Here is a 56,525-nt window from a genome sequence, read left to right as displayed (position 1 = left end):
GCAGGGTGAGCAGCAGCCCGAAGGACGGCAGGCCCGCCAGCACACCGGCCTGTGCCGTGCTCACGCCGAAGTCCTCGCGCAACCGTGGCAGGACCACCGGGATACCGAAGATCGCCGCGACGCTCGCCACCTGCGCGACCACGCTGATGGACAGGATGACCCAACGATTGCGCACGAGCATCCGGACAGCCTAGACGTCGGAGGGTCCGGACACCCGGCGCGGCCCCGCCCGGGAACCGCCCTGACCGTCCCCGAGGGCCCACCGGAGGCGGTAACGTGACGTCCCGTGCGTCTCGTCATCGCGCGGTGCAGCGTCGACTATGCCGGCCGGCTCACCGCCCACCTGCCCATGGCTCCCCGCCTGATCCTCATCAAGGCGGACGGGAGCGTGTCCATCCACGCCGACGATCGGGCGTTCAAGCCGCTGAACTGGATGAACCCCCCGTGCAAGCTGCGCGAGGAGACCGTCGCCGACGGTCCCGACGTGTGGACGGTGACCCACGGCAAGTCCGGGGAGAAGCTCGTGCTGACGATCGAGGAGATCATGCACGACTCCTCGCACGAGCTCGGCAAGGACCCCGGCCTGCAGAAGGACGGTGTCGAGGCCCACCTGCAGGAACTGTTGGCCGAGCACATCACCACGCTCGGCGAGGGGTACACGCTCATCCGCCGTGAGTACCCCACCGCCATCGGCCCGGTGGACATCCTGTGCCGCGACGGCGCGAGCCGGACGGTCGCCGTGGAGTTGAAGCGGCGGGGGGACATCGACGGCGTCGAGCAGCTCACCCGCTACCTGGAACTGCTCAACCGGGACCCGTCCCTGGCCCCCGTGACCGGGGTGTTCGCCGCCCAGGAGATCAAGCCCCAGGCGCGGGTGCTGGCCGAGGACCGTGGCATCTCCTGCGTCGTGCTGGACTACGACGAGCTGCGCGGTATCGAGCCCGACGCGCTCCGCCTCTTCTGACCCGCGACCCCGGGTTCCGACCGACGCGCCTCCGGGCCCGTGTCCTCCGGATGGAGGACACGGGCCCGTCCTCGTAGCGGATACCCCGAGGCCGCGACCCGCGAGAGGGTCGTTCCATGAGCGAGACAGTCATCGAGGTCACCGACCTCCGCAAGCGCTACGGCGATACGGACGCCGTCGCGGGCATCGACCTGAGCATCGGTCGGGGAGAGGTCTTCTCCTTCCTCGGCCCCAACGGTGCGGGCAAGACCACCACGGTCGAGATCCTGGAGGGCTTTCGCGCTCGCAGCGGTGGCCGGGCCACCGTCCTCGGTCAGGATCCGGGCAAGGCGGGGCGGGCCTGGCGCGCCCGCGTGGGCATCGTGTGGCAGAAGGAGACCCTGGTCCCGAAGCTGCCGGTCCGCGAGGTGGTCCGCCACTTCGCCGGGTACTACCCCGAGGCGGACGATCCGGACCGGATCATCGACATGGTCGGGCTGAGTGAGAAGGCCAAGGCGGTGCCCGACGCCCTCTCCGGAGGCCAGCGCCGCCGCCTCGACGTGGCCCTCGGCATCGTCGGCCGCCCCGAGCTCCTCTTCCTCGACGAGCCCACGACCGGGTTCGACCCCAAGGCCCGGCGCGAGTTCTGGGAACTGATCCGCAGCCTGGCCGACGGCGGCACCACCATCGTGCTCACCACCCACTACCTGGAGGAGGCCGAGGCCCTGGCCGACCGGGTGTGCGTGATCTCCGGTGGCCGGATCCGCGCCGTCGACCACCCCGCGGAACTGGGTGGACGCGCCTCGGCCCAGGCCCGGGTGACCTGGGCGGAGAACGGGGCCCGGCGGGAGACCCGGACCGACGCGCCCACGCGGACCGTCACCGAACTGGCGCAACGCCTCGGCGGGGAGATCCCGCAGTTGAGCGTGCACCGCCCCACACTCGAGGAGATCTACCTCGACCTGATCAAGGACGACCGCACCCCCGAGGAGGTCGTGGCATGAGCGGCGACACCGCCATCCCCCTGACCGCGACACGTCCGGCTCCACCCGGAGCCCTGCGCGTGGGCCTGTCCCGTGGCTGGGTGGAGATCCGCACCTTCGCGCGCGAGTGGGAGAGCATCGTCTTCACCTTCTCGCTGCCGACCCTGATCCTCATCATGTTCGCGTCGATCTTCGACGGCATGTTCGACATGGGGATGCCGGCGGTCGACTACTACCTCCCCGGCATCATCGCCATGGGCCTCATGTCGGTGAGCTTCCAGACCCTGGGCATCGCCGTGGCCACGGACCGCGAGCTCGGGACACTGCGCCGCCTGCGCGGCACGCCGATGCCCCCCAGCGCCTACTTCATCGGCAAGACCATCCTGGTGCTGTTCCTGTCGCTGGGACAGGTGGTGCTGCTGCTGAGCGTGGCCGGTCTGTTCTACGGCGCCGACCTGCCGACCACCGCCCAGGCGTGGGTCACCATCGGCTGGGTGCTCCTGCTCGGGGCCACCGGTTGTTCCCTGCTCGGGATCGCCATGAGTTCGCTGGCCCGTTCCGCCCAGGCGGCCTCCGCCGTCGTCGTCATCCCGTTCCTGCTGTTGCAGTTCACGTCCGGCGTGTTCGTGCCGGTGATGGCCATGCCCGACTGGGTCCTGACGGGGGCGTCGCTGTTCCCGTTGTTGTGGATGGGTCAGGGGATGCGGGCGGCGTTCTTCCCCGATGAGATGGCCTCCATGGAGGCCACCGGCGGGTGGGATCTGCACCTGGTCGCCCTCGCTCTGGGAATCTGGTGTGTGGTGGGCTTGGTGTTCACCCTGCTGACGTTCCGTTGGAAGACCAAGAAGGACGGATGAGCGTAATGGCGAACCGGGCTCCGGAGACCGACGAGGACACGGCTCCCGAGCCCGGTGCGCGGCTCCGCGAGGGCCGCGCGTCGGCCGAATGGCACGCATGGGACCTGGGGCGCTGGTGGCACCCGACCTTCGTGGTCATCATGGTCGGGATGATCGTGCTGGCCCTGCTCACCGGTCCCGAGCGCTGGCGGTGGCCGACCGCCGCGTTGATGGCCTCGGTCATCGCGATCTACTTCGTCTTCGCCCGCCCCGTGTTCACGAGGGACCGGGACCTTCCCGGGTGGCGCCGCCCCCTGGGGTTGGTGCTGCTCTTCCTCCTGCCGACGCTGCCCGCGGTCATTCTCAACCCCGCCCTGACCATCGCGCTCGTCGCGATCGCACCGGTGTTCTTCATGACCGTGGGCGGCGCGTACGCGGTGCCGGGCCTGGCCGTGCTGCTGCTGTCCCCCGCCGTGTTGGAGGGACTGCTCGGTGAGCGGGAGCTCCAGGCGGTCGGGGTCACGTTGCTCATCAACGGCGCGATCCTCGTCTACGCCCTGTGGTTCAGCGGTTGGGTGGAGCGCATCATCCTCCAGAGCGCGGAGCGCTTCGAGCTCATCGAGGAACTGCGGCGCACCCGGGAGGAGGCGGCCCGTCTGTCCGAGGAGGCCGGAGCCATGTCCGAACGCGAACGGTTGGCCAGGGAACTGCACGACACCCTCGCCCAGGGGTTCACGAGCATCATCACGCTCACCCAGGCGGTGGAGTCGGAGATGGACGAGGACCCGGCCACCGCCCGCCGACACCTGGCGCTGATGCGCGAGACCGCCGCCGAGAACCTGGCCGAGGCACGTGCGATGGTCGCCGCCCGGCGGGCGGTCCCCGTGGAGGGGGACGACCTGGACGGGGCGCTCACCCGGATCAGTGAACGTCTCGGCCGTGAACTGGGGATCCGCGTGAGCGCGACCATCACCGGGACCGCCGAGGCGCTCTCCAGCGACCTGCAGGTGTGTCTCCTGCGCACCGCGCAGGAGGCCCTGGCCAACGTGCGCAAGCACGCGGGCGCCGATCACGCGGACGTCGCCCTGGCCTACACCGACGTCGGTGTGTCCCTGACGGTGTCCGACGACGGGCGCGGCTTCGACACCTCCCTGCGCTCCGACGGCAACGGTCTGTCCAACATGCGTCACCGCGCCGAGGCGGTCGGCGGAGTCCTGGACCTGGAGAGCGCTCCGGGAGGGGGCACCACCGTCCGCCTGTCCATCCCCCACGACGACGCGGACGAATGATCCGCCCCAAGGAGGAGAACCGCGCCATGATCCGTGTCCTGCTGGTGGACGACCATCCCGTGGTCCGCGAGGGCATCCGCGGCATGCTCAGCACCGAACCCGACCTCGACATCGTCGGTGAGGCGGGGTCGGGACCCGAGGCGGTGACCCGGGTGTCCTCCGTGGCGCCCGACGTGGTCCTGATGGATCTGCGCATGCCCGGGGGCGACGGGGTCGAGGCCACCGAACGGATCCGCGCCGAGCACCCGGGCGTCCACGTGCTGGTGCTCACCACCTACGACACCGACACCGACATCCTGCGCGCGGTCGAGGCCGGCGCCACCGGATACCTGCTCAAGGACACCCCGCGCGCGGAACTGGCCGAGGCCGTGCGGTCGGCGGCCCGCGGCGAGACGGTGCTCAGCGGTCGTCTCGCGGGCAAACTGCTGACCCGGGTGCGCACGAGCCCCGAACCCGGACGTCCGACGCTCTCCCCGCGTGAGGTGGAGGTGCTGCGGCTGGCCGCGGACGGGCACACCAACGCGGCGATCGGGCGGACCCTGAACATCAGTGCCACCACAGTGAAGACGCATCTGATGCGTGTGTACGAGAAGCTGGGTGTGGGCGATCGGACCGCCGCGGTGTCCCAGGCGATGCGCCGCGGACTGCTCCCGGAGAAGTAGCCCCGGCCCGTACGGGGTCCGTTCTCAGGGCCGTCTCAGGGACGTTCCCGGATGCCGTACGCGGGCGCGTCGGGAAGAATCGGACTATGGTGGACACGATGAGCGAACTCACCCCCCACGAGGACGACAGCGCACGGATGCGCGCCTCCGACGCCGACCGTGACGCCGTCGCGCACAGTCTCCGCGAGGCCCTGGCGGAGGGCCGCCTGGACCCCGACGAGCACGCGGACCGCCTGGACGCGGTGTACCGCGCCAAGACCCTCGGCGAGCTCGTTCCGCTCACGCGGGACCTGCCGACCACCGGGTCCACGCCCACCCCCGTCCCGGCCGACTTCCGTTCGCCCCGCCCGATCTACGGCGCGGGTCGGATCGTCGACCAGGCCCCGACCAGCAACAGCGCGCTCGTCCTCATGGGCGGCGCGGACCGCTCCGGCAACTGGGTCGTTCCGGGCGCGTTCACCGCGGCGGCGATGATGGGCGGCATCGAACTCGACCTGCGCGAGGCCCGCTTCACCCGGCGCGAGACGACCATTTGGATCTGCACCCTCATGGGCGGGGTCGGGATCATCGTGCCCGACGACATCCAGGTGCGGGTGCACGGCCTGCCGATCATGGGCGGGTTCGGCATCGAGGGGAACACCCCCAGCGTGGTGGAGCCGGACGCCCCGATCGTGCACATTCGCGGGATCGCGGTGATGGGCGGCGTGGGCGTCGAGTACCGGGCGCGCAAGCACCAGGACGACGAAGAGGACGAGTAGGCGTTCCCGCCGGCCGGTCCGAGGCCGGATACACGAGACGATTCGCCCGTGATCGGCCCACCATGAAATCACAGCGCGCACTGGGTGCGTAAGGTCTGTGGCTGATTGTGGCAATGTCGCGGACGTACCCTTGCCGCCATCGGCCTGTGGTGCGAGGCTTCTCCGGTATCTCGCCCACCCCAGGTGTCCATCCCCCACCCCACGGTTCGATGGACCCCCGTACACCGGAGGCAGCATCGTGCGTTCGCACCTTTCCGGGCGGGCACTCCACGGAGTGCACCGATCCCCCCACCGGCGCAGAGCCACCACCGCCGGCTTCGCCGCCCTGTTCCTCACCGCGGGCACCCTGGCGAGCGGCCCGGCCCACGCCGACGAGCTCCCGCTCTCGGAGATGGTGACCGCCGAGGCCATCGAGGCCCACCTGGTCAACCTCAACACCATCGCCGAGTACAACGGCGGGAACCGGGCCACCAACACCCCCGGCTACGACGTCGCCGCCCTCTACGTCGAGGACCAGCTGGAGCGGGCCGGTTACGAGCCCTACCGCCACGAGTACGAGTACGAGGCCTGGCGGACCCTGACCCCCACGGTTCTGGCCCGGACCACCCCGGAGAAGACCTCCTACGAGGAGGGCGAGCACTTCGAGACCATGTCCTACTCGGGTTCGGGCAGCGTCCGCGGCGCCAAGGTGACCGCCGTGGCCACCGACACCGCGGAGAGCGGCTGTCTGCCCGAGCAGTTCGCGGACTTCCCCGAGGGCCACATCGCGCTGGTCAAGCGCGGAAGCTGCCCGTTCGGCGAGAAGGTCCAGAACGCCGCGGACGCCGGCGCCTCGGCCGCGTTGGTCTACAACAACGAGGACGAGCTCTTCACCGGCACGGTGGGCACCGAGTCGGACGTCCCGGCCATCGGTGTCTCCGGAGCGCTCGGCGAGGAGCTGAACGCGAGCACCCGTCACCTGCGGCTCAAGGTCGAGGTGGACGCGAGCATCACCACCGAGAGCTCCTACAGCATCCTGGCGGACACTCCGGGCGGCAAGGACGACAACGTGGTGGTCGTCGGCGGGCACCTGGACAGTGTCGAGGACGGCCCCGGGATCAACGACAACGGCAGCGGCACGGCGTTCCTCCTGGAGACCGCCCGGCAGCTGGCCGCGCAGGGCGAGGACCCGAACAACAAGGTGCGCTTCGCGTTCTGGGGCACCGAGGAGTCCGGCCTGGTCGGCTCCACCGAGTACGTCGAGGGCCTGTCCGAGCAGGAGCTCGACGACCTCGCCCTCTACCTGAACTTCGACATGATCGGCTCGAACAACTACGGCCGGTTCGTGCTGGACGGCCGCATGGAGCTGCCCGGTTCCGTGGGCGCCCCGTCCGGCTCCGGTGCGATCGCCAAGGTCTTCGAGGACTATTTCGAGGAGCAGGGCCAGGTCAGCGAGCCGGGTGAACTGAGCGGCCGCAGCGACTACCTCGCGTTCATGGTGGCGGGGATCCCCTCCGGTGGACTGTTCTCCGGTGGCGACGGCACCAAGACCGAGGAGCAGGCGGAGTGGTACGGGGGCGAGGCCGGCAAGACGTTCGACCCGTATTACCACACGCCGGACGACAACCTGGAGAACATCAACTGGGACTCGGTCGCCGAACTGTCGGCCGCCGGCGCGCACGGCGTGGAGTTCCTCGCCGAGACCACCCTGCCGGTCAACGGCGTGGTGCCCTTCAGCGCGCCGGCCGAGGTGGAGCCGCTGCGTAAGGGCGACGCCTGGCTCCGCTGACGCGACCCGGCGGCGTCCGACCGCTTCTGACAGCGAAAGGGCGGGTGGCGTGAACCCCCCGGTTCCACGCCACCCGCCCTTGGCGGTGTCTCCCCTCGCGCCGGTCCACCCGAGCGGCCCCCCTCTGTTCCGCCCGGGGACGATCTGCACGACCACCGTCGGAAACTACGATCCGTAGCTCCCATGTGCCTCAATGTATCAGTGAGACACGTCACTATCACCCCCTGATACTGAACAGTTATCCTCTGTCACTTTCCCCTGGTCAGGGACGTGCCGAAATCGGCGATCCGCGCGGAAAGTCGGTCGGTGGCGGCGAACCCGGCCGCCCTCTCCGCGCACGGGAGGCTCTCCGCCCGGCCCGTACACCGCTCCACGGCCGACCGCGACTCCCCGACGTCCCACCGCGGGACCGCCGGAAGCACTCCCCTAGGCTGAGCCCCATGACCAAACGGGACACGGACAAGCCGGTCGTACTGTCGAAGATCTACACCCGCACCGGTGACGCCGGAACGACGGCGCTCGGTGACATGAGCAGGACCTCCAAGAACGACACCCGCCTCGTCGGGTACGCCGACACCGAGGAGGCCAACGCCGCCATCGGCGTAGCGCTGGCCCTGGGCGAGGTTCCCGACGACGTCCGCGCCCTGCTGGGCCGCGTGCAGAACGAACTCTTCGACCTCGGCGCGGACCTGTCCACGCCCATCGTGGCCGACCCCGAGTACCCGCCCCTGCGCATCCTCCCCGAGTACGTCACCCGGCTGGAGGAGGCCTGCGACACCTACAACGCGGACCTGCCGACGCTGCGCAGCTTCATCCTGCCCGGCGGCTCCCCCACCGTCGCCCTACTGCACACGGCCCGCATCGTCGTGCGCCGGGCCGAGCGCGCGGTCTGGGCCGCCATCGAGGAGCACGGCGACGGGGTCAACCCGCTCACCGCCCAGTACCTCAACCGGCTCTCGGACCTGATGTTCATCCTCGGCCGGTACGTCGCCCGGGACGGAGACGAGGTCCTCTGGAGGCCGGGCGGGGAACGCGACTGACGGCCTCGGACCGGCCCCGGGGAACGAAAGCCCGAACGGCGACCGTCGGCGGCACCCCGTTCCAACTGCGCGAACGGAACTATTTCCACTGATCAAGTGTTGCCGGGCCGTATTCGGCTACAGGTCCGTCCGAGCGAGATCCCCCTAGCCGGAAAGAGGCACATGAGCACGAAAGTCAAGCCCGGCAGCGTCACCGCCGTCCAGGTGCTGTTGATCCTGATCGCCATCTACCAGCTCTTCAACGCGGTCCTCGGACTCCTGGGAGCCTTGTTCATCGACACCATGGACATGGCGACCCTGGTGCCGGCGGAGATGCAGTCCGAGGCCGCGGTCGCGGAGGAGCAGGTCTGGGCGGTGTACGTCAGCTCCATCATCGCCTTCATCTACGGCGTGGCCGCGATCGTTCTGGTCGTGATGGTCGCCAAGGCCCGGCCTCAGGCCCGGACCGCCACCATCGGCGTCAACGCCGTCGCGGGTGTGATCTTCCTGGTGCTGATCGCGACACCGGTCGGCGACCTCGCCGGCGTCATCGTGGCGATCTTCGCGTTCGTCGTGGTGGGGCTGTTGTTCCGGCAGGCGGCCAAGGCGTACTTCGGGGCACCGGTCGAGAACCCCGCCGTGGGTTGACGACCGTCCCCGGCGGCGTCGGAGGGCTCACCGCACGACACCGCGGACGGTGAGGGTCGGACCCCGGGAGCGCCGGTTCGTCGCATCACAGGGAGGGTTCCCGCGCGGGTACCGACGAACGGTGCTATCACGGACATGGCAGGGCCTGGGAGGGGCGGGCGCGGAACGCGTCCTCCCCTCCCGGGCACCACGGGGTCGTCGACCACGCGGGCACCGACCCGTGCACGGCGCAGGCCCCGCGCACACCACCTAGTGGCGGTCGCCGAGTTCACGCTCGACGGCCGCCACCTTGCTGTGCAGACCGTCGGAGACACCCTCGCGGATGTCGGCCTTGAGCGTCAGGCTCACCCGCGCGGCGCCCTCGCCGGCGGCTTCCACCGCGCGTTTGACCACGTCCATGACCTCGTCCCACTCTCCCTCCACGGAGGTGAACATGGCCGAGGTCTCGTTGGGCAGGCCGCTCTCCCGCACGACCTTGACCGCGCGGGCCACCGCGGGTGCGACGGATTCGCCCGAGCCGAGCGGGGATACGGAGAAAGCCACGATGGTACTCATGCGGCCATGGAAACACAGACGCCCCGCCGGTGTGAACCGTGCGGGGCGGGGTGTGTTCGTGCGTCGGGGGGACGCGGCGAGGGTCAGGCCTCCCAGCGGGTCCCGGGGGGCATCGACTCGATCCAGGAGAGGAAGCCGGTGAGCTGCCCCTCCCCCATCGCGACCTCGTAGACCGACTCGGTGGGGTCGGCGCCGTCCGATCCGATCCAGCCGATCTCCAGGACGGTCACGTCGGCCGGCAGCGGCGCGTCACCGTCCCTCGGGGAACGACGCCCCACAACGACGAGACCGCGGCGCGACAGTCGCACTGTCGGCCGCGGTCTGAGCGAGAGGACGGGGAACCAGCCGAGGTTCCTCGATCCGTACCGGCCGAAACCGACACGCCACGAGCCTCGGCGCCCTTTCCCCCCGCATACACGCAGGTAGCACTCGATGGCACCGCCACTGCGCACCAGGACGAAACGTCGCAGCGCACCGGCGACGACCACCAAGGAGACGATGACGACGAGGACGAGGAGCACCCACCACAGGGACTCCGACCACGGTGTGCCCGGCAGTTGCTCCACCACTCGTTCCGCCTCTCCGCTTCGCTAGGCGACGTCCTCGCCGGCGGCGCGCAGACGGCTGCGGGCACGTCCGGCGGCGGCGCTGTCGCCACCCTCGGTCGCGCTCGTCAGGGCCTGACGCGCACGGTCGACATCGATGTCCTCGGCGAGTTCCGCGGTCTCGGCGAGGATGGACACCCGACCCTCACCCGACACCGAGACGAACCCGCCGTGGGCGGAGGCCTTGACCTCGCCGGTCTCACGGGCCCCCAGGACGCGAACGACCGCGTCCTCGGCGAGCAGCGACAGCACCGGCACGTGGCCGGGCATGACACCGATCTCACCCTCGACGGTCTTCGCGATGACCATGTCGCCTTCGCCCGCCCAAACCTCACGTTCGGGAGAGACGATCTCGACGAAAAGCTTCTTCGACACTGCCACAAACTCCTCGGCTAGCGGGTGGGTTCGGCGGGGCCGAGTAGGAATCGATACTCGGCCCCGCCTGGGAACTAGCCCCGCCCGTCGCCCCCGGCCTCACGGCCGGGGACACTGACGCGCAGTCCTAGCCTTCCTGCAGCTTCTTGGCCTTCTCCACGACCATGTCGATGTTGCCGACGTCGAGGAAGGCCTGCTCGGGCAGGTGGTCGTACTCACCGTCGCACAGACCCTTGAAGGAGGCGATCGTCTCCTCCAGCGGCACGAACACACCCGGGGTGCCGGTGAACTTCTCGGCGACGAACATGTTCTGCGAGAGGAACCGCTCCAGGCGACGCGCCCGGTTGACGATGATCTTGTCCTCTTCGGAGAGCTCGTCCATACCCAGAATGGCGATCTGGTCCTGGAGGTCGTTGTTGCGCTGGAGGATCTCCTTGACGCGCTGGGCCACCGCGTAGTGCTCCTCGCCCACGTACTGCGGGTCGAGGATACGGGAGGTGGAGGCCAGCGGGTCGACCGCCGGGTAGATGCCCTTCTGCGAGATCGGCCGGGAGAGCTCGGTCGTCGCGTCCAGGTGGGCGAAGGTGGTCGCCGGAGCGGGGTCGGTGTAGTCGTCCGCGGGGACGTAGATCGCCTGCATCGAGGTGATCGAGTGACCACGCGTCGAGGTGATCCGCTCCTGGAGCTGACCCATCTCGTCCGCCAGGTTGGGCTGGTAGCCCACGGCCGAGGGCATACGGCCCAGCAGCGTGGAGACCTCCATACCCGCCTGGGTGAAACGGAAGATGTTGTCGATGAAGAGCAGCACGTCCTGGTTCTGGACGTCACGGAAGTACTCCGCCATCGTCAGAGCCGAGAGCGCCACGCGCAGACGGGTGCCCGGGGGCTCGTCCATCTGGCCGAAGACGAGGGCGGTGTCCGGGAGGACGCCCATCTCGTCCATCTCCAGGAAGAGGTCCGTACCCTCACGGGTGCGCTCACCGACACCGGCGAACACGGACACACCACCGAAGTTACGGGCGATACGGGTGATCATCTCCTGGATGAGCACCGTCTTGCCCACACCCGCGCCACCGAAGAGACCGATCTTCCCACCGCGCACGTACGGGGTGAGGAGGTCGATCACCTTGATGCCCGTGACCATCATCTCGGTCTTGGACTCGAGCTGGTCGAAGGCCGGAGCCTTGCGGTGGATCGGCCAGCGCTCGGTCACGCCGAGCTCGGCCGTGGGCACGTCCATGGACTCGCCCAGGGTGTTGAACACGTGGCCCTTGACGACGTCGCCGACGGGCACGCTGATGGGCGCGCCGGTGTCGCGGACCTCGGCGCCACGGACCATGCCGTCCTGCGGGGCCAGGGAGATGGCACGCACCAGGTTGTCACCCAGGTGCTGGGCGACCTCCAGGGTGATGACCTTGTCCGTGCCGCCGATGCTCACATCGGTGTGCAGGGCGTTGTAGATGCCGGGCAGGGAGCCGACGGGGAACTCCACGTCGACGACCGGGCCGGTGACCCGGGCGATCCGGCCGGTGGCGGTGCCAGCGCCGGCCGTACCTTCAACTGTCGCAGTCACTTTTCGTTACTCACTTCCCGCGCTGGACCCAGAGAGTGCATCGGCACCGCCGACAATCTCACTGATCTCATTGGTGATCTCGGCCTGACGCGCCTGGTTGGCCAGGCGGGTCAGGGTCTTGACGAGCTCTTCCGCGTTGTCGGTCGCGGCCTTCATGGCCGCGCGACGGGACGCCTGCTGGGAGGCGGCGGATTCGAGGAGCGAGGCGTAGATCCGGTTGACCACGTACTGCGGCAGCAGCTGGTCCAGGACCTCCTCGGCGGAGGGCTCGAACTCGTAGAGCGGCAGCGCGTTGCCGCCGTGAGCCTGCTCGAGTTCCTCCTCCTCGACCTCTTCCACCTCCAGCGGGAGGGCACGAACCGCCCCGGCCCGCTGGGTCAGCATCGACACGAACTCCGTGGAGACCACGTGGATCTCGTCGACACCACCCTCGGCGGTGTCCTGGGAGAACCTCTCCATCAAGGTGGAGCCGATCTCCTGGGCGTGCGCGTAGGTCGGACGCTCGGTGAAGCCTTCCCACGATTCCTCGACACTGCGGTCGCGGAACTTGTAGAACGCCGCACCCTTGCGACCCACCATGTAGGTGAGGACCTCCTTGCCCTGCTCCCGGAGGAGCTGGGTGAGGGCCTCGGCCTCCTTGAGGACGTTGGTCGAGTAGGCGCCGGCCAGGCCCTTGTCGCTGGTGACGACCAGGACGGCCGCACGGGTGGGGTTCTCGGCCTCGGTCAGCAGGGGGTGATCGGACACCCGACTGGCCAGGGCCGACACCGCCCGCGTGATCTCCCGTGCGTAGGGGCCGGCAGCCTCAGCCGCGCGCTGCGCCTTGGTGATGCGCGTTGCGGCGATGAGCTCCATCGCGCGGGTGATCTTCGCCATCGACTTCGTCGAGCGAATCCTCCGGCGATAGACGCGAAGCTGTGCACCCATGGGTTACTTCCCGCCCTTGGCGACCTTGATGGTCTCCTGGCCGACCTTCTCCTCTTCGAGCGCCTCGGTCTCGGCCTCGGTGCCCAGAAGGGTGCCGGCGGAGGTCTGGAAGCCCTGCTTGAACTTCTCGATGGCGCCCTGGAGGGTCTTCTGGCTCTCGTCCTCGAACTTGCCGGACTCCCGGATGGTGTCGAGAACGCCCTTGTGCTCACGGTCGAGGTAGGACAGGAAGTCCTCCTCGAAGCGGCGCACGTCCTCGACGGGGACCTCGTCGATGAGACCGGTGTTGCCCATCCAGATCGAGACGACCGTCTTCTCCATGGAGAAGGGCGAGTACTGGCCCTGCTTGAGGAGCTCCATCATCCGGGCGCCGCGCTCCAGCTGCTGCTTGGAGACGGCGTCCAGGTCCGAACCGAAGGCGGAGAACGCCTCCAGCTCGCGGTACTGGGCCAGGCCCAGCCGCAGGGTGCCGGAGACCTTCTTGGTGGCCTTGGTCTGGGCCGCGCCACCGACACGGGAGACCGACACACCGACGTCGATCGCCGGACGCTGGCCCTGGTTGAACAGGTCCGAGTCCAGGAAGACCTGGCCGTCGGTGATGGAGATGACGTTGGTGGGGATGTACGCCGAGACGTCGCCCGCCTTGGTCTCGATGATCGGGAGGGCCGTCATCGAACCGGCGCCCAGCTCGTCGGAGAGCTTCGCGCAGCGCTCCAGGAGCCGGGAGTGGAGGTAGAAGACGTCACCCGGGTAGGCCTCACGGCCCGGCGGGCGGCGCAGCAGAAGGGAGACCGCGCGGTAGGCCTCGGCCTGCTTGGTCAGGTCGTCGAAGACGATGAGGACGTGCTTGCCCTCGTACATCCAGTGCTGGCCCAGGGCCGAACCGGTGTACGGGGAGAGGTACTTGAAGCCGGCCGGGTCGGACGCCGGGGAGGCGACGATGGTGGTGTACTCCATCGCGCCGGCCTCTTCGAGCGCGCCGCGCACGCTGGCGATGGTCGAGCCCTTCTGACCCACCGCGACGTAGATGCAGCGCACCTGCTTCGTGGGGTCGCCGGTCTCCCAGTTCGCCTTCTGGTTGATGATCGCGTCGATACCGATCGCGGTCTTACCGGTCTGTCGGTCACCGATGACCAGCTGGCGCTGGCCACGGCCGACGGGGGTCATGGTGTCGATCGACTTGATGCCGGTCTGGAGCGGCTCGCCGACCGGCTGGCGCTCCATGACCGTCGCGGCCTGGAGCTCCAGCTCGCGGCTCTCGGTCGTCTCGATCTCGCCCTTGCCGTCGATGGGGTTGCCCAGGGGGTCCACCACACGGCCGAGGAAGTCGTCGCCCACCGGGACCGAGAGGAGCTTGCCGGTGCGACGCACCTTCTGCCCGTCCTCGATGCCGGTGAAGTCGCCCAGCACGACGACACCGATCTCACCGATCTCAAGGTTCTGGGCCATGCCCAGGGTGCCGTCCTCGAACTCCAGCAGCTCGTTCGCCATCGCCGAGGGAAGGCCACCGACGCGGGCGATGCCGTCACCGGAGTAGGTGACGGTTCCGACCTCTTCCGCGCGGGTGGCATCAGGCTCGTACGACTGGACGAAGCGCTGTAGCGCGTCCCGGATCTCATCCGGCCGGATCGTCAGCTCCGCCATCTCTACGTTGTCCTTGCTCTCAAATGGCGCCGGGCCGGCGCCGTGCGTGCTTGCCTTGCGTTCATTCGCGTGTGTCAGCCGGCCAGACGGCGCTGGACCTCAGCGATGCGCCCGGCGATGGTGCCGTCGATGACCTCGTCGCCCACCTGGATGGAGAGTCCACCCACGATCTCGGGGACGACCTCGATGTTCAGGTGGATCTCGCGACCGTACCTGCGCTTGAGGAGCGCACGGAGGCGGTCCAGGTGCGCTCCGCTCAGCGGAACCGCGCTGCGGACCACGGCGATGTACCGCTGGGCGCGCTCGGCGACCAGCTGACCGTAGGTCTCGAGCGCCTGTTCCAGGGTACGTCCCCGGGGCCGGGTGACCGCTTCGCCGACCAGGGCCAGCGTCGCGGAGCTCACCTTGCCCGAGAGCAGGTTCTCGATCAGCGTGCGCTGATGTGCGGCGGCCACGCCGTCACGGGTGAGGGCGGCTCGCAGGTCCGGCTGCGCGACGACGATCCGCTGGAAGCGGAACAGTTCGTCCTCCAGCTCGTCCAGGCGGGTGCCCTCGACGGAGGCGACGGTCGCGTAGACCGCCATGCGCTCCAGAGCGTCCACCATGTCGCGGGGGCCCGCCCAGGACTGGGACACGATGTCGTTGACCACGATGACCGTGGACGGCGACACCTTGCCCTCGAGGATCTGACCGATCAGACCGGTCTTCTTCTCGACCGGGTTGGCCTGGTCCGCGAGCCAGCGACGGAGCGAGTGCTCGTTGCCGAGCAGGGCGACGACCTCGAAGAGCTCGCCACCGAGTGAGACCGCGTGCTGGGCGGCGTCGGCCGACGCGAGGACGTTGTCGTCCAAGCGCCGGGTCGCCTCAGCCAGAGAACTGCGGCTGATACCACGCATCAGCGCACCTCGGCTTGCTTCGCGCTCTCGTCCTGCTCCAGCTCCTCCAGGAACCGGTCCACCACGCGGTTCTGAGCGGCGCTGTCGCTGAGCGTCTCCCCGACGATGCGGGTCGCGAGCTCAGTGGACAGGGTGCCGATCTCACCGCGGAGCTGGACGAAGGCCTGCTGTCGGTCGGCCTCGATCTGCGCCTTGGCGGCGTCGATGATCCGCTTGGCCTCGACCTGGGCCTCCTCGCGGGCCTCGGCGATGATCGCCGTGCGCTGCTCCTTGGCCTTCTCGAGTTCCTGCGCGTACTCGCGGTGCGACTCTTCGAGCTTCTCGCGGTACTGCTGACGGATCTCCTCGGCCTCGGCCTCGGCGCGCTTGGCCCGCTCGATGCCGCCCTCGATGGCGTCGTGACGCTCGTCGAGGACCTTCATCACCTTGGGGACCGCCTTGCGGGCCACAAAGAAGTAGACCACGGCGAGCGCGATCGCACCGAAGGTGAACTTCACCCAGTCGATCCGCAGAATGTTGTAATCGGCTGCCAACTCAACCAACATGGTCAGCCCTCCTTCGCGTCAGTTGCCATCAGAAAACGGTTGGCAATACGCCTTAGGCGCCGGGGGCAGCGAAGGCGAGGACGAAGCCCAGGATCGCGAGGGCCTCGACGAGCGCGAAGCCGAGGTAGATGTTGGTCTGCAGCGGGCCGCGGGCCTCGGGCTGACGGGCGATGGCCTGCATACCGAGACCGAACACGATACCGACACCGATACCGGCGCCGATGACGCTGATGCCGTAGCCGATGGTGTTGATGTTGCCGGTGATCGCAGCGATGTCCATTGTGTTTCCCTTTACTCGACGTCCGGCGTTGCGGTACGCAATAGGTCAGTTCGCCGGTGTGGACGGGTTTGATGCACTCCTCGTCCCGGGTCCGATCACGGGATCGGGGGGAACGTGGAGGGGGTCTAGTGGGCCGCTTCGAGCGACTGGTTGAGGTACAGGCTCGCGAGCAGCGTGAACACGAAGGCCTGGATCAGCATGATCGCGATCTCGAAGACGAAGAAGGCGACGTAACCGAGCAACGCGGCGCCGGAGAAGACGACCGAGACCGCGGCGAGCATGGGCTCCGCCGACAGGTTGAGCATGTACCAGCCGCCGTAGGCGAACACGGCCAGGAGCAGGCTGCCCGCGAACATGGTCGCGAACAGACGCAGGGCGTGCGTCACCGGGCGGATGAGGAAGACCGAGAGGATCTCGATCGGGGTGACCAGGACGTAGATCCACTTCGGCATGCCGGGGGGGAAGATCTGGTTGCGGAAGTATCCCCAACCGCCCTGGTGCTTGATGCCGATCACGATCGTCATCACGTAGATGGTCAGCGCGAACATGGCCGTGAAGGCCAGGTTGCTGTTGACCGGAAGCATCCCGGGGATGAGCCCGGTGAAGTTCATGGCCAGAATGAGCGTGAAGATACCCGTCATGAACGGGATGAAGGCGTCGCCCTTGGCACCCATGGTCGGACGGGTGATGTTGTCCCGAATGAACAGGATCAGCATCTCTCCGACACTCTGCCTGCGGCCGGGGACGAGGCTCAGCTTCTTGCTGAACCACGACCACAGAAGCAGGACGGCACCGACCGCGACGAGCAACAGAACCAGGTACAGGTCGATGCCCGCGCTGCCGGGGATGCCGGCGAACCACGGTTCGGGGAAGAACATCCCGATGGTGGGGGCCTCGAACCCGCAACCGTTGTCGCCGAAGAGGTGGCAACCCGGTTCGGCCGCGAGAATGCGCACGTCAGCACTCACGGCGAATCCTTTCGTCGTGACGCAAGAAAGCCTCGTTGATGGTTGTTACTGCGAGCGTCGTCGTGGAACGGGCGACGCGGGACTGCGGGGTGCTCAGATGTGGCGCGTCTTGGCGACGATCAGGAAGATCGCACCGACCATGCCGAGAATCGCCCCGATGGGCAGGAAGAGAGCCTGGAAACCCAGGAGTCTGTCCGCACCCCAGCCGATCGCACTCCACACGAGCACACCCGAGAGCAAAGTCGAGAAGAGTGCCCAGCCGTCGGACTCGCGCGGCCCCGGGGGCCCACTGGAATCCTTCTTCTCGGTGGGTTCGCTGCTCATCTCGCTCCGGAATATAGCATGTGGGGCTCGACTGGAACGTGGCCGCCCGCCTGCCGTGGAACAGGTTATAACGCCCGTTCCGAGGGACCGCGGCGGGGCACCCCATCACGTGCTCTCCGAACTCTCGCTCGGGTCCACGTGAAGGATCTTGGCCTGAGAGGTGGCCCAGGTCTGCCCACCCAGCCAGACCAGAACGACGGCCAGCGCACTGTAGACGAAGGCGTTGCTGCTGAGGTCGGTGATGAGGGGGCTCTGGCCGAGTGTCACCAGGAGGATGCCCAGCAGCGCCATCTTGACGACGAAGCCGAGCAGGTTCGCCGCGAGGAACAGGTCCTTGTTGCGACGGGTGACCAGGATGACCATCCACTGACCCAGACCGAAACAGGCGAGGATGACGACCACCGCCAGGGCCGAACTGAGAGCTCCGGCAGAGCCTGCGAAGAGTGCCGAGACCGCGATGGCCAGGACTCCGCACGCGGCGCTCGGAAGCGCGGCGCCGCGGAGGATCCGGGCGTCGTGTTCCTGCATGACGAAGCTCCGTGGGGTTCAGTGGTTACCTGCTCGTGAAAGCTATCACAAGGTTTTCGGTACGAAATCCAGGGGAGCCTTAACGTGCTCTTAACGCCTCGCGAAAGCCCCGTTCGGCGGTCACTTCGGGTCTTGTGTCACCTTGCACACACTCGTCACGAGCTTCACACCTGCACACATTCACGACACGACCCGGGACCTCCGTCCCGAACGTGACCGGGCATTTATCCATCGGTTGACGAACGGTGATCTGCTTTCGACTTCGCGCCGTTACCCCGCCCCCAGGGCAGCAGTCCCCTACGGTGCAGCCGGGGAAGGGCGATGAGACCGACCGCACAGGTGGCGACCAGCACGGTCACCGTCAGCACGATCAACGCGGAGTCGAAGATCGACAGGGACACCGCCGCGAACGCGACGATCCCGGCCCACAGGTACATCAGCAGCACGGCGCGCGTGTGGGTGTGCCCCATGTCCAGCAACCGGTGGTGCAGGTGTCCGCGGTCGGGGGCGAACGGCGACTTGCCCGCCAGGGTCCGGCGCACGACCGCCAGCACCATGTCCGCCAGCGGTAGCGCGATCACCAACAACGGCAGCAGGATCGGCAGGAACACGACCAGGCCGGAGGAGTTGAACTCCTCCCGGGCGGTGTTGGCGTCGAACTGGCCGGTCACCGTGATGGTGATGGAGGTGAGCAACAGCCCCAGCAGCATGGAGCCGGTGTCGCCCATGAACACCTTGGCCGGATGGAAGTTGTGGAAGAGGAACCCCAGGCAGGTGCCGGCCAGGATGATCGCGATCATCGCCGGGTAGGACTGGCGGACGAACCCCTGGTCCACCGCGACCACGTAGTAGTAGGCGAAGAACGCCAGGGACGAGATCGCGACGATACCGGCGGCCAGACCGTCCAACCCGTCGGCGAAGTTGATCGCGTTGATGGTCGCGACGATGAGCAGGATCGACACCATCGCCCCGAGCCACGGGCCCAGGGACAACTGGGTGCCGGGCAACGGCAGCCACAACAGCTGGACGCCCTGCCAGACCAGGATCCCGGCGGCGGCGGTCTGCCCCGCCAGTTTGCTCAGGGCGTCCATCCCCCATCGGTCGTCGATGACACCGATGATGGTGATGAGTCCGCCCGCCAGCAGCAGGCCGATCCACGTCTTGGCGACGAACACGTTCTGCAGGTGCGGCAGCTGCGCCGAGATGAGCAGCGCCGCGGCGAACCCGCCGTAGATGGCGAGTCCGCCCAGCCGCGGAATCGGTTCGGTGTGCACGTCGCGGTCGCGCACCGGAGGCGCCGCACCGAAGGCGATCGCCAGCCGACGCACCAAGGGCACCAACAGGTAGGTCACCGCGACGGCGATGACGAAGGTGAGCGCGTACTCCCGCACTGACCGGCCCCTCTAGCTCTGGTCGCCGCCGCCGGACGCGCGGGTCTCGCCGTCGGCGGAGGACGTCTCGTTGTCGTTCGCGTTCTCGGTCTTCGTACCCTCGGTGCCCGCGTCGTCCCCCGCGGAGTCCTCGGAAGGAGCGGTCGCCTCCTCGGACTCGGACTTCTTGGGCTTGGTGCGGCCCTTGCGCAGCTCCCCGATGACGGTGCCGCACACCGCCCGGAGCTGTTCGATGGAGATGGCGCCCGAGCGCAGCACGCGCGGTACCGCGTAGGTGAGGTCGACGATGGTCGAGGCCACGGGGCTCTCGCTCACACCGCCGTCGAGGTAGACCGCCACGTCCTCGTCACCGAGTTGTTCGATGGCCTCCCCCGCCGTGGCGGCGGCCGGCATCCCGGACTTGTTGGCGCTGCTGACCGCCATCGGGCCGGTCTCCTTCAACAGCTCCAGGGCGACCGGGTCCATCGGCATGCGCACGGCCACGGTGCCCTTGGTGTCGCCCAGGTCCCAGGACAGGCTGGGGGTGGCGGTGCACACGAGGGTGAGCGGACCGGGCCAGAACTCCTCCATGAGGTCACGTCCGTGGTTGCCCAGGTCGTCGATGAGGGCGGTGGCGGCCCGGATCGAGCCCACCAGCACGGGCGGCGGCATGTCCCGGCCGCGCCCCTTGGTCTCCAGGAGTCGCGCGACCGCCTTGGGGCTGAAGGCGTCGGTGCCGATGCCGTACACGGTGTCGGTCGGCAGGACCACCAGGTCGCCTCGGCGTACCGCGGACGCGGCGTCGGCGATGCCGTCCTTGCGGGCGGTATCGTCCGCGCAGTCGTAGATGCGGCTCACCCTGCGTTCACCTCGATCTCGAACGGGTCGACCGGCCAGGTGTCGGTCCGACGGTGGGGTTGGGGGCGAGGACGACGGCCGCTGGGCCGTGTTCTCGGGGCCTGCGCTGACGCTTCGGCCCGGGTGCGGACGTCCGGCGGCACGGCGGGAACCCTCGGGATCCGCGGTGGGAGGGCTCGTCCCTCACGATCCCACCTCCGGTCCCTTGCCGGCTCGTGGGAACCACGGTCTGTCGGAGTCCGAACGGAACAACACCCCGTGTGGTTCATCAAACCGTGCCTAGTCGTCCTCGTCGGCCCGACGCATGACCACGAAGCGGTCGCGCCGGGCCATGTCCTTGCGGTTGAGGACGTCGCGCCAGCCCTTGTCCTCGGGGAACAGCCAGGGGATGTCGATGCCCTGACCGTCGTGGTGTTCGATGGCCATGGCCCCGCCGGGGCGCAGCAGCCTACGGCCGACCGCCTCCAGGTCGCGGATCATGTCCAGCCCGTCCTCGCCCGACCACAGCGCGCGGGCGGGATCGTAGTCGCGCACCTCCGGCGGGATGACGTCGGCCTCCCGAGTGGGAACGTAGGGCGGGTTGCTGATGAGCAGGTCCACCCGACCGTTGAGCTCGGGCAGTGCGGTGCGCATGTCGCCCTGGTGGGCGGTCACCCGGTCGGCGTGGCCGCTGGCCTCGACGTTGCGTCGGGTCCAGCGCAGCGCCTCGGGATCGATCTCCACGGTGTGGACCCGAGAGCGCGGGACCTCCTGCGCGATGGAGATCCCGATCGCCCCGGAGCCGGCGCCCAGGTCCACGACCAGGGGGTCGGCGACGTCCATGGCCCGCAGGGTCTCGATCGCCCAGTCCACCATGATCTCGGTCTCCGGACGGGGCACGAACACACCCGGACCGACCTGGAGCGCGAGGTAGCGGAAGTAGGCGCGCCCGGTGATGTGCTGGAGCGGTTCGCGGGCCTCACGGCGGGCGACGCACTCCCAGTACCGGGCGTCGAAGTCGGCGTCGGAGACCGCGTGGAGTTCCCCTCGACGGACACCGTGCACGAACGCCGCGAGTTCCTCGGCGTCCGTGCGGGGTGAGGCCACGCCCGCCTCCGCGAGCCTGAGCGTGGCGCGGGCGACCTCGTCGAGTAGGAAGTTCATGATCCCTGTGCGGCTTCGAGCCTCTCCTTGGTGTCGGCGTCGACCAAGGCCTTGATGACACCGTCCAGGTCGCCGTCGAGCACCTGGTCGAGGTTGTAGGCCTTGAAGCCGACCCGGTGGTCGGAGATGCGGTTCTCGGGGAAATTGTAGGTGCGCACCCGCTCGGAGCGGTCCACCGTGCGGACCTGGCTCTTGCGCTCGGCGCTGGCCTCGGCGTCCGCGCTGGCCTGGGCCTCGGCGTAGATCCGGGCCCGCAGGATGCGCATGGCCTGCTCCTTGTTCTGGAGCTGGCTCTTCTCGTTCTGGCAGGAGGCGACGATACCGGTCGGCAGGTGCGTGATGCGCACCGCGGAGTCGGTGGTGTTGACGCTCTGCCCACCGGGCCCGGAGGAGCGGTAGACGTCGATGCGCAGATCCTTGTCGTGGATCGCGATCTCGATCTCCTCGGCCTCGGGCACGACCAGCACGCCGGCGGCGGAGGTGTGGATGCGGCCCTGGGACTCGGTGACGGGCACGCGCTGCACCCGGTGGACGCCGCCCTCGAACTTGAGCATGGGCCACACGCCCGAGCCGGGCTCGGGGTTGCCCTTGTTCTTGAAGGCGATGGTGATGTCCTTGTACCCGCCGAGGTCGGAGTGGGTGGCGTCGATGACCTCGCTCTTGAAGCCGTGCCGCTCGGCGTAACGCAGGTACATGCGGACCAGGTCGCCGGCGAACAGGGCGGACTCCTCGCCGCCCTCGCCCGCCTTGACCTCCATGATGAGGTTCTTGTCGTCGGCGGGGTCACGCGGGATGAGCAGGAAGCGCAGGCGCTCGGTGAGCTGTTCGGCGTCGGCGGTCAGCCGGTCGGCCTCCTCCGCGAAGGAGGGATCCTCGGCGGCCAGCTCACGGGCGGCACCGATGTCGTTCTCGACTTCTTTGAGCTGACGGTAGGCCTCGATGATCGGGGTGAGCTGGGAGTAGCGCTTGCCCAGCCGGCGCGCATCGGCGGGATCCGCGTGCACCTCGGGGTCGGCGAGCCGCTGCTCCAGCTCGTAGTACTCCCCAAGAAGGTCGTCCAGCTTCACTTTCCCATTCCCGTCTTCTCGTCCGCCCTGCCTGTTCCCGCGTGTGGGATGCGTCCGATCCGGTGGCGCCCGCCGAGGGGGCGGCGCCACCGGGCCGGAAGGGCAGCGCTACTTGCGCTTGCCGAAGCGCTTCTCGAAGCGGGCGACCCGACCACCGGTGTCGAGGATCTTCTGCTTGCCGGTGTAGAACGGGTGGCACTCGGAGCACACCTCGGCGCGGATCTTGCCCCCGGTGATCGTGCTGCGGGTGGTGAACTGGGCTCCGCAGGTGCAGGTCACCTCGGTCGAGACGTACTCCGGGTGGATGTCGGCCTGCATGTGTGCCTCCTTGCTTGAGCGCGACCGCCGGACGCATGACGACCGCACCACCGACTGGGGGTGGAGCGGTGTCGAGGCCATGCGCGAACCGGTGCCGCGGCGATCCAGGTGATCGGGGCGATGTGCTCTCCCGAACGGGAGGACGGACCCGCCCTCACTACCAGTTTGCCAGACCGATAACCGTGCCGGGACCAGTACCTATTCCCGACCCCCCTGTACCGGCTCGGCTTCGCGCATCGTGACGGGTGCCGGCTTGTCCCGATCACGGTGTTTGAGCCACCAGAAGACCGCGGCCAGGCCCGCGATGGTGAGGGCCAACAGGAGCAGCCCGGCGTTGGCGCCGAACCCGTGGATGAAGAGGTAGGTGACGGAGCCGACCACCAGCAGGTAGTAGATCATCGCCAGGACGCTCTGGCGCAGGACGTCGCCCTCCCGACCGACGAGGCCGACCACGGCGGAGGCCGCGACGACGTTGTGCACGGTGATCATGTTGCCCGCGGCCCCGCCGGCGGCCTGGGCCGCCACGACGGTCTCCGGTGGCACCCCGATGCGTTCGGCCGTGGAGTGCTGGAACAGCGCGAACATGAGGTTGGAGACGGTGTTGGAGCCGGCGACGAAGGCGCCCAGGGCACCGATCCACGGGGCGAACAGGGGCCAGTGGTGCCCGCCGAGTTCGGCGGCTCCGGTGGCCAGGGTGAGCGGCATGCTCTCCAGGGAGGTGGCCCCGAACTCCGATCCGGTGTTGATGAAGACCCGGACCAGGGGCACGGCGAACAGCAGGGCCACGGCCGCGCCGAGCAGCTGGGAACCGGCCATCTTCCAGGAGTCCACGATGTCGCGGACGCGCATGCGGTGCAGGCCGTAAGTGAGCAGACAGACCAGGATGAAGGTGGCGCCGGGCGAGTAGAGGGGCGCGACGGCGTCGCCGATGGAGGTGCCGAGGATGTCGTCGTGACCGAGGGTCAGGCCCTCCAGCCACTCCTTGAGGGGTTCGACGGTGCGCGTGACGATGAGCAGGGCGGCGACCACGAGGTAGGGCGCCCAGGCGTTGAGGAAGCCGATGCCGCCTGCCCGCGGGGCGGTGTCCTGCCCGTTGCCGGACTCGATTCCGCCGGTCCAGCGGGACAGCCAGTCCTCACGCGGCGGGAAGTCCCAGATCTTCTTCGGCATCAGGAAGCCCTTGCGCGCGGCGAGGACGACGATGATCAGTCCGGTGAGACCACCGAGGAGACTGGTGAACTCCACCCCGAGGAAGTAGTTGTACAGGAAGGACGGGATGGTCAGGGCGAGCCCGCCGAACAGCGCGAACCTCCAGACGGCGAGACCGTCGGAGAAACGCCGGTTCTCCCCGTAGAAACCGCACAGCATGCAACAGATGAGCAGGGGCACGAGTGTCCCGGCGATCGAGTGCAGGGCGACGGTCTGGAGTCCGATCTGACCGACGTACTCGGTGAAGCTCATGTCGAGGGCGGCGGCGCGTTCGCTCACGCCTCCCCCGCCGTCCAGCCCGCCGGCGACGCCGACGAGGATCGGGGTCCCGACCGCGCCGAAGCTGACCGAGGTGCTCTGGATGACCATGCCGACCATGACGGCGGCCATGGCGGGAAAGCCGAGGGCGAGCATGAGGGGCGCGACCACGGCGGCGGGGGTGCCGAATCCGGAGGCACCCTCGATGAAGCTGCCGAACAGCCAGCCGATGATGATCGCCTGCACCCGGCGATCGGGGGTGATGTCGGTGAAAGTGCGGCGGATGGTGGCGATGGCGCCGCTCTTGGTGAGCGTGGAGAGCAGGAGCAGCGCGCCGAAGATGATGTAGAGGAGTCCCGCCGCGAGGATGAGGCCCTGGAGGGTCGAGGCGGCCACGGTCATCCAGTCGGTCCGCCAGAACAGGACCGCGATGGCGACCACGAGGACGTACCCGGCGGGCATGGCGTACATGGCGGGAAGGCGGAACCCGACGAGCAGGACTCCGACGAGAAGGATGGGGGTGAGCGCGAGGAGGCTGAGCAGGGCGAGGTTGTCCATGACAGACGGCTCCCTGGTATGGGGTGTGCACTCGTGCTCCGCGACCCTAGGTCGCCGTGCGTCCCCCCACCATCCCCCCTCTGTGATCTGAGACACAGAAGTGATATTCGCGTTCCACATGACGGAAGCGCCGCCCGGGCGCTCCTCCCCCGTGCACGCAGAAGGCCCCCTCCCCCGGAACCGGGGAGGGGGCCGATGCTTCGTCACCCGCGGACCCACCGCGACGCGGTGGCCGCCGGTGGGGTCACGAGCGGTCGGGACCCACCGTCGTCTTCTGGATCTGCATGAGGAACTCGGCGTTGCTCTTGGACTCCTTCATCTTGTCCAGGAGCAGCTCGATCGCCTGCTGCGTGTCCAGGGCGTGCAGCACCCGGCGGAGCTTCCACACGACGTTCAGCTCCTCGGCCGACATCAGGATCTCCTCCTTACGGGTGCTGGAGGCGTCCACGTCCACGGCGGGGAAGATCCGCTTGTCCGCCAGGGACCGGCTGAGCTTGAGCTCCATGTTGCCGGTGCCCTTGAACTCCTCGAAGATGACCTCGTCGGCGCGCGAACCGGTCTCGACCAGCGCGGTGGCCAGGATGGTCAGCGAACCGCCGCCCTCGATGTTGCGGGCCGCGCCGAAGAAGCGCTTGGGCGGGTAGAGGGCGGTGGAGTCCACACCACCGGACATGATGCGTCCGCTGGCGGGGGCGGCCAGGTTGTAGGCGCGGCCCAGACGGGTGATGGAGTCCAGGAGGACGACCACGTCCATGCCCATCTCCACGAGCCGCTTGGCCCGCTCGATCGCCAGGTCGGCGACGACCGTGTGGTCCTCGGCCGGGCGGTCGAAGGTCGAGCTGATGACCTCGCCCTTGACGGTGCGCTGCATGTCGGTGACCTCCTCGGGACGTTCGTCCACGAGGATCACCATCAGGTAGCACTCAGGGTTGTTCTCGGTGATGGCGTTGGCGATCGCCTGCATCACCATCGTCTTGCCCGCCTTGGGCGGGGAGACGATGAGACCGCGCTGACCCTTACCGATGGGGGCGACCAGGTCGATGATGCGCGTGGTCAGGACGTTCGGCTCGGTCTCCAGCCGCAGGCGCTCCTGCGGGTAGAGCGGGACGAGCTTGGAGAACTCTTGGCGACCCTTGGCCTGGTCCGACGACATGTTGTTGACCGAGTCCAGACGCACCAGGGCGTTGAACTTCTCGCGTCGCTCGCCCTCGCGGGGCTGGCGGACCGCACCGATGATGTGGTCGCCCTTGCGCAGGCCGTGCTTGCGGACCTGGGCCAGGGACACGTACACGTCGCTCTGCCCCGGCAGGTAGCCGGTGGTGCGCACGAACGCGTAGTTGTCGAGGATGTCGAGGATGCCCGCGACCGGGAGCAGAACGTCGTCGTCGCCGATGACCGGCTCCGGCTCCTGGTTCCCGCCGCGACCACGACGGTCCCGCCGGTCCCGCCGCCGACCGCGCCGACGGCCGCCACTGCCGAAGTCGTCGTCATTGCTGCTGTTGTTGTTGCGGCCCTGGTTCTGACCGTCGCCGCCGCCCTGCTGGCGGTCGGAGTTGTTGGAGCTCTGGTCGTCACCGCCACGGTTGCGGTTACGACGGTTGCGCTGGCGCTCGCGACCCTGCCCGGACCTGGTGTCACGGTCCTCGGAGTCGGGGCCGTTCTTCTGGGGGGTGCTGGATGTCTTGGTCACGCTGCTCGCGGAGGTTGAGGAGTCGGTGCCGTCCACCGATCGGGGCTGGTCACCGGATTCGTCACCGCGCCTGCGGGACGAGCGGCGGTTGCGGGAGGGCCTGTCGGCCTTCCCACCCTGGGACTCGGTCACGGCCTGGTCCGACGACCGCTCGCCAGAGCCCTTGTTCGCAGCCTCGTCGGAACCCGACGGGGCGGACGAGACGGGTTCGGTCGGGCCGTCGGTTGACTCGACCTTACCGGCCTTGGGGGCGGTGTCGGTCTTCTTTGCGGACTTCGACTTCACCGGGGCGACCGGACCGCCCTGCTTGGCCTCGATCGCCGCGATCACGTCGCTCTTGCGCATGCGCCCCGTGCCGGTGATGCCCATGCTCGACGCGAGCTTTTGGAGCTCGGGGAGCTTCTGGGCGGCGAGACCGGTACCGCGGGAGGCCGCGCGGGACCGAGCCGCGCCCGCGGGCGCGGCTTCGCCGGCCTCCGCGGAGGCGTCGGCGCTGTTCTTGCTGTCGACCGCCGCGTCCGTTCGGAGTTCGGTGGTGTCGCTCACTAAGGGTCCTTCCCAAGGAGCGGGCGTCGGCCGTCAGCGTTGTGCTTGAGCGGCCGGCCCGATGGTGCGAACCGGCAGGGGCCGGGTAGGGCGTGCCCCACGTGGATGTCGGAAACCGGCGTTGTCGGTCCCCTACCCAATCGCGGCGGGCTCTGGGTACAGCCAGACGTCGGGGCGGATGGCTCGGAGGTGATGCCCGTCGCCCCTCGTGACACGCTCGTCCAGGGACGAGAGGTCTTCGAAGACGTGGGCACAGTTGCGGGGAGACCGCGAACTCGACACGTTGGCCACCGCTTCCGACAGATCGTGAGACCGGAACGCCGGAGTTTGGGACGCGGAAGCCGCAGTGGCGGATGAGCACACGCCCCGCAACGGGGCATCTGGTGCTTCACCAAGCCTAACATCACCAGAGGCCACGGCTATTCCTCGACACAGATGCTACGGATGGGGAGATGGGGTCCGCACCCCCGCCGGCTCAACGTGCAGGGGGCGTATGTCCCAATCATTACCCGCCCTCCGCGTGATCGAATCTACCTGCCCGGTGATTTCCGGCGAATCCGGCAAAGCTGTCCCATCCGGGACCGTGCACAGCACCAGCACCGTGGGCCCCGCTCCGGAGACCACGGCGGGGAGGCGTTCGTGTTCGCGCAGGTCACGAATGAGGTCGAGCGTGCGCGGCATCGCGGGCGCCCGGTAGGACTCGTGTAGTCGATCCTCGGTCGCCGCGTACAGGGAGTCCGGGTGGCCACAAACGGCCGCCGTCATCAGCGCCGCACGCCCCGCGTTGAAGGCCGCGTCGGCGTGGGTGACGGTGTCCGGCAACAGCCCGCGGGCCCGCTCGGTGGACAGTTTCCACGACGGCACGCACAGCACCGGCAGGATCCGCTCGTGGGGGTCGAGTCGGGCGACGCCCCAGGAGTCACCGTCCCGGTAGGCGACGGTGTACCCGCCGTAGACGCAGGGGGCCACGTTGTCGGGATGCCCCTCCAGGTCCGCGGCGACCTGGTAGATCCAGTCCCGGTCCGGTCCGCCGTCGGGTCCGGTCCGTCCGAGCAGTGCGGCGGCGGCCGTGACCCCGCCGACGATCGCGGAGGAGGAGGAACCGAGCCCGCGCGCGTGCGGGATGCGGTCGTCGCACCGCAGGTCCAACCCGGGAAGCTTCTCCCCGGCCCGGTCGAAGGTCTCGCTCATGGCCCGCACGACGAGGTGGCGACGGTCGAGCGGTACTTCGCCGGCGCCCTCCCCCGTCACCGAGACATGGAGCTCGTCGTCCTCGCGCAGGGCGACGTCGAACCGGTTGTGGGACCGCAGGGCCAGGCCGAGGGCGTCGAAGCCGGGCCCGAGGTTGGCGCTGGTGGCCGGGGCGTCGACGGACACCCGGCGGGGACGCGGTGAGGTCACTGTGCTCCCAGTGTGGTCTCGTTCGGACGCCGGCAGGGTCGCGCCCTGCCTTCCGGCGCCCGAGCACGGGCGGAAGCGACGCGGAGGGTCCGCGTCAGGCGAGGTCGAGGGCCCGGGCCGCGGCCTGGGCGTCCACGGGGACGGTGGTGGCGGAGGAGGCTCCGGCCAGCGCCCAGTCGGGGTCCTTGAGACCGTTGCCGGTGACGGTGCACACCACGCGGCTGCCCTTGGCGACCAGCCCGGCCTCGACGGCCTGCAGCAGACCGGCCACGCTCGCGGCGGAGGCGAGTTCGACGAACACGCCCTCCTCGGCGGCCAGGAGCTTGTAGGCGGCCATGATCTGCCGGTCGGTGACCTTGTCGATGGCGCCGCCGGACTCGTCGCGCGCCTGCTCCGCGAGCTTCCAGGAGGCCGGGTTGCCGATGCGGATGGCGGTGGCGATGGTGCTCGGTCCGGCGACGGGGGCTCCGTCGACGATCGGCGCGGCGCCGCTGGCCTGGAAGCCGAGCATGCGCGGGGCCCGGGTGGAGACGCCGTCCTTGGCGTACTCGGTGTAGCCCATCCAGTAGGCGGTGATGTTGCCGGCGTTGCCGACCGGGATGCAGTGGACGTCGGGGGCGTCGCCCAGCGCGTCCACGATCTCGAAGGCGGCGGTCTTCTGCCCCTGGAGGCGGTAGGGGTTGACCGAGTTCACCAGGGCGACCGGGTAGTCGACGCTGAGCTTGCGGGCCAGTTCCAGACAGTCGTCGAAGTTGCCGTCGACCTGGAGCAGCCGGGCTCCGTGCACGAGGGCCTGGGCCAGCTTGCCCATGGCGATCTTGCCCTGGGGTACCAGGACCGCGCAGGTCATGCCGGCCCGGATGGCGTAGGCGGCGGCGCTGGCGCTGGTGTTGCCGGTGGAGGCGCAGATGACCGCCTTGGCGCCGTCCTCGGCGGCCTTGGAGATGGCCATGGTCATGCCGCGGTCCTTGAAGGAACCGGTGGGGTTGAGGCCCTCGACCTTGAGGAAGACCTCGCAGCCTGTGAGTTCGGACACGCGCGTGGCCGGCAACAGCGGGGTGTTGCCCTCCTGGAGGGTGACGACGGGGGTGTTCTCGTTTACGGGAAGGCGCTCGCGGTACTCCTCGACGAGGCCTCGCCACGCCCGTGCCATGCTCACGACGGTGTCCCTTTCGGGTGGATGTGGTTCGCTGCGCGCGCGTCCCCTCGGGACACGCGCGGGGATGGGTGTGGGGGTTTCGCCGAGGCGAACCGTCCCCACTGATCGCCAGTGTACGACCCGGCCTGCGATGTCTTGCATACCGGTCACTGTGATCTCATCATGCGGACGCCCGGGGGCCCGTGTTCCGCGGTGCCCCCGGACGCTCCCTCAGTCCTGGAAGGTCTCCACGCGCATCACGCTGGCCACCTCGCGGACCATGGGGTGCACGCTGAGCAGTTCCACCGTGCGACTGAGCGCGGAGTCCGGCGCCGGGTGGCTGACCAGCACGAGCTGCGCGTCGTCACCGCTGCCCTCCTGGCGCACGTTCCTGATGGACACGCCGTGGTCGGCGAAGACCTCCGCGACCTGGGAGAGCACGCCGGGACGGTCGGCCACGTCCAGGGCCACGTGGTAGCTGGTGATGGTGCGGCCCATGTCGTGCACCGGCAGACCGGTGTCGTGTCCGCCCTCGGCGACCGAGGTCCGCGCCATGCGATTGCGGGCCACACCGACGATGTCGCCCAGGACGGCCCCGGCGGTGGGGGTGCCCCCCGCACCGGCCCCGTAGAACATCAGGCGACCGGCGGACTCGGCCTCCACGAACACCGCGTTGTAGGCCTCCTTGACACTGGCCAACGGGTGCTGGAGCGGCAGCATCACCGGGTGGACGCGCACGCCCACGGACTCGCCGTCCTCCGAACGCTGACAGATCGCCAGGAGTTTGACCACGCACCCCATGTCACGGGCGCTGGCGATGTCACCGGCGGACACGCTCGTGATGCCCTCGCGGTGCACGTCGGCGGCGGTGACCCTCTGGGTGTGGAAGGCCAGACGGGCCAGGATCGCGGCCTTGGCGGCGGCGTCGAAGCCCTCCACGTCCGCGGTGGGGTCGGCCTCGGCGTAGCCCAGTGCCTGGGCCTCCTCCAGGGCCTCGGTGAAGCTCGACCCCAGGGACTCCATGCGGTCCAGCACGTAGTTGGTGGTGCCGTTGACGATCCCGAGGACCCGGTTCACCCGGTCCCCCGCCAGGGAGTCGCGCAACGGACGCAGCAACGGAATGGCCCCCGCCACGGACGCCTCGTAGTAGAGGTCGACCCCGGCCTCACGGGCCGCGGCGTGCAACGTCTGACCGTCCTCGGCCAGCAACGCCTTGTTGGCCGTGACCACGGACTTGCCGGACTTGATCGCGGCGAGGATGAGCGAGCGGGCCGGCTCGATCCCGCCGATGACCTCCACGACGACGTCGATGTCCGGGCGGGTGACCAGCGCCGTGGCGTCGGTGGTCAGCAGCGCCGGGTCGACCCCGCGGTCGCGGTCCAGCCTGCGCACCGCGATCCCGCCGATCTCGATCGGCGTACCGATCCGAGCGGCAAGTTCCTCGGACTGCTCGTTGACCAGGCGGACGACTTCCGAACCCACAACGCCGCATCCGAGCAGCGCCACCTTCATCGCCATTTGGGCGTGACTCCCACTTCTCTCGTGTCCGACCTTTCCGGACGCCGGTCGACGCCCGGGGGACGAACGTTTCAGCCTACGTCGAGGCGGAGGAGGTCCTCCTCGGTCTCCCTGCGCACGATGACCCGCGCGTTCGCGTCCCGCACCGCCACCATGGCGGGTCGGGGCAGATGGTTGTAGTTGCTCGCCATGGAGTAGCAGTAGGCGCCGGTGGCGGCCACCGCCACCAGGTCGCCCGGCCGCAGGTCGGCGGGCAGGTGCAGGTCGTGCACGATGATGTCACCGCTCTCGCAGTGCTTGCCGACCAGACGCGAGAGCATCGGCGCGGCGTCGCTCTCGCGCGAGACCAGCCGTCCGGTGTACTCGGAGCCGTACAGGGCGGTGCGGATGTTGTCGCTCATCCCGCCGTCGACGCTGACGTAGGTGCGGATGCCCTCCACGTCCTTGACCGTGCCGACCTCGTACACGGTGATGCCGGCGGGACCGGCGATGGCGCGGCCCGGCTCGACCGCGATGCGCGGCGTGGGCAGACCCGCGTCGACGCACTCACGGTGCACGATCGCGGTGAGGCTCTCGGCGATCGTCTTGGGGTCGAGGGGGTCGTCGTCGGACGTGTAGGCGATGCCCAGGCCACCGCCGAGGTCGAGCTCGGCGAGGGTGACGTCGAGTTCCTCGTGGATCTGTGTGAGGAAGCGGGTCACACGGCGGGCGGCGACCTCGAACCCGGAGGTGTCGAAGATCTGCGAACCGATGTGGGAGTGCAGGCCCACCAGGTCCAGGTGGTCGGCGGCCAGGACACGTCGGACCGCCTCGGCCGCGGCGCCTGTGCTCAGCGCGAACCCGAACTTCTGGTCGTCGTGGGCGGTGGCGACGAACTCGTGGGTGTGCGCCTCCACCCCGGTGGTGACCCGGATGAGCACCTTGGGGTGCGCGTCGAGCTCGGCGGCGACGGCCGCCAGGCGGTCGATCTCGTCGAGGGAGTCCACGATGACGCGACCGACCCCGACCTCCACGGCGCGGCGCAGTTCGGCCACCGACTTGTTGTTGCCGTGCATGCCGATCCGGTCGGTGGGCACACCGGCGGCCAGGGCCACGGCGAGCTCGCCGCCGGAGCACACGTCGAGCTTGAGGCCCTCCTCGATCACCCAGCGGGCGACGGCCTTGGTCAGCAGGGCCTTGCCCGCGTAGTAGACGTCGGCGTCGACGAAGGCGGTGGAGTAGTCACGGGCGCGGGAACGGAAGTCCTCCTCGTCCATGACGAAGAGCGGGGTGCCGTACTCGGCGGCGAGGGCGCGCACGCCGACTCCGCCCACGGTGAGCTCCCCGTCCCGACGACGGGAGGTGGCGGGCCACACGCGTTCGTCGAGAGCGTTGAGGTCCTCGGGCGGCAGCGGCGGGTTGTCCTCCGGCAGGATCTCCGCGTGGCGGGATCCGGCGGGGTGGGCGTAGCGGCTCATGGCGGTCTTTCGGCTGGGCCTTCGTGTTTTCCGTGGTGATGCTGTGTACGGCTGTGGCGCTGCTGTGTCCGCGGCCGACCGCGGGGCGGCGCCGGTGCCGGTGTTCGGGGGCCCTGCCCATTGTCCACTAAGCAGATCGGGACACTGGGGTGGGGATCGCCCCACGGGGTCCCTCGCGGGCGGGGTGCCTACAGCCTTGTGGGCGCCGACACCCCGAGCAGGAAGAGTCCGGTGTCGAGCACACCGGCGACCGCCGCCGGCAGAGCCGGATCGAGGGCGGCCCGTGTGGGCGCCTCCCCCTCGACGTCGGCGGTGGAACCCCTCCGCCACTCATCGTAGGCACTGGTCAGCGCCTCCAGGTATCTGACCAGGATATGGGGTTCCTCTCGGCGCGCGGCGGTGTCGAGGACACCGGGGCCGTCGAAGAGCAGGGTGCGCACCCCGGCGTTGTCGTGGTGCCGACACTCGGTCGTGGAGACCCCGTCGCGGGCCCAACGCAGACTGGTCAGCGCGTGCGCGTGGGCGTAGCGCAGCCGGAAGGCGGGGTTGGCCTCGGTGAGCCGGGCCCACGCCCCGGGACGCTCCGCGGAGGGCAGCACCGGCAGGTCGTGTCCGGTGGTCTCGTTCTGCCGCGGCCGTTCGGGCACGGACCGGCAGAACGCCACCCGGGCACTGTCCTCGCCGATCCGCCCCAGGGTGCGGGCGGCCGGAGTGTGCAGACGCGCGCGGTCGGTGTCGAGGTGGAGGTCACGCCAGGAGACCTCACCGGTCGGACCGGGCGGTGGGTCGTCGGTGCCCAGTGCCAGGGCGATGCGCGCGCGGGCGTCGGCGCGCGCGAACCGTCGGGCCTGGGCCACGGGGCCGGCCTTGCGCAGGTCCGAGCGGGGCCACTCCCCCGTTCCCGTCCAGGGGCGCCCGGTGAGGAACGCGGGGCCGTCGGCGGCGGCCTCCACCAGGTTCTGACGTTGGTCGCAGCTGAAGGTGACGTTGACGAAGCCCCGCTCGTCGCCCGACACCTCGGCGAACGCCGCGTCGGTCATCCCCTCCGCGGCGAGGGAGTCGATCTCGGTGACGAGGCGCGCGGCCACAGAACGGCGGTGGGTGTCGTCGCGCCCCTTGGGAAGACGGTCGCGGAGCAGACCCACCAGGCGGGGCGGCAGCGCCACCGCGGCGTCGACGGACCCGGCCGCCTGGTCCGCGCGCGGCCACACCAGGGGGATGTCGGCGTCGTCCAGGTCGAAGGCGCGTCGCGCGGCACGGCGCACCACGGCCTCCAGTGCGCGTGGCGTCACACGGCTCCCCCCACACCGCCGCCCTCCCCGTGCAGGGCACGGATGAGGTCGACCAGCTCGTCGGGGTCGAAGGGTTTGGTGATGTAGTCGTCGACGCCGATCCGTTCGCCGCGTCGCCGGTCGTCGGCCTGGGCGCGCGCGGTCACCATGACGATCCGCCGGTCGTAGCCGTCGGTGCGCAGGCGTTCCACCGTGGTCCACCCGTCCAGCCGGGGCATCATCACGTCCATGGTGATGACGTCGGGCCGGACCTGCCCGATCCGCTCGAGGCAGTCCTGCCCGTCCGTGGCGGTGAACACCTCGAACCCCTCCAGTTCGAGGTTGAGGCGGATGAGTTCGCGGATCACCTCGTCGTCCTCGACGACGAGAACCCGTACGGGAAGGGCGTTCACGCCCGTGACACTACCGTCGCGGAGCGCGGTGGCACCACTGGAATCGGGTATCGGTCGGTGGGGCACAGCAATGGGACGAACATCCCGCAACCCCTGCTACAGTTGTGCACGCAGCACAGCGCCCCCTTAGCTCAGGGGATAGAGCACCGGCCTCCGGAGCCGGGTGCGCAGGTTCGAATCCTGCAGGGGGCACAAAGAGAGAGTCCGGTTCCATCACGGACCCGACCGGGCGAGAAGGCATCCTACGGGGTGCCTTTCGTTGTTTCCGGCCCTTGGATGCCGCTTCGGTGTCGGAGCGTCTGAGAGCATCGGACGCGGTACCCGGCCCCGCCTGTTCACGGACCGCCCCGACACCCGCACGCGCGACCACACCCGGCCTCCGTTCCCCGCGAGTGGACCCCGTGCCCCTGGCCGCGCTCGCCTCCCCCACCCTTCCCCCGCCGCCCCTCGATCGAGGTCACTGTAGAGTCCGACGTCCATGCCAGGGTCGAGGTCTCCGTGGAGGGAGCCGGGATGCGGATCGGTACGCCGGAGCGACGTGTGGGAACGAGTGCGCGCGGGTCCCGGGACGTGGAACGACGACCGGTCGGGGCGGAGCACCGGGCCGGTGGGCACCGCGGCTTCTTCGACGGTGGCGTGGCCGTGCGCGGCCGTGGGCGCTCATGACGGGGGGTCGTGACCGTCCGGAGGACGTGGCCGCGGGTTTCGCCCGAGCGTGGAACCGCGGCGACCCGGACGGTATCGCGGACCTGTTCGTCGCGGACGCGGACTTCGTGAACGTGGTGGGGCTGTGGTGGCGCGACCGTGAGTCCATCCGGCGCGCCCACGACCACGGTCTGCGGGTGATCTTCCCGGGTTCCACGCTGAGGTTGTCGGGGACGCGGGTGCGCGACCTCGGCGCGGACGCCGCCGTGGTGCACTGCCGATGGTCGATCACCGGACAGACGGGGCTCGACGGCGCCACGACCGACCGCCGCTCCGGGGTCTTCACCTTCGTCGTCCGTCGCGACTCCGACGGTTGGCGGGCCGTGGCCGCCCACAACACCGACCGGGTCTCCGGTGCCGAGACCCATGTGGCCCGTGCGGGGGAACTCTCCCCCGCCGATTACCGCGACCCGCCCCCGTCAGCGGGGTGATCCGGGAGCGGACAGGCCGGCCTCCCGCGCCAGCAGCCCCGCCTGGGTCCGGTTGCGCAGGTCCAACCGGGTGAGCAGGCGTGACACATAGCTGCGCACCGTGGTCTCGGCGAAGAACAGGTGCGCGGCGATGTCGGCGTTGGACATGCCCTCGCCCAGGCAGCCGAGGATGTCGCGGTCGCGCGGGCCGAGCCCGGCGACGCGTTCACGGGCGTGTGCCGAGGACGTGGACGCGCCGAGGAGTCCGCGGGCCGCGCCCCGGGAGAGCACCGAGTGCCCGTCCGCCGCCACCCGCACCAGGTTGACCAGGTCCTCCACCGGCGTGGACTTGACCAGAAAGCCGGCGGCCCCCGCGTTCAGGGCACGGACCACGTGGGTGTCGTCGTCGAACGTGGTCAGGGCGACCACCACGGGAGCCTCGGGCAGGGCGGTGATCCGCTCGGTCGCCGCGATCCCGTCGACCCCCGGCATCCTCAGGTCCATGAGCACCACGCGGGGTCGGTGCCGCAGGACCTCCTCCACCGCCTCGGCACCGTCCGCGGCCTCGGCCACGACCTCGATGTCCCGCGCCGAACCCAGAATGGTGCGCAGGTGGCCGCGGACCATGGGTTCGTCGTCGACGACGAGCACACTGATCACGGGTTCTCCTCGGAATCGACGGGCAGGACGACGGACACCCGGAAGGCCCCGTCGTCGGTGGGTCCGGCCTCGAGTCCGCCGCCCAGCATCTCCACCCGGGTACGGAGCCCCTCCAGCCCGATGCCGGCCCCCGCCAGGATCGGGCCGGTGGAGGACCGCGGGTTGGTCGCCTCGAACACGACTCCCCCCGGTGTGCTGCGCAAGGACAGCCGGACCGGTTCCTCGGGCGCGTGTTTACGGGCGTTGGCGAGACTCTCCTGGACCACCCGGTGCAGGGCCCGCGCGGTGTGCGCGGGCAATGCGTCGAGGTCCGTGTCGGAGACCACCTCGACACGTTGGCCGGCGGCCCGGGCGGGGTCCACCGGGGCGAGGGGGTCGGGGGCGTCCTCCCCCCGCGCGGGACCGGGCGGTTCCGGTCGGTTCGCCGCGGGGTCGTGGAGGACACCGATGATGCCGCGCAGCTCCTCGACCGCACGGCTCCCGGCGGCACGGATGCCGTCCGCCGCGGCGCGCACCTCGGGATCCCGTGAGGAGACCGCCAGCGCACCCGCCTGCAGGACGATGAGGCTCACCTCGTGGGAGACCACGTCGTGCATCTCGCGTGCGAGCCGACCGCGCTCGTCGGCCCTGGCGTTCTCGGCCAAGAGTACGCGTTCCCGGGCCTCCTGCGCGGCACGCGCGCGACGGGCCTCGGCCAGTCGCGTGAAGAGGCTGAGGCTCACCCCGCCCAGCACCGGCGCGGAGGCGTTGAGGGTCTCCAGCACCGGAACGCCACCGGGCAGGTGCACAGCGGCGGCCGCCAGGACGTAGGCGACCAGGGCCGCGCCGCCCACCACGTACTGACGCGGGGCGCGGGCGCGGGCGACGAGGTTGGCCGACGCCCAGGCCGCGGCCAGGAGCGGCCACACCAGACCGCCCTCGGCCGCCAGCGCCCTCCACACCGTGTCCGTCGTGTACAGCGCGCCCCCGACGAGGGCGACGACCACGGCCATGGTGGCGGGTCGGTGCCGGAGCCACGGAGCGGTGAGGGAGACCAGGGCCATCAGCGCGCTGCCGGCCCACACCACCCGCGGATCGGATACGGGGAGCACCAGGAGGCAGAACGCGCCGTTCGCCCACGCGAGCAGTGCGAAGGCGAGGGTGAACACCACCGTCCTCCGTGAGGGGCGGGGCACGCGCGCGTCGTCGGACATGCCCTCACGCTAGACCGGTTCCGGCCCTGGTGGGACCGGTCCGGCCCCGGCCGGTCGGACCGACAACGTTTGTGGATCCCGGCGTCCACGTTCGACGCTCGCGGGCCCGGTACCCCGCCCGGTGATATGGGAGCAACGGTCGACGGGACCGGGGAACACCGACGGGAGGACGACGTGATCGAGGTCAGGGGCCTCACCAAGGTCTATCGAGGGAACCGGGCGGTGGACGACCTGACGTTCACCGCTCCGGCAGGTCGGGTCACCGGGTTCCTGGGGCCCAACGGCGCGGGCAAGACCACGACGATGCGGATGGTGCTGGGGCTGGAACGCCCCACGGCGGGCACGGCCCTGGTGGACGGAGCGCCCTACGCCGCCTCGTCCGCGCCAATGCGCTCCGTGGGGGCGCTGCTCGACACCGCCGGAATCCCCGCGGGCATCACCGCCGCGGCCCATCTGGGCTGGCTGGCCCGGGCGGGGAACCTGCCCGGCCGCCGGGTCGGAGAGGTACTGGAGACGGTCGGCCTGGCCGACGTGGCCCGCCGACGCGTGGGCGACTTCTCGTTGGGGATGCGCCAACGGCTGGGGTTGGCCGCGGCCCTGCTCGGCGATCCGGGGACCCTCGTCCTGGACGAACCCGTGAACGGGCTGGACCCGGAAGGGGTCCGCTGGATCCGGACCTTCCTGCGGCGCCTGGCCGCCGAGGGGCGCACCGTCCTGTTGTCGAGCCACTTGATGAGCGAGACGGCGGAGACCGCCGACCGGGTGGTGGTGATCGGTGCCGGGCGCCTGGTCGCCGACACCACCGTGGACGAACTCACGGGCGGCGGGGCTCATGGCCGGGTGCGGGTCGGTTGCCCCCGCCCGGAGGCCCTGGCCGCGGCGCTGACGGACCACGGCTGGTCCGTGGAACCGGCCGCGTCGGGGGGTACGGGCGAGCTCATCGTGACCGGCACCGATCCGGCCGCGGTCGGCGAGGTGGCCGCCCGGTACGGGATCGCGCTCCACGCCCTGACGAGTGAGCGCACCAGCCTGGAGGACGTGTTCATGCGGCTGACCGGTGACAGCGCCGGTCACCGGTTCGCCCCCGCCGGGGCGGTCACGGAGGGGGAACGATGACGCGGGTCGTGGAACGAGGGGAAGCGGACACGACGCTCGGCGAGGTGCGCCCGCCCGGGTTCGGGGCGGCGTTGGGGTCGGAGTGGCGGAAGTTCCCGGCACTGCCCGCCAACCGTGTGATGGTGCTGGTGGCGCTCCTCCTGACGGCCGGGGTGAGCGCGCTCATGGTGGTCTTCGGCGACAGCGCGGCGCTCGCTCGGGAACAGGCGGAGGGCGAGTACGCGGTGGTGTTCTTCGGAAGCCACTTCGCCACGTTGGCCTTCGCCGCCCTGGCCGCCCACGTGATCGCCTCCGAGTACCGGGGCCTGGCGGTGTACACGCTCACCGCCACCCCGCGTCGGTGGCGTCCTCTGGTCGCCAAGCTGGTGGTGGTGTCGACCGTGGGCGCCGCCGTGGGGCTGGTGGTGTCCCTGGTGAGCTTCGCGATCACCCAGGGGGTCCTGGCCATGGCCGGGGAGGAGTCCCTGAGCCTGACCGCGCCGGGGATGCTGCGCGCCGTGCTGGTGTTCGTGCCGCTGGGCACGGTGGTCCAGTCGCTGCTCACCGCGTGCGCGGCGGTCGTGCTGCGCAGCGCCCCGGGGGCGTTCGTGGCGGTCCTGCTGCTCGGGCTGCTCCCCGTCTCCCTGGCGCCGTTCCTGGGTCCGTGGTGGGGGGAGAACGTGCCCCGGTACATGACGGGGGCGGCGGTGGAGAGCGTGGCCGGCATGACCGTCCCGGGCTCCGAGGGCCATCTGCCCACTCTCGCCGCCGTGGCCGTGATCGTGGTGTGGGTCTGCGTCTTCGTGGCCGGAGCGGTGGCGGTGTTCTCCCGCCGGGACGTGTAGTCGGTGTGCTCCGGGCGCCCCACGACACGGCGGGGACCTTCGGCACCCGAACGCCCCCGTGGATCACTCGCACCCGTGCGGGCCACCCCGGAGGCCTCCGTGCGCGGACCGTGGTCCGCGCACGGAGGCGTCCGTCGGTCAGACGGTGGCGGGGGTGAAGGGCCAGGTGCCGTCCACGACGGCGTCCGGGTTGCGCCGGCGCAGGTACTCCTGGAAGCTCGCGGCCTGCTCCGCCTTCCACTTGATCTGGGCGTCGTGCAGGTCGGCGGCGGACATCTCGGCGATCTCGGGGTGATCGGCCGCGATCCGCCAGGCCAGGCGGGCGGCGGCCAGGGCGTCGGCGGCCGCTCCGTGCGCCTCCTCCTGGGCGAAGGGCACCTGGTAGTGGGCGCAGACGTCGACGAGTTTGCGGGACCCCCGCCGATAGGTATCGACGCGCTTGTCCAGCACCAGGGGGTCCACCACGAGCGGCCGGTCGGCCAGGGAGCGGCCGTGGCGGGTGACCTCGCGGTCGAGCAGGGTGAGGTCGTAGGGGGCGTTGTAGACCACCACGGGCAGTCCGTCGGCGGCGACGGCCTCCAGGGCGGCGGCGATCTCCTTGACCACCTCGCCCGCGGGACGCCCCTCGGCGCGGGCCCGCTCGGTGGTGATGCCGTGGATCTCGGTGGCCGCGGTGGGGATCTCGATGCCCGGGTCGGCCAGCCAGACGGTGACCTCCTTGGTGCCCTGCGCGGGGTCGATCCGCCACAGGGCGGCGGTGACGATCCGTTCGCTCTCGACGTCCAGTCCGGTGCTCTCGATGTCGAAGGCGGCCATGGGGCGGGTGTGCCAAGAGGTGTTCACGTGGTTCCTCGCGGTTCCGGTCGTCCGATGCCGAACACGGTAGTGACATTACCGATCGACGGTGACAAGGCGGGTCGGGTCATGGTGCCCCGATCGGTGCGTCCACCGGTGCGGGGTCGAGGTCGATTAGGGCCTCGACGCAGGCGCGGACCGCCGGCGTCTCGGTGTCGGCCCGCCAGACCGCCCTGATCGCCCGGCGCAGGGGCGGGTCCGTGGGCACGAACCGCAGACCGGTGGGCGCGGTGCGTCGGCCCAGGTCGGGGACCAGGGCGACGGCCAGTCCCGCGGCCACCAACTCCAACTGGGAGGGGATCTCCGCGAGCCGGTACCTGATGTCGGGCTCCACCCCGCACGAGCGCAGAGCCTGGAGGATGGCCTCGTAGGGCTCGGTCCCCTCGGGACAGCTCGCCCACGTGACACGACTCTCGCCGTCCGCTCCCCCGAACGCGGTCAGGGCGACCGTGTCGCGGTCCGCGAGGGGATGTCCGGCCGGGAGGGCCAGACACACGCGTTCGTCCACCAGGTCGGCCGTGCGGACCCCCGCGGGCAACGCCACGGGACGACTGGACCAACTCTCCGCCAGGACCAGGTCCAGGTCCCCACGCAGAAGCTCGGGCAACAAGGACACCACCTCGCCGTCGCGCAGGGTGGGGACGAGCCCCGGGTGGCGGGCGAGCAGGGTCGACAGGGCCCCTGGCACCAGGCTGCGGACCGCGCTCCCGACCCCGCCCAGACGCAGGGGCCCCAGGATCTGTCGGTCCAACGCGGCCAGGTCGGCCTGGGCCGCGTTGACCTGGTCCAGCACACGGGCGGCGTGCCCGGCCAAGACCCGGCCGGCGTGCGTGAGCCGCACGCTCCGACCCTGAGGCTCCAGCAACCGTTGTCCCGCTTCCCGCTCCAACTTGGTGAGCTGCTGGGACAGCGCCGAAGGGGTCACGTGCAGGGCCCGGGCGGCGCCGGCGATGCTGCCGTGGGTCCGCACGGACACCAACGCTCTGAGTCGTTCGATACTGAACACGTAAGCAACACTACCGATTACCAGAGCAAGAACATTGCTTTTGTTTTCGGGTCCGGGTCGACAGGCTGGTACCCATGACTCGACGGGAGAGCGGCCGGGAAGAGCGGCGAGGCGCACGGCCGGTGCGCGACGGCACGGGGTCCCTGTTGGACCGGATCGATCCGACCGTGCTGGCGGTGGTCGGTTCCGGCTGTACCTCGGCCAACGGGGTGTTCGTCCGTCTGTCCGGCGCGAACGCGGGGACCGCCGCCTTCCTGCGGTGCGCCCTGGCGTTGGTGGTGCTCGTACCGATGGCGCTGGTCGAGCTCCGTCGCGCGGGCCGCAGGCCCGCGCGACTGCTGGCGCTGGACGCCGCCGCCGGGCTGCTCCTGGGCGTGGACTACGTTTTCTGGGCGGCGAGCATCCACCATGTGGGGGCCGGGATCGCGACCGTCCTTCTCAACGTCCAGGTGGTGGTCTTCCCCCTGCTGGTCTGGGCCTTCCTGGGAGACCGGATCTCCCGGGGGTTCCTCGCCTCGCTCCCGGTGATGCTCGTGGGGCTGGCGCTGGCGGCGGGGGCCGTGGGCCAGGGCACGGCCGCCCACGCCGGGCCCGAGGGCGATCCGTGGCTGGGGTTGGCGTACGGCCTGGCGGCCGGGATCACCTACGCGGGGTACCTGTTCCTGTCCCGGCTGGCCGGAGGTCGGGGCCACACGGTCACCCCGGTGTGCGTGTCCACGGCGACCGCCGCCGTCTCGGCCGGCCTCCTGGGCGCGCTGTGGAGCGGCATCGACCTGATGTCCCTGGACGCCCGGGCGTGGGTCTGGCTGTCGCTGCTGGCGTTGACCGGGCAGGTCCTGACGTGGTTGCTGGTCGGCTCGGCCCTGCCCCGCCTGTCCGCGACGACCGGCGCCGCGGTCCTGGTCCTGCCTCCGGTGATGGCCGTGCTTCTGGGCGCGCTGGTCCTCGGTGAACGGGCCACCTCCGTTCAGCTGGTCGGATGCGCTCTGGTGGTACTGGCGATCGTGGTGGCGCAACGCGGATCGCGCACGACCTGAGCCGATCACGTCAGGAGCCGCCGTCGTGCCCGGTACTCCGGTGAACTAGCGTCGGGGCATGAAGTTTCTGGTACGCGAACGCGTTTTCGACATCGGTGACGACTTCTGGGTGACCGATGAACAGAACAACAAGGTGTTCTGGGTGGACGGCAAGGCTCTGAAGATCCGCACCACCTTCGAACTCAAGGATCCCGGGGGCAAGGTGCTCATGGTGATCCGCAAGAAGCTCTTCAAGGTCCGCGACCAGATGCGGGTGGAGCACGACGGCTCGACCGTGGCGACCGTCCGCAAGCGCCTGTTCAACCCCATTCGCGACAAGCTCGACGTCGACATCCAGGGCGCCCCGGACTGGGAGGTCGTCGGCAGCTTCCTCGACAAGGAGTACTCCATCAGTGACAAGGAGGGCACCGTCGCGGTGGTCTCCCGCAAGTGGTTCCGCATGCGCGACACCTACGCGGTGGACGTCAACACCCACCGCAAGGACCTGGCCGGGGACCCGGCCCTGGTGATCAGTGTCGCGGTGGCCGTGGACGCGTTGACCTCCGACAACGACGACTGATCCGGTCGGGCCGGGGCGACGGAACCGCCCCGGCCCCCGGCTACCGGGGCACCCGCCGTCCTCGGGCCCCGGGGTCTCAGGCGTCCCGGCGCACGAACCTCACCGCCGCCAGAAGCCACACCACCGCCACCCAGGCGGCCATCACCGCTCCGCCCTGCGGCGCGTCCAGCCCGAACGCGTTCTCCTTGTCGGTGAGGTAGAGCAGGGACCCGGCCTGGTCCGGCAACAGCCCGCCGAGGTCGGTCACCATGGACAGGATCTGCGACAACGCCAGCACCAGGGCGACCAGGACCGCCAACGGCGCCACGGTGTTGCGGGCCAGGACCGTGCATCCGGCGGCCAGCAGGGCGAGCAGGACCCAGTACAGGACCGCTCCGGCCATGGGTGTGAGGACCCCGGCGTCGAGGGCCGTGGAGAGCGACATCCCGTACTCCCCCAGGGCGATCTGCGAGGCCGTGAACGCCAGGGGCACGGTGACCGACGCGGTCAGTGCGGCGAGCAGCGCCACCACCGCGGCCTTGGCCGCCAGAAAACGGAGACGTCCGGGCATCGCCAACAGCGAGGTGCGCACCTGGTTGCCGGCGAACTCCCCGCCGACCGCCAGCACCCCCAGGACCACCATCCCCGCCTGCCCGAAGTGCACGGACTGGAAGCCCTCGTCCTCCGGGGAGAAGTCCATCCCGGCCCCGGCGTCGTCGAGGAGCCCGGCCATCGACCAGCTCGCGATACCCGCCAGCGCCACCGTCACCACGAAGGTCGCCAGCATCGACAGCGGGACCACCGGCAGGGTCACGAGTTTGCGCCCCTCCGCCCGCACGTCCACCAGCATCAGGACACACCTCCCCGCACCTCGGAGGTGAGCGCGAAGAACGCGTCCTCCAACGAGTCGTGCCCGTCGGTCAACCGCTCCGGGGTGCCCTGGGCCACCGACCTCCCGCCGTCGATCACGACCAAGTGGTCGGCGATCCGGGCGATCTCGTCCATCAGGTGACTGGACAGGAGGACGGTACGCCCCTCGTCGGCCAACCCCCGGGTGAAGGACCGCATCCACCGGATGCCGGCCGGATCGAGTCCGTTGACCGGTTCGTCCATGACCACCACGCGGGGGTCGCCCAACAGTGCCGCCGCCAGGTTGAGCCGCTGACCCATGCCCAGGGAGAACGTGCGCACACGGGCACGCGCGGCACGCGTCAGGTCGACCCGCTCCAGGACCTCGTCGACCCGGGTGAGCGGAAGACCGTTGGCGCGGGCGATCCACGCCAGGTGGGCGCGGGCGGTGTGCGCGGGGTGGGCGCCACCGACGTCGAGTTGGGCTCCGACGACGGTGCCCGGTCGGCGCAGCGAGGTGTAGGGCACCCCGGTGACGGTGGCGGTGCCGGCGTCGATCCGGTCCAGCCCCAGCAGCATGCGCAGCGTGGTCGACTTGCCCGCGCCGTTGGGGCCGAGGAACCCGGTGACCTGCCCGGCGGCGGCGGTGAAGGACAGGTCGTCCACGGCGGTGTGGGCACCGAAGCGTTTGGTGAGTCCGCGTATCTCGATCATGGACTCATCGTCGTTTCCGGGGCCCCACCGGCGCATCGGCCCGTGGTGGACAGTGGGAGTGTCATCCTCGGGGGACATACGGGTCCTCACCGAGTGTGAGCCCGCACGCCCGGGCGCGGGGTCGCGGGGGCTTTCAGACCGCCCGGACGAGGCCGCTCTCGTAGGCGAAGACCACCAACTGGGCACGGTCGCGGGCGTCGAGTTTGGTCAGCAGCCGGCTCACGTAGGTCTTCACGGTGGCGTGGCTGAGGGTCAGCTCCGCCGCGATCTCCGCGTTGGACCGACCCCGACCGATGAGGGTGGCGACGTCCCGCTCGCGCGGGGTCAGCCCGGAGGCGTCGACCCGCCAGGGGGTGTCGTCCACACCACGACCGCCGGAGCGGACGACGTCGGCGATGAGGCGGCCGGTGACCTCGGGGGCGAGCAGGGCCTGCCCGTCGGCGACCAGCCGCAGGGCGCGCAGCAGCTCTTCGGGCCGACTGTTCTTGAGCAGGAAGCCGCTGGCCCCGGCCCGCAGCGCGCCGTACACGTAGTCGTCCAGGTCGAACATGGTGAGCACGATGACGCGGGTGGCGTCGGAGTTGGCACAGATGCTCCGGGTGGCGGCCAGCCCGTCCAGGTCGGGCATGCGCACGTCCATGAGGACCAGGTCGGGTGCGGTACGCGCGGCGAGCTCGACGGCCTCCCTGCCGGTGCGGGCCTCGGCGACCACGGTCATGGCGGGATCGTGGTCCACGAGCATGCGCAGCGAACCGCGCAGGAGGTCCTGGTCGTCCGCGATGAGGACGCGGACGGGGCGGTGGGGGTCGTCGGTCATCGTCGCCCTTCCGTGGGCCGAGGTGCCAGAGGGATGCGGACGTGGACGCGGTGTCCGCCGCCGGGCCGTGGGCCGGCGGACAGGGTCCCCCCGTGGAGGGTGACCCGTTCGCGCATGCCGATCAGTCCGGTGCCGGTACCCGCCGCCGGGGCGGGGGTCGGGGGCGACACGGGGTGCTCGGCGCCGCTCGGACCGCGGGCCGGTCCGGTGTCGAGGACCTTCACCTCCACCGCGTCCTCGTCGGCGATGACGTCGACCGTACAGGTGGTGCCGGGGGCGTGCCGGACGGCGTTGGTGAGCGACTCCTGAACGATCCGGTGGACACTCGTGGCGACCGTGGCGGGCAGACGCTCGGTGCCCTGGGCACGCATCCGGCAGTCCACGCCCGCGGCCCGGGCGGTCTCGACCAGGACGGGAAGGCCCTCCACCCCGGCCTGGGGCGCCAGGGGCGCGGGCCCGTCCTCGCGCAGGATCCCCAGGACGTGGCGGAGTTCGTCCGTGGCGGCGCGACCGGCCTCCTCGATCTCCGCCAAGGCCTCCCGGAGCGCCCGGGGGTCGTCACCGTGCACGTGACGGACCACCCCCGCGCGGACGACGACGGTGCCCAGGGTGTGCGACACGATGTCGTGGACCTCCCGGGCCACCCTGAGCCGTTCCTCGTTCTGGGCGCGGGCGAGCGCGTCCGCGGCGTCACGCTCCTCCCGCAGGTGGCGTTCCCGGACCACCCGGCCCAGCAACCACGAGAGGGCGAGCGGCGCCAGGAGGACGAGCGGGGCGAGCAGGGCGAGCGGTGACAACGAGGCGAGCCCGGCCGACACCCGGGCGGGGGCCCAGAACAGCACACCGATCACCAGGGCGCCGAGCCCGCCGAGCGCGGCGACCCCCAGGGCCGTGCGCCCCGGTCCTCGGCGCGAGGGCGCGCCCTCCCAGGTCAACGCCAGGGGGTACAGCGTCCAGGCGGCGGCCGCCAACGGGGCGGCGGTCCACCCGCCCAGGATTCCGAGCAGGGTCGCGAGGAGCACCGTGACGAACGCGCCCGCCGGGTACCTCCAGCGCAGCACCACCCCGATCGGGACGAGGGCGAGCAGGACCACGCCCACCCACTCCCCGGGGTCGGTGCCGAGCCGGTCCAGGGACGTCAGGCGCCACCAGGTGGAGGGGTCGACGATGACGTAGGCCACGGCGAAGGCGCTGTCCAGCGCGTACCTGGGGCGTGTGGGGCCCCCGGTCCCGCCCATGGTCGTCCAGTGGTGGCGGCGGGGCGCCGGTGTCATGGCGCCGCGGGGCGTCGCGATGGGTGGTGTGCGCTCACAGGGTCTCCTCGGGGGTCTCCACCACGGTAGCCGTGCGGCCCCGGTCCCCACCGTGGGACCGGTGACCGGATCCGGTCCCCCGTGCTCGCCTCCCGTTCGGCGGGGTGGCGCCAGGGCCCCCGGCGCCGGTGCCGGGCTCGCGGTGTGGTGCGCTCCGCCGTCGGCGTCCTCCGGTGTGCGGGGGAGGCCGTCGAGCCCTGCGCATCTGGTCCACGACCACCGCCATGATCCACTGTGCCGTGGGGACACCGGCCCCACGCGGGGCCGTGACCACGAGGGTTCCCGTACGCGGGAGGTCGGATGGGGTGGCTGGCTGTAGTGTCCCGCGGGTCCCGGGTCGACCAGACTGTTCGACGTACGGGGAACCCGGCACGATCGAGGACCGGGCCCGTGGACAGAACGTGGAGCGGAACGCGTGATGCGAGACGTGTGGGGAAGAGCGCTGCGGGCGTGCGGCTATCTGCTGTTCGCCGGTGCGGTGGGGCTGGCCGGCCTGGTGCTGCTGCCGCTCAGCGCGGTGGTCGTGTTGATGATCGCCGTCGGCGGGGTGGGCCTGCTGCTGCTCCCCCGCTGGTCGGAGCTGGTGGCGGCCCTGGCCGATCACGAACGGCGGCGGGCCGCCCGCCACCTCGGGGAGGAGGTCCCGGAGCTACCGGCCCGTTCGTCCCTGGAGTGGCGCGTGATGTGGCGTGACCCCACGGTGCGCCGGGTCCATCTGTGGTTGCCGGTGCACACCGTGGTGAGCGTGGTGGGCGGCCTGGTGGCGGTGGTGCTTCCCGGAATGCTGATCAACACGGTGCAGGCCCTGCTGTGGTGGGCCTTCCCCGTCGACATGCGGCCGATGCCGTACGAGTTCACCATCGACGGCTGGGCGGTCGCCCTCTGGACGGTGGCCGGACAGCTCGTGGTCTTCGGCCTCGTCCTGCTGGTGCTGCCGACGTTGGCCCGGGCGCACGCCCGGCTGTGCCTCCGGCTCTTGGCGCCCTCCGAGGCGGAACTGCTGGCCGCGCGGGTGGACGAACTCCGCCGCACCCGGGCCGACGTGGTGGACACGCACGGGGCCGAGCTGCGCCGGATCGAGCGCGACCTGCACGACGGCACCCAGGCGCGGCTGGTGGCGATCGCGATGCAGCTGGGAGTGGCCAAGGAGTCCGTCTCCGACCCCCAGGTGGCCGCGCTGCTGGAGCGGGCCCACGAAGGGACCGAGGAGGCCATGAGCGAACTGCGTGAGGTCATCCGGGGCGTCTACCCGCCGATCCTCGCCGACCGCGGACTTCCGGGCGCGCTCACCGCGCTGGCGGCGCGCACCACCGTCCCGGTGCGGTTGGACGTCGCCGACCCGGGCGAGCTGCCGGTGGCCGTGGAGACCGCCGCGTACTACGTGGTCACCGAGGCGGTAGCCAACGCGGTCCGGCACGGCGGCGCGGAGAACGTCTCGGTGCACCTGTCCCGAGGCGACGGGACGCTCCGCGTGCGGGTGACCGACGACGGTCGTGGCGGAGTGGACGAGACCGCGGGCAGCGGGGTCCGGGGCCTGCGCCGTCGGGTCGCGGCGCTGGACGGGCGGGTGTCCGTGGACAGCCCCGTGGGCGGGCCCACGGTGATCGGGGCGGAGCTGCCGTGCGGATCGTGATCGCCGAGGACAACGTGCTGTTGTCCGAGGGCCTCAAGCTGCTGTTGGGCACCCGGGGCCACGAGGTCGTGGCCGTGGCCGAGGACGCGCCGACCTTCGCCGCGGCGGTGCGCGAGCACTCCCCCGATCTGGCCGTGGTGGACGTGCGCCTGCCGCCGGGCTTTCGCGACGAGGGCATCCACGCCGCCATCGAGGCCCGCCGCTCCCTCCCCGGACTGCCGGTGCTGGTGCTGTCGCAGTACGTCGAACAGGACTACGCGGGCGAACTGCTCTCCGACGGGCAGGGAGGTGTCGGCTACCTCCTCAAGGACCGGGTGGGGCGCGTGAGCGAGTTCGTCGAGGCGCTCGACCGGGTGGCCGACGGCGGGACCGTCATGGACCCCGAGGTGGTGCGGCAATTGCTCACCCGGCGCCCCAAGGACCCCTTGGAGTCACTGACCGGTCGGGAACAGGAAGTGCTGGCGCTCATGGCCGAGGGCCGCGACAACGGCGAGATCGCCACGGCCCTGTTCGTCACCGCCAACGCCGTGCACAAGCACATCGGCAACATCTTCGCCAAGTTGGGGCTGGCCCCCACCGACACCGGTCACCGGAGGGTCCGCGCCGTCCTGGCCTACCTGGAACGTCGGTGAGAGGCGGGGTCAGCCGCCGGCGGTCGCCGCCTCCGCCTCGGCGTCACGGGCGTCGCGACGCGTGAGCAGGGCACCGGCGATCGCCGCGGTGAAGAACATCAGCACGCCGTAGACGGCGGAGGGGACCGCGATCTCCGTGCTGTTGAGGACCGTGACGGCGATGGTCAGCGACAGGGTGGTGTTGTGCAGCCCGATCTCCATGCAGGAGGCGATGGCCTCGGGGCGTCGGGTACCGACCACGCGGGGCGCCCAGTAGCCCACGACCAGGCTCACCACGTTGAAGATGAGCACCATGAGGCCGACGGAGACGATGTACTGGGGCAGGTTCTCCCACTCGGCGGCGAGGGCGCCGACGATGACGGCGACCAGGACGGTGATCGATCCCAGCTTGACGGGCTTCTCCATGCGCTCGGCGAAGGAGGTCAGCCTGGCCCGGACGAGCATGCCGATCGCGACGGGCACGAGGATGACCGCGAAGACCTGGACCAGCTTGTCGGTCTGGAGTCCGATGGAGCCGCCGTCGGTGAAGTACCCCAGCGAGAAGCCGGTGACCAGCGGCAGGGTCACCATGGCCGTGAGCGAGTTGATCGCGGTCAGCGAGATGTTGAGCGCGACGTTGCCCTTGAACAGGTAGCTGTACAGGCTCGCGGTGGTACCGCCCGGGGAGGCCGCCATCATCATCATGCCCACCGCGAGCAGGGGCGAGAGGTCGAAGTGGGTGACGAACACCAGCACCAGACCGAAGCAGAAGACCGGCAGCAGCAGGATCTGACAGCCCAGGACGAGGACGATCGTCCAGGGCATGGAGAGCAGTCGGGTGAAGTCCCGCACGCTCAGGCTGAGGCCGAGGCCGAGCATGATGATGCCGAGGGCGATCGGCAGGCCGACCGTCGTGAGGGCTGAGTCCATGGGGGCGCCTTGGGGGGAAGGGCCGCCGGAGCGGCGAGCGGTCGGGGCGGTGCCGGACCGCGTCCGGTGCACGGTGCCGACCCTTAGGCGACCCGTGGACGCCTCGACCGGAGCCGACCAGGGCTCACGAAATCGCGCCGTTTCGTGACCCACGCCACAAGTTACCTCTAGGTAGGAGATAGTGGCACGCGTCACGTTCCCTGGCAAGATCCGGGCCGCCCCACCCCGAACGCCGGTCCACACCTCGAACGATCCCGGGTGTGGCCGAGGTGTGAACCGCGCGGGGTGGGCGGAGAGCGCGACGGTGTTCCCGGCCGGTGCGTCGGCCTCGGCCCAGGCGGGGGACGAGGCGCCACCGGTGTTGCGGGCGGCGATCGGACCGGGGCCGCGCCGGCCGACGCGAGGCACGGAGGACGGCGGCGCGGGGCGCACACCCCGGGAGGAACGGAACGCACCGAGGGGCCCGAGAATCACCGGCGCCCCGGCGCCCCGGCGGACGCGGCGCTCGGGACCGCACGTGCTCCGCCCCGGTGGGGCCGCCCCGGGTGCGGGCGGCCCGTGGACACGGGCGCGCGGACCGGTCAGGCGGCGGGCCAGGAACTCCCGGTGAGGTCGTAGGCCAGGTGGAACCACACCTTGCGGATGCTGGGATGCCCGTTGTCACCCCAGGTGGTGGCGAAGCTGTCGATGAGGGCCAGCCCACGACCGTCCTCGGCGGTGAGCCGGTCCTCCGGCACCGCGGCGAACAGCGGCCCACCGTCCCCCTCCATCGCGCTGAGGGGCGTGCCGTTGTCGCGGCAGGTCACCGTCATGCCGTTCGGGCCACGGTCCACCCGGATCACGAAGGTCTGGCCGGGCTCGCCCGACCGGCTGTGCCGGATCGCGTTGGTGGCCAACTCGGCGCCCAGGAGCGTGAGCACGTACTGGTAGTCGCCGTCCCTGCCGGCGGCGCAGGTCTCCAGGAAGGCCCGGACCAGGGGGACGCTCACCGGCTCGCCGGCGAACTCCCAACGGCGCTTGGTGAACGGTACGGGTGCCCGACCGTTGAAGTAGTGCCGGTACTCGTTCGGAACCGCCGTGAGGACGCCCTTCTCCGTGGTGGTGAGGGGCGGCACGGCGACGAGCGTGGGCATGACTGACTCCTTCGGCGGGGCGGCTCAGTGGGCGTGCGAACCGTAATGGGGGCGGCTGCGGGAGCGTCCGAGCGGGGGAAGGGGCTCGAACCGGTATGACCTTACGCGATCACATCGTCGCCGACCAGGGGTGGCCGGTGTGGTGAGTTACCCGAATTCCTCGGTGGACCCCCGCAACGGTGGGAACTTCGTCCGTTTCCTTACGCGCTCGGCCACCCCACGGCGGCCAGGGCCTCCCGGGCCGCGTCCTCGGCGCGGGCACGGTCGTCGTCGACCCACGCGATCCGGGTACGCCGCTCCAGCAGGTCGGATACGTCCAACGCCCCCTCGTGCCGCACCGCGAACCGCAGTTCGGCCGGGGTGAGGCCACGGACCACCGGGGCGAGCAGGGCCGGGTCCCCCGCCGCCTCGGCCATGACGTCCGGGGCCTCGGTCCCGTACCGCTCCACCAGACGGCGGGGAGCGTCGAGGGCGTCGAGCTCCTCCCGGCCGGCCGCCCCCACCAGGGCGAGGCCACGGGTCCGGCACGGTCCCGCAGGGAGCCGGTGCGCGGCGACGGCGGCGTCCACCGCCTCCTCGGCCATCGCACGGTAGGTGGTGAGCTTGCCACCGACCACGGTGACGGCCCCGTGGGCCCCCACCGAAACGGTGTGTTCGCGGGACAGGTCGGCACTGGTGCCGTCCCCGTGCAGCAACGGACGCACGCCGGCGAACGACCCGAGCACGTCGGCCCGGGTCAGTTCGGTGGCCAGGGCCGTGTTGAACCGGTCGAGGAGGAGGTCCACGTCCTCCTCGGGGACCTCGGGTACCCGGGGTGCGGGGCCTTCGAGGGGCGCGTCGGTGAGCCCGGCGAGGACACGTCCGTCCGACTGCGGCAGCGCGAACACGAACCGGGCGACGCCGTCCGGGGACGGCACCGTCAGTGCGACGCGGGGGTGGCCGAGCGCCGCGCCGTCCAGGACCAGGTGGGTCCCCCGGCTGGGACTGAGCCGCACGGCGGGATCGAGGGCGTCCGCGTGCACCCCGGTGGCGTTGACGACCGCGCGGGGGCGCACCGGGACGAGCCGGCCGTCGGTCCCGTCGCGCAGGACGACCCCGTCCGCGGTGAGGCTCTCCGCGGAGCATCGGGTGATGACGCGGGCGCCCTCACCGGCGGCGGTGCGGGCGATGGCGACGACCAGTCGGGCGTCGTCGACGAGTTGGCCGTCGAAGGACAGAATGCCGCCGAGTAGTCCGTCGGGATCGACCGTGGGCAGCAGACGACGGGTCTGGCGGGCGGTGAGCAGACGGGGGCCGCGCAGGACCGAGGAGGGGGTGCCGGACAGCACGCGTAGGAGGTCGCCGGCGCCCATGCCCGCGCGAGCGAGCAGGGCGCGGGCCAGACCGGTGTGGCGGTGGACCGGGACCACCATGGGCAGCGCTCGGATCAGGTGGGGTGCGGTGACCCGCATGAGGACGTCCCGTTCACGGGCGCTCTCGTAGGCGATGCCGAACCGCCCCTTGGCCAGGTAGCGGAGCCCGCCGTGGACGAGTTTGGAACTCCACCGACTGGTCCCGAAGGCGAGGTCCTCGCGTTCGACGAGCACGGTGGACAGCCCGCGGGAGGCGGCGTCCAGCGCCGCGCCCGCCCCGGTGACGCCACCACCGATCACCAGCACGTCGATGTCGGGGCGCGCCTCCAGGTCGGCGAGGTCGGCGGCGCGGCGGGGCGCGTTCAGGGAGGTGGACCGGCGCATGGGGGTTCCTTTCTCGTGGCGGCGGGGCCGTGGTGGGCACCACCGTGCTCGCGCGGGCCCCGGTGTCTCCTCGTCGGAGAGGGGCGGCCCGGCTCGGTTCCGCTCTCCGCCGCCTCGCCCTCAGGGGCGGAGGTAGCCGTCCAAGAGAACGGAGAGTTCGTCGACGAGGCCGTCGGTGTCCAGGACGTCGGAGAAGAGCCGCCGTGAGGTGACGGTGTTCTGCAGGGTGACCATGAGCAGGTGGGCGAGGACCTCGGGCTCGCCGGCACGGACGGAACCCTCCGCCTGGCCGTCGACGAGGACCGGCACGACCAGGTCGAGGGCGGCCCGGTGGCTGCTCCCCAACCGCTGGAAGGTGTACGTCGCCAGGAGTTCGGGTTCGGTGTCGACGATCCGGCCGACCAGGGGATGGTCGAGCATGGCGCGCGCGACCCCGGTGGCGTGCCGTACCAGGCGCACCCGGACGCTCTCGTCGCCGTCGTCGCTCGCGGCGCCCACCTCTTCGGCCACGAGGATGCGGCGGAGCTCCCGGGTGAGCAGGTCGGCGACCAGTGCGGTGACGTCGGGCCAGCGACGGTAGACGGTGGGGCGGCTGACCCCGGCGCGGCGGGCCACGTCGGTCAGGGTGGTGCGGCGCACGCCGAAGGCCTCGACGCAGGTGCGGGCCGCATCCAGGATCTCGTCTTCTACGTTACGTTTTGACGCCATATGTAAAACTGTAGAGCATGACCCACGACGCGCACGACTCCCCCGCCGAGACCGACGGTGTCCCTCGCACCGGGACCGCCGACACCGCGCCGGAGATGAGCTGGTGCGCCTGGGGCGACCCCGACCGGGCCGTCGAACTCGACCCCGGCACACGCGATCTCATCTCCCAGGTCCTGCGCACCAGCACCGAGGCGAGACCACCGGCCGCGGAGGACGACGTGTCCCTGTCCGCGCCGCGCCTGGACGAGCGCCTGCTCCGCGCCCTCGCCGACGTCGTCGGGGACGAGCACACGCGCACCGACACCGCCACCCGGCTGCGGCACAGCGGCGGCAAGAGCACACCCGACCTGCTCGCCCGCCGCGCCGGTCGGGCCGACCCCGCACCCGACGCGGTGCTCTTCCCCGCCGACCACGACCAGGTGGAGCGACTGCTGGCGCTGTGCTCGGCCGAACGCGTGGCGGTGGTCCCCTTCGGCGGTGGCACCAGTGTGGTCGGCGGGCTCACCCCGCTCCGTGGCCGCCACCCCGCGGTCGTCGCCCTGGACCTGCGACGGCTCGACCGGTTGGTGTCCCTGGACACCACGTCCCTCACCGCCGTGCTGGGCGCGGGCGTGCGCACCCCGCACGCCGAGGCGATGTTGGCCGAGCACGGACTCACCCTGGGCCACGTGCCGCAGAGCTTCGAGTACGCCAGCATCGGTGGGTACGCCGCCACCCGATCGAGCGGCCAGGCCTCCGCCGGGTACGGCCGGTTCGAGGACATGGTGGTGGGGCTGCGGGTGGCCACTCCGCGCGGCACGCTGGAGTCGGGCGGCCCACCGGCCTCGGCCGCCGGACCCGACCTCCGTCGGCTCATGGTGGGTTCCGAGGGCACGTTGGGCGTGATCACGGAGGTCGCCGTCCGGGTGCGGCCCCGACCCGAGCGTGTCCTGGACGAGGCGTGGTCGTTCCCCGACTACGCCACCGGGGTGGACGCGTTGCGAGCGCTGGCCCAGTCGGACGTTCGCCCCACCATGGCGCGCCTGTCCGACGAGACCGAGACGTTCGTCGGTGCCGCCCTGGGCGGCCGCGAGGCCACGCCGGGGTGCCTGGCGGTGGTGGGCTTCGAGGGCGCCGACGCGGAGGTGAGGTCCCGGGCGTCCGCGGTGCACCGGCTCCTGACGGCCGCGGGCGGTACCCCGTTGGGCCCGGATCCGGTGGCGCACTGGCGCGAGAACCGGTTCCACGCCCCGTACCTGCGCGACGCGCTGCTGTCCGCGGGCGTGCTGGCCGAGACCCTGGAGACCGCCGCGTCCTGGAGCCGGTTGCTGCCGCTGTACCGCGCGGTGGTGGCCGCGTTGACGGAGTCCCTGGACGATGACGAGAGCGGCGTGGTGGTGCAGTGCCACGTCTCGCACGTCTACCCGACGGGCGCGTCGCTGTACTTCACGGTGGCCACGGGGGCGGGCACGGACCCCGCGGTCCGCTGGGGACGGGCCAAGCGCGCCGCCTCGGACGCGATCGTCGCGCACGGCGGCACCATCACCCACCACCACGCCGTGGGGACCGACCACCGGCCCTGGATGTCGGCGGAACTCGGGCCGTTGGGCGCCGAGGTGCTGCGCGCGGTGAAGTCCGTCCTGGACCCCATGGGGGTGCTCAACCCCGGCAAGCTCATCCCCGAGGACTGAGCGTCGGGGCGGAGCGGCGGGCACGGCTCATCCGGCCGGGTCCGGCACCCGCTCCGTCACCCCGACCGCCAGCGCCTCCAGACCGTCCAGCGCCTCCTCCGGGTCGGCGGGACCCTCCGTGCGGTGGAACAGACTCACCCGCACGTTGGCGAACGAGTACTCCAAGGAGGCCCACAGTTCGTCGGGAGCGTCCTCGGCCACCGGGCGGGACGCCGTGGCGTACCCACCGTCGCCCACCGACAGGGACCGCCACTCCACCGCCCGCATCGGCGGTTCGGCGTACTCCATCTCGAAGTCGTCGTCCTCACGGGCCGACTGCCCCTCGGCCACCATCGCCTGCATCCGGCGCACACCGTCGCGGTCGTCGGGGTCGTACAGCACCACCTGGAGGCTGAAGTGGGCGGGGCCGCCGTCGACGTCGTCGGCCGCCTCGCAGTGGGCGACCTGGAGCACGCCCTCCTCGTCCGTCTCGGCGAGCCCGCCGCGCAGGGCGATCGACTCCACCCCGGGCAGGTGCGCGGCAGGATCCTCCGGGAGGAGCGCGGCGCAGTCCTCCGGCAGGGCGGCGCGGTCGTCGTGGGTGTACTCGGACCACACGTACGACCCGCCCAGGGCCAGGGCGACCACGGCCCCCAGCAGGCCGAGCGACAGCAGGGGACGACGTCGGGGAGGCGGGGGCGATCGGTCCGGTCCGGCGTCGCCGCGACCGGGGCCCGGTGCCGACGGGTGGGTGGTCATGTCGGTGCTTCCGCCTCTGGGGTCTCTTCCGGTGATCGTGGCCGACCGGCGGGACCCGCGCGCGGCGAGGGGTCCCGGGGTCGGCCGGCGGGCCCGACGTCCGAGGACGGCCGGAACCCGCCGAACAGGAAGGTTACTGCTCCGCGACCCGGGGGATGCGGTTCTCCAGGTCCGCGGCGGAACTCTCGATCACGGCGAAGAGCTGCTCGATGTCCGCCTCGCCGCCCTCGGAACCGACCATGACCCCGGCGACCACGTTGCCGGACACGAAGACGCTGGACGCGAAGCCGCCGGCGGCGCCGAACTCCTCGGCCCCCATGATCGACGCCACGGTCATGCCGCGCTCACCGACGGAGCTCTCGTCCCACAGGACCTGGCTGGTCGCGCCGTACCCGAGGTCCATGTCGCCGACCTCGCCCTGTTCGACGCCCTCGGCGCCGAACTCGTCGATCGTCTCGGACACCTCGTCCACGAGACCGTTCAGTTCCTCCTCGGCGTCGGGGTGGTCCAGGTCGACCAACTCGACGTTGACGCTCACCACCAGGCCACCGGACTGGCCCTCGCACTCGAGCTCACCGTGGGAGCCGGTCGTGCCGCTGTCGTTCTGGGTGAACCCACCGTCGAGGGAGGGCAGGGGGCCGAACTCGGAGTCGTGCAGGGAATTGCCCTCGAAGACCGTGGCGCAGTCGTCGGGCAGGGCCGTGTACTCACCACCGGAGGTGGCCCACACCACGACACCGCCGATGGCGGCGATCAACACCACCGCGCCGACGGCGGCGCCCACGATGAGTCCGGTCTTCTTCTTCGGCGTGCCCGGGGCGCCGGGCCCCTGCGGCGCGGCTCCGTACGGCCCGTAGCCGGGCGGCGGGCCCTGCGGCGGGTACTGTCCGGGCGGACCCTGCGGCGGTCCCCCCTGGGGGCCGTGACCGGGCGGCGGACCCTGCGGGCCGGGGCCGTGCGGGGGCGGGCCGCCATAGCCGGGCGGCGG

Annotated in this window: 57 protein-coding genes and 1 tRNA gene (1 of these 58 running past the window's edge); 18 read left to right on the top strand and 40 right to left on the bottom strand. The window is 70.7% G+C overall.

Annotated elements, in window-relative coordinates; translation table 11 throughout:
• On the bottom strand, positions 1-181 hold the 5' end (the start) of the coding sequence (locus DSY14_RS01670; RefSeq protein ID WP_211714606.1) for an MFS transporter. 1,034 nt of this gene lie to the left of the window's left edge; only the first 181 of its 1,215 coding nucleotides appear in the window; its start codon is at positions 179-181; its stop codon lies off the left edge, out of view.
• A 105-nt stretch (positions 182-286) separates the two neighbouring features.
• Here DSY14_RS01670 and nucS point away from each other — a divergent pair, with 105 nt between their 5' ends.
• The 9 genes from nucS to DSY14_RS01625 all read left to right on the top strand — a co-directional run bounded on the left by nucS (position 287) and on the right by DSY14_RS01625 (position 8,906).
• Complete coding sequence (gene nucS / locus DSY14_RS01665) at positions 287-964, top strand: endonuclease NucS (protein ID WP_211714605.1); 678 nt, start codon at positions 287-289, stop codon at positions 962-964.
• 116 nt (positions 965-1,080) lie between these two features.
• Entirely contained in the window at positions 1,081-1,947 is an 867-nt protein-coding gene (locus DSY14_RS01660) for an ABC transporter ATP-binding protein (protein WP_211714604.1), read from the top strand.
• A complete protein-coding gene (locus DSY14_RS01655) occupies positions 1,944-2,783 on the top strand; it encodes an ABC transporter permease (RefSeq protein ID WP_211714603.1) in 840 nt (279 codons plus the stop codon). Before DSY14_RS01660 ends, DSY14_RS01655 begins: the two co-directional genes overlap by 4 nt.
• Positions 2,780-4,051 carry a sensor histidine kinase gene (locus DSY14_RS01650; protein ID WP_249187156.1) on the top strand — a complete coding sequence of 424 codons (1,272 nt, stop codon included), beginning with the start codon at positions 2,780-2,782 and terminating at the stop codon, positions 4,049-4,051. The genes DSY14_RS01655 and DSY14_RS01650 overlap by 4 nt, the downstream gene beginning before the upstream one ends.
• Positions 4,052-4,077: 26 nt before the next feature.
• Positions 4,078-4,713: a response regulator transcription factor gene (locus DSY14_RS01645; protein WP_211714627.1), complete on the top strand. Its 636-nt coding sequence runs from the start codon at positions 4,078-4,080 to the stop codon at positions 4,711-4,713.
• A gap of 86 nt (positions 4,714-4,799) precedes the next feature.
• Positions 4,800-5,471: a DUF1707 domain-containing protein gene (locus DSY14_RS01640; RefSeq protein ID WP_211714602.1), complete on the top strand. Its 672-nt coding sequence runs from the start codon at positions 4,800-4,802 to the stop codon at positions 5,469-5,471.
• A gap of 391 nt (positions 5,472-5,862) precedes the next feature.
• Positions 5,863-7,239 (top strand): M20/M25/M40 family metallo-hydrolase, encoded by a 1,377-nt coding sequence (locus DSY14_RS01635; RefSeq protein ID WP_249187169.1) that lies wholly within the window; start codon positions 5,863-5,865, stop codon positions 7,237-7,239.
• A 440-nt stretch (positions 7,240-7,679) separates the two neighbouring features.
• Positions 7,680-8,279 carry a cob(I)yrinic acid a,c-diamide adenosyltransferase gene (locus tag DSY14_RS01630; protein WP_211714600.1) on the top strand — a complete coding sequence of 200 codons (600 nt, stop codon included), beginning with the start codon at positions 7,680-7,682 and terminating at the stop codon, positions 8,277-8,279.
• A 162-nt stretch (positions 8,280-8,441) separates the two neighbouring features.
• On the top strand, positions 8,442-8,906 hold the full coding sequence (locus DSY14_RS01625; protein WP_211714599.1) for a hypothetical protein: 465 nt from the start codon (positions 8,442-8,444) through the stop codon (positions 8,904-8,906).
• A 249-nt stretch (positions 8,907-9,155) separates the two neighbouring features.
• Here the strand turns inward: DSY14_RS01625 and DSY14_RS01620 are convergent, their stop codons facing one another.
• The 25 genes from DSY14_RS01620 to DSY14_RS01500 form a co-directional block, all read right to left on the bottom strand.
• Positions 9,156-9,461 carry an MTH1187 family thiamine-binding protein gene (locus tag DSY14_RS01620; protein WP_211714598.1) on the bottom strand — a complete coding sequence of 102 codons (306 nt, stop codon included), beginning with the start codon at positions 9,459-9,461 and terminating at the stop codon, positions 9,156-9,158.
• Between the two features lie 83 nt (positions 9,462-9,544).
• Positions 9,545-10,030 carry a DUF2550 domain-containing protein gene (locus DSY14_RS01615; RefSeq protein ID WP_211714597.1) on the bottom strand — a complete coding sequence of 162 codons (486 nt, stop codon included), beginning with the start codon at positions 10,028-10,030 and terminating at the stop codon, positions 9,545-9,547.
• A 21-nt stretch (positions 10,031-10,051) separates the two neighbouring features.
• Positions 10,052-10,441, bottom strand: a complete 390-nt coding sequence (locus tag DSY14_RS01610; RefSeq protein WP_211714596.1) for a F0F1 ATP synthase subunit epsilon — start codon at positions 10,439-10,441, stop codon at positions 10,052-10,054.
• A gap of 127 nt (positions 10,442-10,568) precedes the next feature.
• A complete protein-coding gene (atpD, locus tag DSY14_RS01605; protein ID WP_211714595.1) occupies positions 10,569-12,014 on the bottom strand; it encodes a F0F1 ATP synthase subunit beta in 1,446 nt (481 codons plus the stop codon).
• A gap of 6 nt (positions 12,015-12,020) precedes the next feature.
• Positions 12,021-12,941, bottom strand: a complete 921-nt coding sequence (locus tag DSY14_RS01600) for a F0F1 ATP synthase subunit gamma (protein WP_211714594.1) — start codon at positions 12,939-12,941, stop codon at positions 12,021-12,023.
• Positions 12,942-12,944: 3 nt separating this feature from the next.
• Positions 12,945-14,585, bottom strand: coding sequence for a F0F1 ATP synthase subunit alpha (atpA, locus tag DSY14_RS01595; protein WP_211714593.1), 1,641 nt, complete (start codon positions 14,583-14,585; stop codon positions 12,945-12,947).
• 74 nt (positions 14,586-14,659) lie between these two features.
• The gene (locus tag DSY14_RS01590; protein ID WP_211714592.1) at positions 14,660-15,481 is read right to left on the bottom strand and encodes a F0F1 ATP synthase subunit delta; all 822 of its coding nucleotides are present in this window, start codon (positions 15,479-15,481) and stop codon (positions 14,660-14,662) included.
• Positions 15,481-16,026, bottom strand: coding sequence for a F0F1 ATP synthase subunit B (gene atpF / locus DSY14_RS01585; protein WP_211714591.1), 546 nt, complete (start codon positions 16,024-16,026; stop codon positions 15,481-15,483). The genes DSY14_RS01590 and atpF overlap by 1 nt, the downstream gene beginning before the upstream one ends.
• Positions 16,027-16,078: 52 nt before the next feature.
• Positions 16,079-16,306, bottom strand: coding sequence for an ATP synthase F0 subunit C (gene atpE / locus DSY14_RS01580; RefSeq protein ID WP_211714590.1), 228 nt, complete (start codon positions 16,304-16,306; stop codon positions 16,079-16,081).
• 125 nt (positions 16,307-16,431) lie between these two features.
• A complete protein-coding gene (atpB, locus tag DSY14_RS01575) occupies positions 16,432-17,262 on the bottom strand; it encodes a F0F1 ATP synthase subunit A (protein ID WP_211714626.1) in 831 nt (276 codons plus the stop codon).
• 105 nt (positions 17,263-17,367) lie between these two features.
• Positions 17,368-17,598: a hypothetical protein gene (locus DSY14_RS01570; protein ID WP_211714589.1), complete on the bottom strand. Its 231-nt coding sequence runs from the start codon at positions 17,596-17,598 to the stop codon at positions 17,368-17,370.
• Positions 17,599-17,703: 105 nt separating this feature from the next.
• On the bottom strand, positions 17,704-18,126 hold the full coding sequence (locus DSY14_RS01565; protein ID WP_211714588.1) for a hypothetical protein: 423 nt from the start codon (positions 18,124-18,126) through the stop codon (positions 17,704-17,706).
• 224 nt (positions 18,127-18,350) lie between these two features.
• Complete coding sequence (locus DSY14_RS01560; RefSeq protein ID WP_211714587.1) at positions 18,351-19,517, bottom strand: MraY family glycosyltransferase; 1,167 nt, start codon at positions 19,515-19,517, stop codon at positions 18,351-18,353.
• 12 nt (positions 19,518-19,529) lie between these two features.
• Positions 19,530-20,354 (bottom strand): L-threonylcarbamoyladenylate synthase, encoded by an 825-nt coding sequence (locus DSY14_RS01555; protein WP_211714586.1) that lies wholly within the window; start codon positions 20,352-20,354, stop codon positions 19,530-19,532.
• A gap of 279 nt (positions 20,355-20,633) precedes the next feature.
• On the bottom strand, positions 20,634-21,497 hold the full coding sequence (prmC, locus tag DSY14_RS01550) for a peptide chain release factor N(5)-glutamine methyltransferase (RefSeq protein ID WP_211714585.1): 864 nt from the start codon (positions 21,495-21,497) through the stop codon (positions 20,634-20,636).
• On the bottom strand, positions 21,494-22,564 hold the full coding sequence (prfA, locus tag DSY14_RS01545; RefSeq protein WP_211714584.1) for a peptide chain release factor 1: 1,071 nt from the start codon (positions 22,562-22,564) through the stop codon (positions 21,494-21,496). Before prfA ends, prmC begins: the two co-directional genes overlap by 4 nt.
• Positions 22,565-22,672: 108 nt before the next feature.
• Positions 22,673-22,882 carry a 50S ribosomal protein L31 gene (gene rpmE / locus DSY14_RS01540; protein WP_211714583.1) on the bottom strand — a complete coding sequence of 70 codons (210 nt, stop codon included), beginning with the start codon at positions 22,880-22,882 and terminating at the stop codon, positions 22,673-22,675.
• Positions 22,883-23,080: 198 nt separating this feature from the next.
• Positions 23,081-24,907, bottom strand: coding sequence for an L-lactate permease (locus tag DSY14_RS01535; RefSeq protein ID WP_211714582.1), 1,827 nt, complete (start codon positions 24,905-24,907; stop codon positions 23,081-23,083).
• Positions 24,908-25,151: 244 nt separating this feature from the next.
• The gene (gene rho / locus DSY14_RS01530; protein ID WP_211714581.1) at positions 25,152-27,143 is read right to left on the bottom strand and encodes a transcription termination factor Rho; all 1,992 of its coding nucleotides are present in this window, start codon (positions 27,141-27,143) and stop codon (positions 25,152-25,154) included.
• 438 nt (positions 27,144-27,581) lie between these two features.
• Positions 27,582-28,520: a homoserine kinase gene (thrB, locus tag DSY14_RS01525; RefSeq protein WP_374223969.1), complete on the bottom strand. Its 939-nt coding sequence runs from the start codon at positions 28,518-28,520 to the stop codon at positions 27,582-27,584.
• A 118-nt stretch (positions 28,521-28,638) separates the two neighbouring features.
• The gene (gene thrC, locus DSY14_RS01520; protein WP_211714579.1) at positions 28,639-29,697 is read right to left on the bottom strand and encodes a threonine synthase; all 1,059 of its coding nucleotides are present in this window, start codon (positions 29,695-29,697) and stop codon (positions 28,639-28,641) included.
• Positions 29,698-29,913: 216 nt separating this feature from the next.
• Entirely contained in the window at positions 29,914-31,200 is a 1,287-nt protein-coding gene (locus tag DSY14_RS01515; RefSeq protein ID WP_211714578.1) for a homoserine dehydrogenase, read from the bottom strand.
• 71 nt (positions 31,201-31,271) lie between these two features.
• Positions 31,272-32,657: a diaminopimelate decarboxylase gene (lysA, locus tag DSY14_RS01510; RefSeq protein ID WP_211714577.1), complete on the bottom strand. Its 1,386-nt coding sequence runs from the start codon at positions 32,655-32,657 to the stop codon at positions 31,272-31,274.
• 188 nt (positions 32,658-32,845) lie between these two features.
• A complete protein-coding gene (locus DSY14_RS01505) occupies positions 32,846-33,949 on the bottom strand; it encodes a DALR anticodon-binding domain-containing protein (RefSeq protein ID WP_211714576.1) in 1,104 nt (367 codons plus the stop codon).
• Entirely contained in the window at positions 33,946-34,341 is a 396-nt protein-coding gene (locus DSY14_RS01500; protein WP_211714575.1) for a response regulator transcription factor, read from the bottom strand. Before DSY14_RS01500 ends, DSY14_RS01505 begins: the two co-directional genes overlap by 4 nt.
• A 120-nt stretch (positions 34,342-34,461) precedes the next feature.
• Between DSY14_RS01500 and DSY14_RS01495 the strand changes: the two genes are divergently transcribed.
• Positions 34,462-34,533 (top strand) — tRNA-Arg (locus DSY14_RS01495).
• A 470-nt stretch (positions 34,534-35,003) separates the two neighbouring features.
• Positions 35,004-35,477: an SgcJ/EcaC family oxidoreductase gene (locus tag DSY14_RS01490; protein WP_211714574.1), complete on the top strand. Its 474-nt coding sequence runs from the start codon at positions 35,004-35,006 to the stop codon at positions 35,475-35,477.
• Here the strand turns inward: DSY14_RS01490 and DSY14_RS01485 are convergent.
• The gene (locus DSY14_RS01485) at positions 35,466-36,116 is read right to left on the bottom strand and encodes a response regulator transcription factor (protein WP_211714573.1); all 651 of its coding nucleotides are present in this window, start codon (positions 36,114-36,116) and stop codon (positions 35,466-35,468) included. The two genes, DSY14_RS01490 and DSY14_RS01485, sit on opposite strands and share 12 nt — an antisense overlap.
• Positions 36,113-37,309, bottom strand: coding sequence for a histidine kinase (locus DSY14_RS01480; protein ID WP_211714572.1), 1,197 nt, complete (start codon positions 37,307-37,309; stop codon positions 36,113-36,115). The genes DSY14_RS01485 and DSY14_RS01480 overlap by 4 nt, the downstream gene beginning before the upstream one ends.
• Before the next feature lie 174 nt (positions 37,310-37,483).
• Here DSY14_RS01480 and DSY14_RS01475 point away from each other — a divergent pair, with 174 nt between their 5' ends.
• Positions 37,484-38,425 (top strand): ABC transporter ATP-binding protein, encoded by a 942-nt coding sequence (locus tag DSY14_RS01475; protein ID WP_211714571.1) that lies wholly within the window; start codon positions 37,484-37,486, stop codon positions 38,423-38,425.
• Positions 38,422-39,249 carry a hypothetical protein gene (locus tag DSY14_RS01470; RefSeq protein WP_211714570.1) on the top strand — a complete coding sequence of 276 codons (828 nt, stop codon included), beginning with the start codon at positions 38,422-38,424 and terminating at the stop codon, positions 39,247-39,249. Before DSY14_RS01475 ends, DSY14_RS01470 begins: the two co-directional genes overlap by 4 nt.
• A gap of 138 nt (positions 39,250-39,387) precedes the next feature.
• Here the strand turns inward: DSY14_RS01470 and DSY14_RS01465 are convergent, their stop codons facing one another.
• Positions 39,388-40,092 (bottom strand): exonuclease domain-containing protein, encoded by a 705-nt coding sequence (locus tag DSY14_RS01465; protein ID WP_211714569.1) that lies wholly within the window; start codon positions 40,090-40,092, stop codon positions 39,388-39,390.
• Between the two features lie 79 nt (positions 40,093-40,171).
• Positions 40,172-41,110 (bottom strand): LysR family transcriptional regulator, encoded by a 939-nt coding sequence (locus DSY14_RS01460; RefSeq protein ID WP_211714568.1) that lies wholly within the window; start codon positions 41,108-41,110, stop codon positions 40,172-40,174.
• Between the two features lie 74 nt (positions 41,111-41,184).
• On the opposite strand from DSY14_RS01460, the gene DSY14_RS01455 reads away from it, so the two are divergent.
• Positions 41,185-42,147: a DMT family transporter gene (locus tag DSY14_RS01455; RefSeq protein ID WP_211714567.1), complete on the top strand. Its 963-nt coding sequence runs from the start codon at positions 41,185-41,187 to the stop codon at positions 42,145-42,147.
• Positions 42,148-42,205: 58 nt separating this feature from the next.
• Positions 42,206-42,706, top strand: a complete 501-nt coding sequence (locus DSY14_RS01450; RefSeq protein WP_211714566.1) for an LURP-one-related/scramblase family protein — start codon at positions 42,206-42,208, stop codon at positions 42,704-42,706.
• 76 nt (positions 42,707-42,782) lie between these two features.
• Here DSY14_RS01450 and DSY14_RS01445 read toward each other — a convergent pair whose 3' ends face one another.
• The 4 genes from DSY14_RS01445 to DSY14_RS01430 form a co-directional block, all read right to left on the bottom strand.
• Positions 42,783-43,535 carry an ABC transporter permease gene (locus DSY14_RS01445; RefSeq protein WP_211714565.1) on the bottom strand — a complete coding sequence of 251 codons (753 nt, stop codon included), beginning with the start codon at positions 43,533-43,535 and terminating at the stop codon, positions 42,783-42,785.
• Positions 43,535-44,248, bottom strand: coding sequence for an ABC transporter ATP-binding protein (locus DSY14_RS01440; protein ID WP_211714564.1), 714 nt, complete (start codon positions 44,246-44,248; stop codon positions 43,535-43,537). Before DSY14_RS01440 ends, DSY14_RS01445 begins: the two co-directional genes overlap by 1 nt.
• Positions 44,249-44,381: 133 nt before the next feature.
• Entirely contained in the window at positions 44,382-45,065 is a 684-nt protein-coding gene (locus DSY14_RS01435) for a response regulator transcription factor (protein WP_211714563.1), read from the bottom strand.
• Positions 45,062-46,339: a sensor histidine kinase gene (locus DSY14_RS01430; protein ID WP_211714562.1), complete on the bottom strand. Its 1,278-nt coding sequence runs from the start codon at positions 46,337-46,339 to the stop codon at positions 45,062-45,064. Before DSY14_RS01430 ends, DSY14_RS01435 begins: the two co-directional genes overlap by 4 nt.
• Positions 46,340-46,796: 457 nt before the next feature.
• Here DSY14_RS01430 and DSY14_RS01425 point away from each other — a divergent pair, with 457 nt between their 5' ends.
• A complete protein-coding gene (locus DSY14_RS01425) occupies positions 46,797-48,011 on the top strand; it encodes a sensor histidine kinase (RefSeq protein ID WP_211714625.1) in 1,215 nt (404 codons plus the stop codon).
• A complete protein-coding gene (locus DSY14_RS01420; RefSeq protein ID WP_211714561.1) occupies positions 47,999-48,643 on the top strand; it encodes a response regulator transcription factor in 645 nt (214 codons plus the stop codon). Before DSY14_RS01425 ends, DSY14_RS01420 begins: the two co-directional genes overlap by 13 nt.
• A gap of 9 nt (positions 48,644-48,652) precedes the next feature.
• Here DSY14_RS01420 and DSY14_RS01415 read toward each other — a convergent pair whose 3' ends face one another.
• The 4 genes from DSY14_RS01415 to DSY14_RS01400 form a co-directional block, all read right to left on the bottom strand.
• Positions 48,653-49,552, bottom strand: coding sequence for a bile acid:sodium symporter family protein (locus DSY14_RS01415; RefSeq protein WP_211714560.1), 900 nt, complete (start codon positions 49,550-49,552; stop codon positions 48,653-48,655).
• 581 nt (positions 49,553-50,133) lie between these two features.
• Positions 50,134-50,685, bottom strand: coding sequence for an ATP-binding protein (locus DSY14_RS01410; RefSeq protein ID WP_211714559.1), 552 nt, complete (start codon positions 50,683-50,685; stop codon positions 50,134-50,136).
• 200 nt (positions 50,686-50,885) lie between these two features.
• Positions 50,886-52,421, bottom strand: coding sequence for a glycerol-3-phosphate dehydrogenase/oxidase (locus DSY14_RS01405; protein ID WP_211714558.1), 1,536 nt, complete (start codon positions 52,419-52,421; stop codon positions 50,886-50,888).
• Between the two features lie 120 nt (positions 52,422-52,541).
• Positions 52,542-53,129 carry a TetR/AcrR family transcriptional regulator gene (locus DSY14_RS01400; protein ID WP_211714557.1) on the bottom strand — a complete coding sequence of 196 codons (588 nt, stop codon included), beginning with the start codon at positions 53,127-53,129 and terminating at the stop codon, positions 52,542-52,544.
• A 17-nt stretch (positions 53,130-53,146) separates the two neighbouring features.
• Here DSY14_RS01400 and DSY14_RS01395 point away from each other — a divergent pair, with 17 nt between their 5' ends.
• Positions 53,147-54,799 carry an FAD-binding oxidoreductase gene (locus tag DSY14_RS01395; protein ID WP_374223968.1) on the top strand — a complete coding sequence of 551 codons (1,653 nt, stop codon included), beginning with the start codon at positions 53,147-53,149 and terminating at the stop codon, positions 54,797-54,799.
• A 27-nt stretch (positions 54,800-54,826) separates the two neighbouring features.
• Here DSY14_RS01395 and DSY14_RS01390 read toward each other — a convergent pair whose 3' ends face one another.
• Positions 54,827-55,537 carry a hypothetical protein gene (locus tag DSY14_RS01390; RefSeq protein WP_211714556.1) on the bottom strand — a complete coding sequence of 237 codons (711 nt, stop codon included), beginning with the start codon at positions 55,535-55,537 and terminating at the stop codon, positions 54,827-54,829.
• 133 nt (positions 55,538-55,670) lie between these two features.
• Positions 55,671-56,525: hypothetical protein (locus DSY14_RS01385; protein ID WP_249187153.1), on the bottom strand; the 855-nt coding region annotated here is incomplete at its 5' end.

This window comes from Nocardiopsis sp. MG754419 (genome assembly GCF_018207095.1).
Lineage (GTDB): Bacteria > Actinomycetota > Actinomycetes > Streptosporangiales > Streptosporangiaceae > Nocardiopsis.
Note: the sequence above shows the minus strand (reverse complement) of the source record. Positions and strands in the feature narration are given on the sequence as shown.

Bases quoted from the DNA above. Each gene is read 5' to 3' on its own strand.
- DSY14_RS01640 (WP_211714602.1), top strand. From the start codon at position 4,800: ATGGTGGACACGATGAGCGAACTCACCCCCCACGAGGACGACAGCGCA.
- atpA (WP_211714593.1), bottom strand. From the start codon at position 14,585: ATGGCGGAGCTGACGATCCGGCCGGATGAGATCCGGGACGCGCTACAG.
- atpF (WP_211714591.1), bottom strand. From the start codon at position 16,026: ATGTTGGTTGAGTTGGCAGCCGATTACAACATTCTGCGGATCGACTGG.
- DSY14_RS01565 (WP_211714588.1), bottom strand. From the start codon at position 18,126: ATGCAGGAACACGACGCCCGGATCCTCCGCGGCGCCGCGCTTCCGAGC.
- DSY14_RS01650 (WP_249187156.1), top strand. From the start codon at position 2,780: ATGAGCGTAATGGCGAACCGGGCTCCGGAGACCGACGAGGACACGGCT.
- DSY14_RS01490 (WP_211714574.1), top strand. From the start codon at position 35,004: ATGACGGGGGGTCGTGACCGTCCGGAGGACGTGGCCGCGGGTTTCGCC.
- DSY14_RS01470 (WP_211714570.1), top strand. From the start codon at position 38,422: ATGACGCGGGTCGTGGAACGAGGGGAAGCGGACACGACGCTCGGCGAG.
- rpmE (WP_211714583.1), bottom strand. From the start codon at position 22,882: ATGCAGGCCGACATCCACCCGGAGTACGTCTCGACCGAGGTGACCTGC.
- DSY14_RS01455 (WP_211714567.1), top strand. From the start codon at position 41,185: ATGACTCGACGGGAGAGCGGCCGGGAAGAGCGGCGAGGCGCACGGCCG.
- DSY14_RS01400 (WP_211714557.1), bottom strand. From the start codon at position 53,129: ATGGCGTCAAAACGTAACGTAGAAGACGAGATCCTGGATGCGGCCCGC.
- thrC (WP_211714579.1), bottom strand. From the start codon at position 29,697: ATGGCACGGGCGTGGCGAGGCCTCGTCGAGGAGTACCGCGAGCGCCTT.
- DSY14_RS01425 (WP_211714625.1), top strand. From the start codon at position 46,797: ATGCGAGACGTGTGGGGAAGAGCGCTGCGGGCGTGCGGCTATCTGCTG.
- DSY14_RS01440 (WP_211714564.1), bottom strand. From the start codon at position 44,248: ATGATCGAGATACGCGGACTCACCAAACGCTTCGGTGCCCACACCGCC.
- DSY14_RS01645 (WP_211714627.1), top strand. From the start codon at position 4,078: ATGATCCGTGTCCTGCTGGTGGACGACCATCCCGTGGTCCGCGAGGGC.
- DSY14_RS01435 (WP_211714563.1), bottom strand. From the start codon at position 45,065: ATGACCGACGACCCCCACCGCCCCGTCCGCGTCCTCATCGCGGACGAC.
- DSY14_RS01515 (WP_211714578.1), bottom strand. From the start codon at position 31,200: ATGGCGATGAAGGTGGCGCTGCTCGGATGCGGCGTTGTGGGTTCGGAA.
- DSY14_RS01445 (WP_211714565.1), bottom strand. From the start codon at position 43,535: ATGCTGGTGGACGTGCGGGCGGAGGGGCGCAAACTCGTGACCCTGCCG.
- DSY14_RS01590 (WP_211714592.1), bottom strand. From the start codon at position 15,481: ATGCGTGGTATCAGCCGCAGTTCTCTGGCTGAGGCGACCCGGCGCTTG.
- DSY14_RS01450 (WP_211714566.1), top strand. From the start codon at position 42,206: ATGAAGTTTCTGGTACGCGAACGCGTTTTCGACATCGGTGACGACTTC.
- DSY14_RS01405 (WP_211714558.1), bottom strand. From the start codon at position 52,421: ATGCGCCGGTCCACCTCCCTGAACGCGCCCCGCCGCGCCGCCGACCTC.
- prmC (WP_211714585.1), bottom strand. From the start codon at position 21,497: ATGAACTTCCTACTCGACGAGGTCGCCCGCGCCACGCTCAGGCTCGCG.
- DSY14_RS01415 (WP_211714560.1), bottom strand. From the start codon at position 49,552: ATGGACTCAGCCCTCACGACGGTCGGCCTGCCGATCGCCCTCGGCATC.
- DSY14_RS01480 (WP_211714572.1), bottom strand. From the start codon at position 37,309: ATGTCCGACGACGCGCGCGTGCCCCGCCCCTCACGGAGGACGGTGGTG.
- DSY14_RS01635 (WP_249187169.1), top strand. From the start codon at position 5,863: ATGGTGACCGCCGAGGCCATCGAGGCCCACCTGGTCAACCTCAACACC.
- DSY14_RS01390 (WP_211714556.1), bottom strand. From the start codon at position 55,537: ATGACCACCCACCCGTCGGCACCGGGCCCCGGTCGCGGCGACGCCGGA.
- DSY14_RS01410 (WP_211714559.1), bottom strand. From the start codon at position 50,685: ATGCCCACGCTCGTCGCCGTGCCGCCCCTCACCACCACGGAGAAGGGC.
- atpE (WP_211714590.1), bottom strand. From the start codon at position 16,306: ATGGACATCGCTGCGATCACCGGCAACATCAACACCATCGGCTACGGC.
- DSY14_RS01655 (WP_211714603.1), top strand. From the start codon at position 1,944: ATGAGCGGCGACACCGCCATCCCCCTGACCGCGACACGTCCGGCTCCA.
- DSY14_RS01395 (WP_374223968.1), top strand. From the start codon at position 53,147: ATGACCCACGACGCGCACGACTCCCCCGCCGAGACCGACGGTGTCCCT.
- DSY14_RS01570 (WP_211714589.1), bottom strand. From the start codon at position 17,598: ATGAGCAGCGAACCCACCGAGAAGAAGGATTCCAGTGGGCCCCCGGGG.
- DSY14_RS01625 (WP_211714599.1), top strand. From the start codon at position 8,442: ATGAGCACGAAAGTCAAGCCCGGCAGCGTCACCGCCGTCCAGGTGCTG.
- DSY14_RS01660 (WP_211714604.1), top strand. From the start codon at position 1,081: ATGAGCGAGACAGTCATCGAGGTCACCGACCTCCGCAAGCGCTACGGC.
- DSY14_RS01535 (WP_211714582.1), bottom strand. From the start codon at position 24,907: ATGGACAACCTCGCCCTGCTCAGCCTCCTCGCGCTCACCCCCATCCTT.
- DSY14_RS01620 (WP_211714598.1), bottom strand. From the start codon at position 9,461: ATGAGTACCATCGTGGCTTTCTCCGTATCCCCGCTCGGCTCGGGCGAA.
- DSY14_RS01600 (WP_211714594.1), bottom strand. From the start codon at position 12,941: ATGGGTGCACAGCTTCGCGTCTATCGCCGGAGGATTCGCTCGACGAAG.
- DSY14_RS01630 (WP_211714600.1), top strand. From the start codon at position 7,680: ATGACCAAACGGGACACGGACAAGCCGGTCGTACTGTCGAAGATCTAC.
- lysA (WP_211714577.1), bottom strand. From the start codon at position 32,657: ATGAGCCGCTACGCCCACCCCGCCGGATCCCGCCACGCGGAGATCCTG.
- DSY14_RS01430 (WP_211714562.1), bottom strand. From the start codon at position 46,339: ATGACACCGGCGCCCCGCCGCCACCACTGGACGACCATGGGCGGGACC.